Source organism: Aeromonas sp. SCS5 (genome assembly GCF_001887375.1).
GTDB lineage: Bacteria > Pseudomonadota > Gammaproteobacteria > Enterobacterales > Aeromonadaceae > Aeromonas > Aeromonas jandaei.
In genome coordinates this window covers 1-55,844 of the sequence record NZ_LFCS01000001.1, presented here as the reverse complement: position 1 = coordinate 55,844, position 55,844 = coordinate 1, and the positions used below count along the sequence as shown (strand labels likewise).

The following is a 55,844-nucleotide window of genomic DNA, read 5'->3' as shown; positions in this document are numbered from 1 at the left end:
GCCAATCCCTGATGACCAACCAGCTGCGCCTGCATCTATTGCGGGTCGCTCTGGCAGTGATCGGCATCCAGTTCTGGCTCTGGGCGCTGGCCGAGCCCGTCCCCATCTGGCAGGGTATCGCCCTGCTGATGACGTCACCGCTGTTTGCCACGCTGGGCTCCGCTCTCTTTCTCAAAGAGCAGGTGAGCCGAGCCCGCATCGTGGCCACTCTCTCCGGCTTTGTCGGTGCCATGCTGATCCTCGCCCCCTGGAATGATGATTTCAGCTGGGCCTCTCTGCTACCGGTGGCAGCGGCGCTGTTCTGGGCAGGCTACTCCCTGCTGGTGCGCTATCAGGCGGCGAGCGAATCGTCCCACACCATCGTCGTCTACCTGCTTATTTTCAGCACCCCGTTCAATGCCATGCTGGCGCTGCCGGAGTGGCAGTGGCCAACGGAAAGCCAGTGGCTGCTGGTAGCCGCCTCCGGCGTGTTGTCGGCTCTGGCCCAGATGTCCATCGCCCGCGCCTACAGCGTGACGGAGGCCTCCTTCATCCAGCCCTTTGATTTTGCCAAGCTGCCGATGAACGTACTGGCAGGCTGGCTGGTGTTTGGCTGGGCGCCGCCCGGCCGACTGTGGCTTGGCGCCGCCATCATCATTGGCGCCATCACGTTGCTGACCCATCTGGAGCAGCGCGCCCGACCATCCGTTTCCTGAGGTACGCCATGCGTGCCTCTTTTTTTGCCCGCTATTCCCGCAATCACGTGTGCGATAGCGATCATCAACAATGACCAACGACATCAGGAGAGATCGTATGTTTGGAACCGCAACCCGCCCCGGCGCCACCCGCGCCCTGCTGCTGGGCTCCGGCGAACTCGGCAAGGAAGTGGCCATCGAGTTGCAGCGCTTCGGCATCGAAGTGATCGCCGCCGACCGCTATGCCAACGCCCCCGCCATGCAGGTGGCCCATGCCGCCCGGGTGCTGGATATGCTCGATGGCGCCGCCCTGCGCGAGCTGGTCGCCGAGATCAAACCCGACCTCATCATCCCCGAGATCGAGGCCATCGCCACCGATACGCTGGCAGCCCTTGAGCAGGAGGGGGTCAAGGTAGTGCCCAATGCCCGCGCCACCCAGCTCACCATGAATCGGGAAGGGATCCGCCGTCTCGCCGCCGAGACCCTGGGCCTGCCCACCTCCCCCTACCGCTTTGCCCAGAGCAAGGAGGAGTTTGTCGCCGCCGTAGAGACCATCGGCATGCCCTGCGTGGTGAAGCCGGTGATGAGCTCATCCGGCAAGGGACAGAGCGTGCTGCGCGATCTCGCCAGGCTCGATGAGAGCTGGACTTACGCCCAGGAGGGTGGCCGCGCCGGTCGTGGCAAGGTGATCGTCGAGGGCTTCGTTCCCTTCGAGTACGAGATCACCCTGCTCACGGTACGCGCCGTCGATGGCATTCACTTCTGCGAGCCTATCGGCCACCGGCAGGAAGATGGCGACTACCGCGAATCCTGGCAGCCACAGGTGATGAGCGAACTGGCGCTGGCCCGCTCCAAAGAGGTAGCGGCCAAGGTGGTTGAGGCCCTCGGTGGTTACGGCCTGTTCGGGGTCGAGCTCTTCATCAAGGGCGACGAGGTGTGGTTCAGCGAAGTCTCGCCGCGCCCCCACGACACCGGCATGGTGACTCTGATCTCGCAGGATCTCTCCGAGTTCGCCCTGCATGTGCGCGCCATTCTGGGGCTGCCGGTAGGCACCATCACCCAGTACGGGCCAAGCGCCTCTGCCGTGGTGCTGCGCGAAGGGCACAGTCAGGATATCCGCTATCAGGGGATTGGCGAGGCGCTTGCCAAGGTGCCGGGTGCCCAGCTGCGACTGTTTGGCAAACCGGAGATCGCCGGTCGCCGTCGTCTTGGCGTGGCGCTGGCCCGGGGTGAAGATTGCCGCGAGGCGGTCGAGCAGGCCAAAGCCGTTGCCGCCAGCGTCGAGGTCATTTTCTAAACGCTGCTTTTTCGCCGCACCGGAACAAACGTTTGCCGGTGTGATCGGGCGCAAGGGGCATGGCAATGCCCCTTTTGCATTTGCTCGTCAGGCTTATAATCCCCTCTTCAATTTTTTCAGGAGTACAAGATGTTAGCTGCCGTGATCTTCGATATGGATGGTGTTCTGATCGACTCGGAACCCTTTTGGCAACGGGCCCAGATCGCCGTGTTCTCCGAGCTGGGTCACCCCCACACCGTCGAGGATTGTGAGTCGACCATCGGCGTGCGCATCGATCAGCTGGTCGCCCACTGGTATCGCCTGCGTCCGTGGAGCGGCCCGAGCCAGGACGAGGTGGTGCAGCGCATTCTGGATCGGGTCAACGCCCTGATCCTCTCCGAAGGTCAGGCCAAGGCCGGCGTGCTGGAGGCACTCGACCTTATCGAAGCGCGCGGCCTGAAAGTGGGTCTGGCCACCTCCTCCCCCTTTGCCATGGTGGAAGCGGTGCTCGGCAAGCTCGGCATTCGCGATCGCTTTATGGCGGTTCACTCCGCTGAAGTAGAGCGTTTCGGCAAACCGCACCCGGATGTCTATATCCACGCCGCCGAAAAGCTGGGGGTTGAGCCGGTACACTGTCTGGCCATCGAAGACAGCTTCACCGGTCTGCTGGCGGCCAAGGCGGCCTCGATGAAGGCGCTGATCGTGCCGGATCCGGCTTTAGTGGGAGACCCGCGTCTGGCTATCGCCAACTACCAGCTGAGCTCGCTGGCCGAACTCAATAGTGAAATGCTGGCCAGCTGGGCCAAATAATTCGCCCGCACCAGCCGTTCGCATCCTTCACGGGGCCGCAGGCATACCTGTCTGTGGCCCCTTTTTTATGGATGAATAGGAGCCAAAGGATAGATACCCACCTAGCGGCAACAAGAGGAAAACCGGCCGGATGCACAGCCCCCCTCCCGGATGGCCAAATAGCCTTTTTGGCCAGTAAAAACCGCCGTTCAGCCCCTTCCATTACCAACCAGTAGTTGGCAATAACAGCTACAAATCGCCGATTAGAAACCAACTTTCGGGCCATTTTTGCCCCGGCAGTGTCTGCTGATCCCCTTTTCCGATCCGGGTTTGATCCCTGTCATACCGCCTTCATAAACGTGCGCTTGCTCGCGGTTACCCTGCGCCTGCGCAGCTAGAATCAAGGGAGACAGGCGGCCCGTGGGCCCGAGGAGGTTATCATGATCGAGTACACCAGCAAGCGCATCGTCTGCCCCCACTGCGGCCACCATACCCGGGTCGAGCTGGATGCCAGCCAGGGGGATCAGGAGTTCTACGAAGATTGCATGGCCTGCTGCAATCCGATCCACCTGCGGCTGCATCGGGATGAAGAGCGCGACCGTCTGCAACTCTTCGTGGATGCTGACGACGAGCAGATGTTTTAAGAGCGGCCGGATAGCAAAAGGGGCGTGACTCGCGAGAGTGACGCCCCTTTTCGTTTCGTGGTCAGCGGTAGATGCTGCCCTGCCGCGATTTCGCTCTGGCCCAGAGCGTCTCGTCATCGAGATCGGTCTGGATCAGCTCGATGGGCACCCCGGCATCATTGATCACCGCCACCCGATAATCATCGATCGGCTCGTAGGGCCCCAGGATCACCTCTTCCCCCTCGATGGCGGCCGCCAGATCATCCACCTTGAAGGCGACGTGAGGTACGGTTCTCAGCAGCTCGTGCAGCGGCGAATCGTCGGTAAAGTAGTGCCACTGAACCCGAAACCGCCCCGGGTTATCCTCGGTATACATCCCCACCTTTTCGCTGTGGATGCCATGGGGCAAGGCCACGGTGCTGGGGATGCCAAAGTGGTGAAAGGTATAGTTCAGGCCCGGTTTCATCTGCGCTTTTCCCTGACGTCAAGCCATTCGGCTGGCCAGTACCCGCTCCACCGTATCGACGATGGCCTGGGTCTGGGGATCGATCTCGATATTGGTCGGCCAGCCGGCGCGTACCCAGCCGAGGTTGGTGCGAGCCAGCGTCTCGGGGATCAGATGGACGCAAAACTCGCGCTCGCGCACCTCGCCGATGGTCAGGCTGATGCCGTCAATGCCGATATACCCCTTGGTCAGCACATATTTCATCAGCTCGGGGGCGAGGCGATACCACACCTGACGGTTGTTGGGGGTGTCGATCACCGAGGTCACTTCCGCCATCCCGATAATGTGGCCGGACATGGCGTGACCGCCGATCTCGTCACCAAAACGGGCGGCCCGCTCCACGTTGACCTTGTCCCCCACCTGCAGCTTGCCGAGGTTGGTCAGGCGCAGGGTCTCCTGCATCAGATCGAAACTGACCAGATCCCCTGCAATCCGGGTCACGGTGAGACAGCAGCCGTTGTGAGCCACCGAGGCACCCAGAGCCAGCCCTTCCCCCCACTCCCGGCTGGGCATGCGGATCACGTGGGTACGAAATGAAGCACTCTCTTCGATGGCGACCAGCTCGGCCACACCTTGCACAATTCCGGTAAACATCATCACCTCTTTGTTTCTGGTAACACGCTCTGTTTTTTTATCGCGGCCTGTGCCGCTTCTTTTACACAATCCGCTTTTTACACAATTCGTTTCATACAAACTGTCACACCTGCTCCGCCGCCTCAGACCGCGCCAGCACACTCGCCCGGCGCTGGGAATGGATGACCACTATGCCAGCCAGCACGATGAGCAGACACCCCGCCATACTACTGAGGGTCGGCATTTCACCAAACATCAGATAGCCACAGAGGGTAGAAAAAAAGATCTGGAAATAGAAGAAGGGCGCCAGAGTAGAGGCCTGCGCATACTGCATCGCCTTGATAAGGCAATATTGAGAGAGCAGGGTCACCACCGGCAGCGCCAGCAGATAGGGCCAGTCGGCAAGCCCAGGGAAGCGCCACAGTGCGGGCTGCCAGCAGAGCGCGACCATTGCCACCATCCCCAGCATGAAGCAGGTGACGATCAGGATATCGAGGGTGGTCAGACGTGGATCCACCAGCTTGGTGATGAGGTTGTAACCGGTGTTGGCCAGCACGATGATCAGTGGCAGCAGGTAGTAGAGGTTCGCGTCCCCCCCGTCGGGATGGGTCACCACCAGCACGCCAAACAGCCCCAGCAACACGGCCGCTACCTTGGTTCGGGTCAGACGCTCCCTGAAAAAGATGACACCGGCCACCACAAAGGCCAGCGAGCCAAGCTGGCAGATGATGGTGTAGACGTTGAGCGGCACATGGGCCAGCGCAATCACCGAGACCAGCGCACAGACCAGAAACAGCAGCGAGCGCAGCAACAGCCAGCGATCCACCGCCAGCAGCGCCGACACGGTGCGCCTTGGCAACAACAGCAGCAGACCGAGGAAAGGAACAAAGAAGCGAAACCAGACCATCTCCATCACGGAGTAGCCATGGAGTACCAGATATTTGTCCGCGCCATCCTTGAGCGTCAGGGCGAGAAGAGCAAACAGCGTCAGGAAGATCGCCAGTGAGTTGCGCGAAGAGAGCAGCATCAAAGAGGCCGAAACAGGAAAAGGGGGTAACCAAATTAACGGGCTTGCCGCAAATTACAACCGCGAGACTGACAAAATGGGAGCAAAACCGCTATATTTGCTCGCCTTTTTACTTTCAAGGAAGCAAATCATGATGGTTTATGAGTGCTGTGAAGCGATCCGTATCGCCTATAACCAGATTGGCTCCGGCGAGCAGGGCTACGTGCCGAAGGCCATCGCCGCCGCTATCCGCGCCCTCAACGCGGTCGCCGCCGATGAGCGGGTGCCCGCCGAACTGCGTGAACAGGCCGCCTATGCGGCAGCCAACCTGCTGATCAGCGATCACGAAGACGCCTGATCCCGCTGCCGGGGCGGCAACTATTTCGTCCTGGATGAATTTCAGGCTAAAATGCCTCCCCCACCCTTTGCATGCCCGCCCGGGTGTGCAAAGGCTCTTCCCGATTTCCGCTCTTTCTCTATCTATCTGATCCACTCGGAGGTGTCAGTGCAACGTTATTGGTCCGAGGCGAAGCAGCTCGTCCGTCTAGCCAGCCCCATTCTGGTCGCCCAGGTCGCCCAGGTCGCCATGAACTTCGTCGATACCGTGATGGCGGGTCAGGTGAGTGCGGTCGATCTGGCCGCCGTGTCGGTGGCCTCCAGCTTCTGGCTACCGGTGATCCTGCTGGTGCAGGGGATCATCATGGCGCTCACCCCCATCGTTTCCCAGCTCAACGGCGCCCGCAAGCGGGATCAAATCCGCCCGGCCGTCCATCAGGGCTTCTGGCTGGCGCTCATCGTCACCCCGCTCGCGATGATTGCGCTCTATTACAGCCCGCTGGCGCTGCAGTTCATGGATGTGGAGCCGGTGATGGCGGCCAAGACCACCGGCTACCTGCACGCCATCCTGTGGGGTCTGCCCGCCTTCGTGATGTTCCAGGTGCTGCGCAACTTCAGTGAGGGGCTCTCCCACACCATGCCCACCATGGTGATCGGCTTTGTCGGGCTGGCGGTCAATATTCCCGCCAACTACATCTTCATTCACGGTCACTTCGGCATGCCAAAGCTCGGCGGTGTCGGCTGTGGCGTGGCTACCGCCATCGTGCTGTGGGCCATGCTGCTGGCGATGATCCTCTACGTGAAGCTCTCCTCTCATTTCAAGGAGATCAACCTCTTCTCCCGACTCGCACGCCCCAACGGCAGCCGGATCTGGCGCCTGTTCCGCTTGGGGTTCCCCATCGCCATGGCCATCTTCTGCGAGGTGACCTTGTTTACCGTGGTGGCCCTGATGCTGGCCCCCTTCGGGGCCGAGACGGTGGCGAGCCACCAGATTGCGCTGAACTTCTCCAGTCTGGTCTTTATGCTGCCCCTCTCCATCGGGGTGGGCGTGACCATCCGGGTCGGCCACAGCATCGGCGAAGGTCAACCCCATCACGCCCGGGTGGCAGCCCGCACCGGCCTGCTGCTGGGGATGGGCATTGCCGCCCTCACTGCAGCCCTGACGGTGCTGCTGCGCGAGCAGATTGCCTCTATCTATACCGATGATCAGCAGGTGATTGCGCTAGCCGCCCTGCTGCTCTTCTTTGCCGCTGTATACCAGATCTCCGACTCGGTGCAGGTGGTCGCGGCGGCGGCGCTGCGTGGTTACAAGGATACCCAGGCGATCTTCTACGTCACCATCGTCGCCTACTGGGGGCTGGGGCTGCCGACCGGCATGATCCTGGGTCTCACCGACTGGGTGGTTCCGCGGATGGGGCCGCAGGGCTTCTGGATTGGCTTTATCGTCGGCCTCACCAGTGCCGCGCTGATGCTGGGGGCTCGCCTGCGCCATATCTATGGTCGCTTCGCGACGCCGGAGGCGTGCACTACCCTGTCGCGGGCCCAGTAAAAGCGGCAACTCGCCTGCAAAATCAACAGGCTGCGCAAGAACTGGGCAAACAGTCTCCTTTGTGCGTATGGCCTGTTGACAGCCTTGGGGGGCATGGGTAGTATGCCGACCACGCCAGCAATGCTGGCGTAGTGAAGTGGGTTTATAGCTCAGTTGGTTAGAGCACTACCTTGACATGGTAGGGGTCGTTGGTTCGAATCCAATTAAACCCACCACTTTTCTGTGATGCGTCCTTAGCTCAGCTGGTTAGAGCACCACCTTGACATGGTGGGGGTCGGTGGTTCGAATCCACTAGGACGCACCATCACAGATTGCTGTTATGCGTCCTTAGCTCAGCTGGTTAGAGCATCACCTTGACATGGTGGGGGTCGGTGGTTCGAATCCACTAGGACGCACCATAACAGTTTGAATATATTGCAGATGTAAGTTTGATGTGGGTTTATAGCTCAGTTGGTTAGAGCACTACCTTGACATGGTAGGGGTCGTTGGTTCGAATCCAATTAAACCCACCACTCCCCTGCAAAACAGAAAGTCGCATTGCGCACCCTGCGTCCTTAGCTCAGCTGGTTAGAGCATCACCTTGACATGGTGGGGGTCGGTGGTTCGAATCCACTAGGACGCACCAGATTTGAAAAGCCCGCTCGATGAGCGGGCTTTTTGCATTCTCTCCCCTGCCTTCTCGCACTTTTTTTGCTGCGCCAACAAAAAGCCCGCATCACCATTTGCATGACACGGGCTGAATAGACACCGCCAGACCATCAGGCCTGCACGGCAATATCGTACTTCTTTATCTTGCGATAGAGGGTGGCAATCCCGATCCCCAATGCCTGCGCCGCCAGCTTCTTGTTGCCAAGCCGCTGCAGAGTCTCCTCGATCATCTGTTTCTCCATGCTCTCCAATCCACTCTCTCCCGGGGCAGGATCCAGCAACTTCTCCGGCATCACCGCCATTGGCACTTGCGCTGCCACCGGTTCGCCCGGGATGGCGCTCAGGGGCACGATGGGGATGGTCTGGGTGACCACCGGATGGGGATCCTGATTGCGGATGATGTTGGGCGGCAGCAGGCTGCTGTCGATCACCTCACCCGCCTGGCTGACGTTGACCAGATATTCGATGAGGTTGCTCAGTTCGCGCACGTTGCCCGGCCAGCGATACCCCTTGAGCAGCGCCATCACCTCCGGCGTCAGGCCGGGGTAGACGGTGCCGATCCGGCTGGTGTGCTGGTTGAGGAAATAGTGGGTCAGCAGCTCCACATCCCCTTCCCGCTCGCGCAGCGGCGGCAGGTTGAGAGGGATGACGTTGATGCGATAGAAGAGATCCTCGCGAAACTTCCCTTCGGCGATGTACTGGTCGAGATGCTGATGGGTGGCGGCGATGATGCGAATATCCACCGGCACCGGCCGGCTGGCGCCGATGGGTGTCACCTCCCGCAGCTCCAGCACCCGCAGCAACTTGGCCTGCATGGTGAGCGGCATGTCGCCGATCTCGTCGAGGAACAGGGTGCCCTGATGGGCCGCCTGAATAAGCCCCTGCTTGCCACCGCTGGAGGCGCCGGTGAAGGAGCCCTTCACATAGCCAAACAGTTCGCTCTCCAGCAGCTGCTCGGGGATGGCGGCACAGTTGATGGCGATAAAGGGTTTGTCATGGCGCGGGCTCAGGCGATGAACCGCGCGGGCAACCACCTCCTTGCCGGTGCCGCTCTCGCCACAAATGAGCACGCTCGACGGGCTCTGGGCAATGCGCTGCAACAGCCGCTTGAGGTTGCGCATCGGCTTGCTCTCGCCGATCAGCAGGTCGATGCGCACATCGGGATCCGGCTCGCGCACCTGCCCGGAGTGGGACTGGTGAAAGGCCATCAGGAAGAGCTGCTGCCCCTGCACATGGTGCAGCTGACCGATGATCAGCTCCTGGCGATCGCCCAGGGTGAAAATGTGCTGGATATGACCGCTGATCTCCTGCCGGGCAAAGGTGAGCGGGCGGATCCCCACCTCACGCCCCTGCAGTTGCTCCGGCTGGCAGCCCAGATGATGCAGCGCCGCTTCGTTGGCAAAGCGCACCTGATTCTTCTCGTCGAGCAGCAAGCAGCCCTGATCCATGTGGGTCATCAGATCGAGGAACACCTTGTTGACCCCGTCCGACAGGCCGCGCGAGTCGAGCAGCTTGGCCACGAAGATGGTGGAGATGTGGCGCACATAGTCACACACATCCTGCAGATTGTTGTTGAGACGGGCCTGCTGCTCGGCGCTGAAGGCGACCAGACTGATTACCCCGATGCACCCCTCGTCCACCATGATAGGCACCCCGAGGAAGGCGCGCTCGCGACAGCTCTCCTTGCAGCTGCACCCCTCGCAGACCGGATCATCACTGGTGTGGGTAACGATCTTTTCCCGCTGATTGTCGATGACATAGCGCAGCAGGCGGGAGTCCCCCTCCAGCTGGCGGCCAAAAAACTTGCCATAGGGGCCAGTGCCCGCCACCCGCACCATATCGGCATCGACGATCTCGACCTCAAGTTGCAGCACACTCGCCAGCATCTTGGCAAAACGCAAGATGGTGGGCTGGATCTGCATCAACAGACACTGGTTGCTCACGGATCTCATCCATCATTCCTTTTTGTTCTTGTTGTTCTCCCTCTAAAGGGAGCCATGCTGGCCAGATACTAAGGGATATCCGCCAGCACAACTTCGGGGGGGATCACGAAAAGGGAAAATGAATGACGGGGATAATGAGCACAAAGATGAAGATAAAAACCAACAAAAACAAAAATATAGAAGATGTGAGCAAGATCAGGTCGGCAGGTGAAGCGCCAGCCAGACTGACAGCGGGATCACCACCACCGAGAGAGCATTGCCGCCGAGCACGATACTGGCCACCTTCTCCGGCTGACAGTGGTACTGCTCGCAAAGCATGTAATTAAGCACCGCAGGCGGCAGGGAGACCGACAACATCAGGAGCGGGATCCACTCCCCCTTGAGAGGCAACAACCATATCGCGAGCAGCAGAGACAGACCGCCCGCCAGCAAATAGAGCAAGTTGCATTTGAGCGCCAGCCCCAGATGATCCAGCTCCCCTTCCGTCAATCTAATTCCCAACGCAAAGAGCATCAGCGGCACCGAGATCTGCCCGACCAGCGAGGCGGTGGTCACCACATACTCCGGCAGCGCGATATGCAGATTGGCTACCAGCAATCCGGCCAGCGCGGCCCAGAGCACCGGACTGCGCAGCCAGAGCCAGCGGGAGGTGTTGGCCGAGAGGATAAACATACCGACCGAGAAGTGCAGCAGGTTGGAGAGCACAAAGAGGATAACGATGGCCCCCAGCTGCTGCTCGCCAAAGGCCAGCACCATCAGGGGAATGCCGAGGTTGCCGGTATTGCGGAACATGGCGGGCAAAATGAGCGCCGCCCGTTCAATCCCCTTGAGCCTGAGTAGCGTGAGCAGCAGACCGGGCAGCAGGATCACCATCGCGCCGGCCGCGATGAGCGGCAGATGCTCCCCCAGCGCCAGCGGATACTTGACCAGGGCGGAGAAAACCAGCGCCGGGGTAAACAGCTCGATATTGGCACGATTGACATAACCGAGCGCAGCCTCTGGCCGCAATCGGCCATAAAGAGCGCCAAGCCCGACCACAGCAAACACGGGGATGACGATATTGAGCAGGGCGCCGAGCACAGGGAGCTCCTGTTACAGTTCGCGGGCAGGCTTGCCCATCAGTAGTTGCGGATCGAGGGTTACCTCTTTGCTGCCATTACTGATCCAGAGCTGTCCTTCCGAGATGGTGCAGGTGAGCTGCATGGTGCGCTCCACCATCTCGGTAAGCGGCAGGGTCTGGCTCTCGGAGAGCTCGATGATGCTGAGGTTGTCGTGCAGGCCAAGCTTGCCCTGATTCTGCTTCCACCAGACGCTGGTGCCGCGGCCGCCATAGAGATAGAGCACCACTTCACGGGCGCGGTTGCAGGCCTTTTTCAGCCGCTTCTCATCGGGCTGACCCAGCTCAATCCAGAGCTCGATCTCGTCCGAGTAGTTCTTGCGCCAGAGCTCGGGTTCGTCATCGGCGCTGAGCCCCTTGGTGAACTCCAGCCGCTCGGCAGCATGCCAGGCAAAAGCCGCCAGCCGGATCATCATCCGTTCGTCGGTTTCGGAGGGGTGGCGCGCCAGTGTGAGGGAGAAATCCTGATAGAGGTTGCGATCCATATCAGACAAGCTGATCTGGGCCTTGAATACGGTTGCCTTGAGAGCCATAGAAAACCTTGAATACCCTGTGACAAGTGGGGGTAGAAAATATGGCCGTCAGTGTAATCAAAATCAGTGGCAGGTTCGAACCTTTCTGCCCCCAGGCCTGGATTTAAGTGCTTTAAAAGACAGAAAAAACAAATGCCAGTCCGAAGACTGGCATTTGGCGGTATCAAGAAGCGACTCACTTCTCGGCGGACTGGACTCCGAACGCATTGAGCAGCGCACAGCAGGTGACTGCCACGGCTACGAATCCGCTCAGAAAGATAAAGGGCATGGCCCCGTATCCCAGCACAGTCCAGATGGTGTGTTCAAGAAGACTCATTGTGTGTCCTTCATCCAGTGAAAGGTGTGTTCCTTTTGGCGGATGTAGGCTCCGCTCTCGTGAGGCCATTTGACCTCAATGTGAGTATGAGTCCAATGCCACCAAAGTAATAAATGCAGGGTGCATTTGAGCTGGATCAACTTTTTCGGCCGAATATCCATCCAGATCAAGCGATTAGATGGCCATTATCGGGCCAGCCCTGCCTCTGCACGTCTTGTGACGTAAAACGACCGGCAGCGTGACTCAATGGCATAAAAAAACGCGCCCGGTGGCGCGTTTTTGAATGTCCGGCTGACGATCAGTTGTCACACAGATCGTTGGGCATATCCTGACGCAAGCGGGTCCAGAGTTTGCCTGACTCGATACCGTACTGACGCACTGTCATAAAGACGGCTTCATGGTTTTTGGTCTCGGCCAGACCAAGCAGCGTCTTGTAGTAGGCATCTGCGGTCTCGCGGGCCTGCTTGTCGGAGAAATAGTAGCTACCGACCCGGCTATACAACCCTTTAAAACCGTTCAGGATCAGCGCGTAGATCGGATTGCCGGAAGCAAATGCCAGCTGGTGATGCAGGCGATAATCGAACTCGGCATAAGCCTGTGGATTGTTCTCGACCCCATCAGCGCCACGCAGGATCTCGGCGGCCTGCTCCGGATTGTGACGGATCGCCCCGCGAATAAAGATGGTGCAGATGTGGGTACGGGCAGAGAGCAATTGGGCTATCAGATCCGGCACCTTGTCCTGATCGAGACGAGCCAGCGTCTCCAGAATATTGAGACCCGAGGTTTCCCAGAAGTTGTTCACCTTGGTCGGTTTGCCATGCTGGATGGTCAGCCAGCCATCACGGGCCAGTCGCTGCAGCACTTCACGCAAGGTCGTCCGCGTCACCCCGATCAACTCGGACAACTCACGCTCGGCGGGCAGAATGGATCCGGGAGGAAAGCGATTGTTCCAGATGGACTCGATGATGTATTCCTCGGCAAACCCTGCAGGGCTCTGCGCTTTTATAACCATGAATTGACTCTGTTGTAATGCGTAAAAAGGCTGACGAATGATATCAAAGCGATGATGGCTGGCAAGCAGAAGGTCAGTCCTCTGCTCACATCGGGACAAATATTGTTGATAACTTGTATTCAATCACATCCCTTGTAGTGGGAAGCCGCTCAATGTGTGGTTATTAAACCACCATCAAGACCGCTTCCGGCCTGCTCTTATTTATAATCGGCCCGCTTTTTGATTAAAATCACGTGACATCAACTCGTGAAAGGTCAACATCCGGACGTACTGGTCGCTCCATCATTGACTGCATGGATGCAAGATCCCAACAACAACCCAGAGACCCAACATCATGCCAATAAGCCTCGGGCAGGCATTTGCCAAGAACTTCCTCGGCAATGCCCCACACTGGTATAAAAGCGCCATTCTGCTGTTTCTGGTGATCAATCCGATCGCCTTCTATCTCGACCCCTTCAGCGCGGGCTGGTTACTGGTGGTGGAATTTATCTTCACCCTTGCCATGGCCCTCAAGTGCTACCCCCTGCAACCCGGCGGTCTGCTGGCCATCGAGGCGGTGCTCATCGGCATGACCTCTGCCGAACAGGTCAAACACGAGCTGGTCGCCAACATCGAAGTGCTGCTGTTGCTGGTCTTTATGGTGGCCGGCATCTACTTCATGAAGCAGTTGTTGCTTTTCGTCTTTACCAAGCTGCTGATCGGGGTGCGCTCCAAGATCCTGCTCTCCCTCTCCTTCTGTCTGGTCTCCGCCTTCCTGTCGGCGTTTCTCGACGCCCTGACCGTGATTGCAGTGGTGATCAGCGTGGCAACCGGCTTCTACGCCATCTACCACAAGGTCTCCTCCGGCAAGGAGTTCGGCAATCCCCACGACCATACCCAGGATCAGGAGGTGCCCGAACTCAACCGTCAGGATCTCGACAACTTCCGCGCCTTTTTGCGCAGCCTGATGATGCATGCCGCCATCGGTACCGCCCTGGGTGGCGTCTGCACCCTGGTGGGCGAGCCGCAGAACCTCATCATCGGCGAGCAGGCGGGCTGGCACTTTGGCGAGTTTGCGGTGCGCATGGCCCCCGTCACCCTCCCCGTCTTTATCTGCGGTCTGCTGACCTGCGTGGTGGTCGAGCGTTTCCGCTGGTTTGGTTACGGCACCCTGCTGCCGGACAACGTGCGCGCCATCATGGAGGAGTACAACCGCTACGAAGAGGCGAAGCGCAGCCCGCAGGACAAGGCCAAGCTGATTGTCCAGGCGCTGATCGCCATCTGGCTCATCATCGGTCTCGCCCTTCATCTGGCGGCGGTAGGCCTCATCGGCCTCTCGGTCATCGTGCTGGCCACCTCGCTCACCGGCATCACCGAAGAGCATGCGCTGGGCAAGGCGTTTGAAGAGGCACTGCCCTTCACCGCACTGCTGGCGGTCTTCTTCAGCGTGGTGGCGGTGATCATCGATCAACAGCTGTTCAAACCGGTGATCCAGTGGGTACTCTCGGCCGACCCCGAGCAGCAGCTGGCCCTCTTCTATATGGCCAACGGTCTGCTCTCCATGGTCAGTGACAACGTCTTTGTCGGCACTGTCTATATCAACGAGGTGAAGACCGCCCTGCTCAACGGCGCCATCAGTCGCGAGCAGTTCGATCTGCTGGCCGTGGCCATCAACACCGGCACCAACCTGCCGTCAGTCGCCACCCCCAACGGTCAGGCCGCCTTCCTCTTCATGCTGACCTCGGCGCTGGCGCCGCTGCTGCGCCTCTCCTACGGTCGCATGGTGTGGATGGCGCTGCCCTACACCCTGGTGCTGGGACTGGTCGGCTTCTTTGCGGTCGAGCTGCTGCTCGGCCCCGCCACCCAGTGGTTCTATCAGCAGGGATGGCTGGTGCTGTCAGAGGGTGCTGCCGCCGTGGCGCCCGCACTCCACTGAACTCATTGTGCCTAATCGAGAAGGGTCCCTGCGGACCCTTTTCTTTTGCTGTCCGCTCTGCTCTAATTCAGCCACTATTTTTTTCAGAGAGATCAATCAGATGATCGAGTTTCTGCGCCGTTTGGCAGCCAATCGACTGGCGTGGGGGCTGCTCGCTGCCTCCGCTCTGTTCCTTGAGCTGTGTGCCCTCTTCTTCCAGCATGTGCTCGGGCTTCACCCCTGCGTCATGTGCGTCTACGAACGGCTCGCCACCCTGGGTGTGCTCACGGCCGGTCTTGTTGGTCTCATCGCTCCGCAGAAGTGGTATCTGCGCTGGAGCGCCATGCTGCTGTGGGGATACAGCGCCTTCCGTGGCTTCCAGCTGGCCCTCAAGCACGTCGACTATCAGATGAACCCCTCCCCGTTCAACGTCTGCAGCCCGTTTGCCGACTTCCCTAGCTGGGCCCCCCTCGATCAGTGGATCCCCTGGCTCTTCTTCCCGGACGGCGATTGCGCCGAGATCAGCTGGCGTTTCTTCGACTTCTCCATGCCCCAATGGCTGGTCGCCATCTTCGCAGCCTATCTGCTGGTTTTCGTGGTAGTAGCCATCGGCAATCTGGTGAAAGGACGCTGCTGCAGCTGACGTTTGCGTGGACGTAGAGATCGTTAACAACAAAAAGGGGGAGCCATTATGGCTCCCCCTTTCTCATGCTTTCTGACCGCTGGTTACGCCTTGGCGGCGCCCATCTTGGCCTTGATCGCCCCGATGACCATTGGCAGCAGCGAGATGCCGATGATGCCGAAGATAAGCAGGGTAAAGTTCTGGCGCACCACCGGCAGGTTGCCAAAGAAGTGGCCCGCATAGACAAACGACAACACCCACAGCAGACCACCAACCAGATTGAAGGCGAGGAAGCGCGGATAGGTCATGGCACCCATGCCGGCCACGAAGGGGGCGAAGGTACGCACGATGGGCAGGAAGCGGGTAATGATGATGGTCTTGCCACCATGTTTGGCATAGAAGGCGTGGGTCTTCTCCAGATAGTCGCGGCGGAAGATTTTTGAATCCGGGTTGCGGAACAGCTGCTCGCCAAAGAAGTGACCTATGGTGTAGTTGACCACGTTGCCCAGCACTGCCGCGATGATCAGCACGGCCGCCAGGGTATGGACATCCAGCACGCTGCCCACGGTGAGCGCACCGGCAGCAAACAGCAGGGAGTCACCCGGCAGGAAGGGGGTCACCACCAGTCCGGTCTCGCAGAAGATGATGAGAAACAGGATGGCGTAAACCCAGATGCCGTAGTTTTCAAACAGCTCTTTCAAATGCACGTCAACGTGCAGAATAAAGTCGATTGCAAAGAGGATCAGATCCATTTTTCCATACTCGTAAAGTGAACGGCGTGGAGTCTACGCCAATGCCAGTCGGCCCACAATCGCTGGGCCGGCCTCTTTTTAAGCCAGCTAACCCCTCAGCCAAATGAAACCGTTTTTCCTGCTGAACCGCCCGCCCTGACTTATCCAGCAAGCGGGAAAATGGTGACAGAGAGTGTGACTTACTGCTTTACCTCCAGCTCGTGGCGCACCTGCTGCGGCAGGCAACGCTCCCAACCCCACAGCAGAATTAGCAGCAGGGTCGCATCGTCGAGCCAGCCAAAAAGCGGGATCATGTCCGGCACCAGATCTACCGGACTGATGCCGTAAAGCAGGATAAGGATCACCAGCCCCTTGGCCCACCAGGGGGTACCGGGATGGCGAAAGCCCTGATAGAGGCGGCGTACTCGCCGCCAGAGCAATCCGCGTCTGGTGCTCATGACTCTATCAGCTCGCTGCGCAACCGCTGGATCTGATCCCGCAGTGCGGCCGCCTGCTCGAACTCCAGATCCCGCGCATGCTGGAACATCTGCTCCTCCATCCGTTTGATCTCTTTGGCAATCTCGCTGGCAGAGCGGGCATGGTACTCCCCTTGCGGTTCGGCGGCCTTGCGGCTCCCTTTGCCCGGTTTGCCGGTGGGACGGCTTCCCCCCATGTCCATCACATCCCCCACCGACTTGTTGAGCCCTTTGGGCACGATGCCGTGCTTGAGGTTGTGGGCATGCTGCAGGGCACGGCGCCGCTCGGTCTCTTCAATCGCCACCTGCATGGAGTTGGTAATGGTATCGCCGTAGAGGATGACCTTGCCGTTGAGGTTGCGCGCCGCCCGGCCTATGGTCTGGATCAGCGAACGGGTGGAGCGCAGAAAGCCCTCTTTATCCGCATCGAGAATCGCCACCAGCGACACTTCCGGCATGTCGAGACCTTCCCGCAACAGGTTGATCCCCACCAGCACGTCAAACTTGCCGAGACGCAAATCACGGATGATCTCCACCCGCTCCACGGTATCGATGTCGGAGTGGAGGTAGCGCACCTTGACGTCGTGCTCCGCCAGATATTCGGTCAGATCCTCAGCCATTCGCTTGGTCAGGGTGGTGACCAGCACCCGCTCCTCCACGGCAACCCGCTTGCGGATCTCGGAGAGCAGATCGTCCACCTGGGTGCTGACTGGCCGTACTTCCACCTCGGGATCGAGCAGGCCGGTGGGACGCACCACCTGCTGCACCACATCGCCACCGGATTTCTCCAGCTCGTAGGGGCCGGGGGTCGCCGAGACAAACACCGTCTGCGGCATCAGCGCCTCAAATTCATCGAACTTGAGCGGCCGGTTGTCGAGCGCCGAGGGAAGCCGGAAACCGTACTCCACCAGAGTCTCCTTGCGGGAGCGGTCCCCTTTGAACATGGCGCCGATCTGCGGCACGGTTACGTGGGATTCATCGATGATGAGCAGGCCATCCCCCGGCAGGTAGTCAAACAGGGTGGGCGGCGGCTCCCCCGGCGCGCGGCCGGAGAGGTAGCGACTGTAGTTCTCGATGCCGGAGCAGTAACCCAGCTCCTGCATCATCTCCATGTCGAACTGGGTACGCTGGCTGATGCGCTGCTCCTCCACCAGCTTGTTGAGTGACATCAGCTGTTCGCGACGCCCTCTGAGCTCCTCCTTGATGTGCTCGATGGCGCCGAGGATGGTCTCGCGCGGGGTGGCATAGTGGGTCTTGGGATAGATGGTGTAGCGCACCACCGTCTGCTCAATGGCGCCGGTCAGCGGGTCGAAGAGGGAGAGGCGCTCCACCTCTTCATCAAACAGCTCTACCCGCAGGGCAAGCTTGTCCGATTCGGCGGGGTAGATGTCGATCACCTCGCCGCGTACCCGGAAGGTGCCACGCTGGAAAGCCATGTCGTTGCGGGTGTACTGCAGCTCGGCGAGCCGGCGCAGGATATCCCGCTGGTTGATCACATCCCCCACTTTCAGATGCAGCATCATGCTGAGGTAGGCCTGCGGATCCCCCAGACCATAGATGGCCGACACCGAGGCGACGATCACCACGTCGCGCCGCTCCAGCAGCGCCTTGGTGGCCGACAATCGCATCTGCTCGATGTGATCGTTGATGGAGGCATCCTTCTCGATGAAGGTATCGGTGGTCGGCACATAGGCTTCGGGCTGGTAGTAGTCGTAATAGGAGACGAAATACTCCACCGCATTGTCGGGGAAGAACTCCTTCATCTCGCCGTAGAGCTGGGCGGCCAAGGTCTTGTTGGGGGCCAAAATCATGGTCGGGCGATTGAGGGTGGCGATGACGTTGGCCATGGTGAAGGTCTTGCCTGAACCGGTCACCCCGAGCAGGGTCTGGTGGGCCAGCCCTGACTCGATGCCATCGAGCAGCCTGGCTATTGCAGCGGGCTGATCCCCGGCGGGTTGAAACTGGCTGGCTAGTTTGAACAGTTTGCTCATGAAGACTCCCGACACAAAACAGCAAGTAGCGCAGTGTAACCGAGTGCTTCCCGGCGGTACACTCGCTTGCGGTGGCGCGAACGGCTTGACCCTCTCCGGCGCCTTCTGTATGATGCCCCTCCTTGCCTGATGTTCCCCCGTAGTTCAGTCGGTAGAACGGCGGACTGTTAATCCGTATGTCACTGGTTCAAGTCCAGTCGGGGGAGCCAATTCCTCACCATATCGGTGCAAGTTATCCACTTTAGTGCCCTCCCCAGCTTTTTTTAATGCACAAGATCCCGTTTGCGGATCCGTTTCCCGTTTCCTCCCGCGCTCCCCCTAGCAGAGTTTTCTTCTGCCATATCTAACTATTTGATTTTTATAGCAAGTTTTTTTCTGCGGTATTTTTTGAACAGCACTTGCAGCCCAGTCGTGACGCGGCTTTCCGGCCGATGAACAAGATTCATAAACAGGGTTATCCACAGATTCTGTGGGTAACTGCCGCAATCCCTGTCGGGACGCGGGATAGCTGGCAACCCCGGCTTTTCAGGAGCGGTTTTGCAACGAAACCTGATTTTATGCTGTTTTTACGCATCTCTGGTCAGTGGCGCAAAAGGGGTCTTTTGAACCTTTCTCGAGATATCTTTTTGCCAGGCCAGTCAGGCTGGGCGAACAGGCAAATCATCCCCTGTTTCACCTCGTGCCCACCCTCTGATCCCGCTGGTTGAATCTTCTGAAACTGATCTCGATCAAGCGTTGTGGCAGCAGAATCTAAAGTTTTTACCTCTGCCATCCCCCAAGCGAGGCCACCAGCATTTTTCACTAATTGACACTGGGGGGCACAGCAATAAGCTCCCTCTTTTTCCCCCTTGCCCCCCTATCGCCTCGAAATAGTGCGAGATCCCTTTCGATTAATCGGCCCCTTGCGCTTCTTTATTGGGGATAGATCCGGCACAATATCGGCCCCACTTTTTTCCTCGGTTTTTCCGGGCATGACCATAGACTTTGTGACACTGCTACATCAAAGCGACTCCCTGCTGCTCTTCGTGGTGCTGGCTTTTGGCCTGCTGCTTGGCAAGGTACGGATTGGCAACTTTCAGATTGGCAACACCATAGGTGTGCTGTTTACCGCCCTGCTGTTTGGCCAGATGGGCTTCGAGTTCACCGCCACGACCGAGAATGTCGGCTTCATGCTCTTCATCTTCTGCGTGGGGATCGAAGCCGGGCCCCACTTCTTCAGCGTCTTCCTGCGCGATGGCATCCACTACATCACCCTGACCCTGGTGATCCTGCTGACCGCTCTCTTCCTGACGGTAGGGCTGGCCAAGTTCTTCAATCTGGGGCCCGGGATGGCGGCTGGCATTCTGGCGGGATCGCTCACCTCGACCCCTGCGCTGGTCGGTGCCCAGGATGCCCTGCGCAGTGGCCTGCTCAACCTGCCCCATCAGACCGATATGCAGGCGGTGCTCGACAACATGGGCATCGGCTACGCCCTGACCTATCTGGTGGGTCTGGTCGGCCTGATGCTGGTAGTGCGCTACCTGCCGTCGCTGGCACGGCTCGATCTCAACACCGAGGCGCAAAAAATTGCCCGTGAGCGGGGTCTCTCCGACAGCGACAGTCGCAAGACCTACCTGCCCATCATCCGCGCCTATCGGGTTGGCCCCGAGCTGGCAGCATGGATTGGCGGCCGCACCCTGCGTGAGACCGGCATCTATCCCCACACCGGCTGCTATGTGGAGCGGATCCGCCGCAACGGCATTCTCGCCAGTCCCGATGGCGATGCCGTCATTCAGGAAGGGGACGAGATCGCGCTGGTGGGCTATCCCGAAAGCCACGAGAAGCTGGACGTCAACTACCGCAACGGTAAAGAGGTGTTTGATCGCAACCTGCTCGACCTGCAGATCGTCACCGAAGAGATCGTGGTAAAGAACGACTCCGTGGTGGGTCGTCATCTGGTGGAACTCAACCTGACCGAGAAGGGGTGCTTCCTCAACCGGGTGGTGCGTTCCCAAATCGAGATGCCGTTCGATCGCAACATCATGCTGCAAAAAGGCGACGTGCTTCAGATCAGCGGCGAAAAACAGCGGGTAAAACTGCTGGCCAACAAGATCGGCTTTATCAGTATCCACAGCCAGACCACGGATCTGGTGGCCTTCACCACCTTCTTCGTGCTGGGGCTGCTGATCGGTTCCGTCTCGCTGGTGTTCGGCCAGATTGAATTTGGCCTCGGCAACGCGGTCGGTCTGCTGCTGGCAGGCATTCTGATGGGGTATCTGCGGGCCAACCACCCTACGGTCGGCTACGTGCCCCCGGGCGCCCTGCGACTGGCCAAGGATCTTGGTCTGGCGGTCTTTATGGTGAGCACCGGTCTCAAGGCGGGTGGCGGCATTCTGGATCACCTGAGCGAAGTGGGTGCCGTGGTACTCTTCTCCGGTATGCTGGTCACCACCCTGCCGGTACTTGTCGGCTACCTGTTCGGGGTCTGGGTATTGAAGATGAACCCGGCGCTGCTGCTTGGCGCCATCACAGGTGCCCGTACCTGCGCCCCCGCCATGGATGTGGTCAACGAGGCCGCCAACAGCTCCATTCCGGCGCTTGGCTACGCAGGAACCTATGCGGTGGCCAACGTGATGCTGACGCTGGCAGGCTCCTTTATCATCGGCTTCTGGTTCTAGCAGCCATCATGTTACCGCTAACAAAGAAGGGAGCCTCAGGCTCCCTTCTTGCTATCTGATTTTCTCCCAAGACGCGGAGCAGGCTCATTGGTGTGATCTCACCTGACTCCAACCATCTACGCTGTCTGCCCCCTATCCTACAATGGTTGACGCTCTGCTCTGCTCTGCTCTGCTCTGCTCTGCTCTGCTCTGCTCTGCTCTGCTCTGCTCTGCTCTGCTCTGCTCTGCTCTGCTCTGCTCTGCTCTGCTCTGCTCTGCTCTGCTCTGCTCTGCTCTGCTCTGCTCTGCTCTGCTCTGCTCTGCTCTGCTCTGCTCTGCTCTGCTCTGCTCTGCTCTGCTCTGCTCTGCTCTGCTCTGCTCTGCTCTGCTCTGCTCTGCTCTGCTCTGCTCTGCTCTGCTCTGCTCTGCTCTGCTCTGCTCTGCTCTGCTCTGCTCTGCTCTGCTCTGCTCTGCTCTGCTCTGCTCTGCTCTGCTCTGCTCTGCTCTGCTCTGCTCTGCTCTGCTCTGCTCTGCTCTGCTCTGCTCTGCTCTGCTCTGCTCTGCTCTGCTCTGCTCTGCTCTGCTCTGCTCTGCTCTGCTCTGCAATGAGTGATGGCAGATCACGGAAACAAAAAAAGCGCCCTGAGGCGCTTTTTTCATATCAACCGGATGATCAGGCTTTGAACTTGCTGAACACCAGGGAGGCGTTGGTACCGCCAAAGCCGAAGCTGTTGGACATGACGGTGTTGAGCTCGGCCTCTTCGTACTCGCGCACGATGGGCAGACCTTCCGCTTTCTCGTCCAGAGTCTCGATGTTGATGCTGGGGGCGATAAAGCCGTGTTCCATCATCAGCAGGGAGTAGACAGCCTCGTGCACGCCGGCAGCGCCCAGTGCATGACCGGTCATCGCCTTGGTGGCGGAGATCTTGGGGCCGTTGGCGCCAAACAGAGTCTGGATGGCTTCCAGCTCCTTGGTATCGCCAACCGGGGTGGAGGTACCGTGGGTGTTGATGTAATCAACCTTGCCGACACCCTGCATCGCCATCTTCATGCAACGCACAGCGCCTTCGCCACTCGGGGCAACCATGTCGTAGCCATCAGAAGTAGCACCGTATCCGGTCAGCTCGGCATAGATGTGAGCACCACGGGCCAGAGCATGTTCCAGCTCCTCAACCACCAGGATGCCGCCGCCACCGGAGATAACGAAACCATCGCGGTTCGCATCATAGGTACGGGAGGCTTTTTCCGGCGTGTCGTTGTACTTGGTAGAGAGCGCGCCCATGGCGTCAAACTGGATGGTAGAGGACCAGTCCAGCTCCTCGCCGCCACCAGCGAAGACCACATCCTGTTTGCCAAGCTGGATCAGCTCCAGCGCGTGACCGATGCAGTGAGCAGAGGTTGCGCAGGCGGAGCTGATGGAGTAGTTGACCCCCTTGATCTGGTACGGGGTCGCCAGACAGGCAGAGGTGGTGGAAGACATGGTGCGCGGCACCATGTAAGGGCCCACACGCTTGACCCCTTTCTCACGGGCGATGTCCACAGACTCCGAGGTGTTCTTGCCGGAAGCACCACCTGAACCGACCACCAGGCCGGTACGCTCGTTGGAGACCTGCTCTTGCACCAGACCGGCATCTTCAATGGCCTGCTGCATGGAGAGGTAGGCGTAGGCCGCAGCGTCACCCATGAAACGCATGACTTTACGGTCGATCAGTTCAGACGGCTCGAGTTTGATATTACCCCAGACACGGCTGCGCAGGTTGTGCTGCTCGAACTGCTCGGAATAGGTGATGCCGGATTTACCTGCTTTCAGGGAGGCCAGCACTTCTTCCTTGTTGTTGCCGATACTGGAGATGACGCCGATACCGGTGATCACTGCTCTTCTCATTAATTCATCTCGTCTGGAAAAACTGGCGCCAAGTCTACCCGCTTTCGGCTGCCAAACTGGTCTGCTTTCACGTAGAATGCCCGCGTTTTTGTGACGCGAGCCGAGGAAAACGTGAGTCAAACATCCTTACATCATGCCCGATTGGACTGGAACGAGGCGGGAACTCCAGTCTCCAGTGAGTTCGGGGATGTGTACTTTTCCAATGATAACGGTCTAGCTGAAACGCGCTATGTCTTTTTGCAGCAAAACCGGCTGCCAGCGCGATTTTTGCACCACGATCGTGACACTTTCGTGATAGGTGAGACAGGTTTCGGCACAGGTCTTAACTTTCTGGCGACAATGGCAGCCTTTCTTGAACAGGCGCCCCAAACCGGTAACGGCTCTCGCCTTCACTTCATCAGTTTCGAAAAATACCCCCTGACCCAGGGCGATCTGCGCAAGGCGCTGGCCGCCTGGCCCGAGCTCTCTTCCTTGAGCCAGGCCCTCATCGAACAGTGGCCCATTCCAGTGTCCGGCTGCCATCGCCTTATCTTTGCCAGTGGCCGGATCCGGCTCGATCTCTGGTTGGGCGATATCAAGGACATGATGCCGCAACTGCCCCACCACGCAGAGGGGCTGGTGGATGCCTGGTATCTGGATGGTTTTTCCCCCGCCAAAAACCCCGAGATGTGGACGCAGGCGTTGTTCGACGGTCTGGCTCGCCTTGCCCGTCCTGCCGCCACTATCGCCACCTTCACCTGTGCCGGCTTCGTGCGCCGCGGCCTGATTGCAGCGGGCTTTGCCATGAAGAAGGTGAAAGGGCACGGTAGCAAGCGGGAGATGCTGGCGGGGGATCGCATCGACAAGCAGCCGCAACAGACCATTGCCCCCTGGTATGCACGCCCGGCAGGCAGGGATGGCGAGGTGCTGATCATCGGTGGCGGCATCGCCTCGGCCATGACGGCGCTCTCGCTGGTAGAGCGTGGCCGCAAGGTGACCCTGCTCTGTGAAGATGACGAGCCAGCCAACGGCGCCTCAGGCAACCGCCAGGGAGCCCTCTATCCACTGCTTAACGGCGAGCACGATGCGCTGTCGCGTTTCTATTCGCTTGCCTTTGGCTATGCCCGCCACCGCCTGCTGGCACTGACCGAGCGTCATCCCGTCGCCTTTGCCCTGTGCGGGGTAACCCAGCTCGGTTATGACGACAAATCGGCAGCCAAGCTGGCGAAAATGAGTCAGGGCCCCTTCCCGTCCGAGCTGATGCAATCCCTCTCGACCGCGGAAGTAGAACAGGTCGTCGGCCTGCCCTGCGGCCACAGCGGCGTCAGCTACCCGCTGGGCGGCTGGCTCTGCCCGGCAGATCTCACACGCGCCGCGATCAAAGAAGCCCAGGCCAGCGGCCTGCTTGAGGTGGTGTTCAATACCGAGGTGGTTGCCATTACCGAACAGGTGGATGGCTGGCAGGTCGAGAGCCGTGACGGACACCGCTGGCAAGCCCCCAATCTGGTGGTTGCCGCCGGACACAAGCTGCCTGCGCTCATCCCCTTTGCCCAGCTGCCGCTCTATCCGGTGCGCGGTCAGGTGAGCCATGTGCCGACCTCAGCCAGCCTGAGCCGGCTCAATACCGTGCTCTGCTACGATGGCTACCTCACTCCGGCCCATAACGATCACCACTGCATCGGCGCCAGCTATGGCCGCAACCAGACCGATCTTGCGTTTCGCGCTGAAGAGCAGCGCCAGAACCAGGCGCGGCTGCAAGCCTGCCTGCCGGAGCAAAACTGGCCCGGCGAGGTGGATGTCAGCGGCAATGAGGCTCGGGTAGGCGTGCGATGCGCCAGTCGGGATCACCTGCCGGTAGTGGGGCCAGTCGCCAGATTGGCAAGCCTGGCGGATCACTACGCCGGGCTGCACACCGATCAGCAAGGTGCCACCCCCCTACCGTGCCACCCCGGCCTCTATGTGCTGGGGGCGCTGGGCTCACGGGGTCTCTGCTCGGCGCCGCTTTGTGGCGAGCTGCTTGCCAGCGAGATCTGCGGTGATCCGCTGCCGCTGGCAGCCGATCTGCTGGAAGCGCTCCACCCGGCCCGCTACTGGGTACGCAAGCTGCTCAAGGGCAAAGCGCTGGCATAATGCCAACCCCCCGAAACGACAAGGCCGCCCACAGGGGCGGCCTTTCTCTATGTGATGTGTATATCTCGATTAGCCGGACTACTTGGGCCAGTGGACTCCAAGTTGCTCGCCATAACGGGTTTGTCGCTGAAAATCGGCAATCCGGCTGCGGATCTTCACCAACTCTCCCTGCCCCGCCGCCCAGGCGGCATAACGCAGTGCCTGACAGTCGCTGTGAGCAGGCAAGCCAGCAATGGCGCCGCCAACCTGATTGGCACCTTGCTGAACCATCTCCTTGAAGCGGGACTCATAGTCGAACATGCTGGCCAGCAAGCGAGCCCAGCGCTGGCGCGCCGGATCAGCCGCGTTGTTCTTCCCTTCACCACTATTTTCACTCTGGCGCCAGCGGGGTAACTCAACCGTTGCACGGGTGGTGACGGTGACTCTGCTCAGCTGACAGAGCCCCTGCAGCTGATCGGTCTCCAGTTGCCAATCGAGCTGATAACTCGCCTTGCCAAGCACGGGTTTGCCGTTCACCTTGGGGGCACTCTGGGCGATGGCCCGAGCCAGTTGATCTGACTGGGCAGCACTGACCTCATAAAAACGAACATTGATACGGGACTCGGGGACCACTTGCGGCCTGATTGGCTGCGCCTGACTCGCCTGGGGCAACAGCAGCGCCGCAACCCCCACTACCACTCCATAGAACTTGCTGACCATGCCAGACTACCTTCCTTGATTGCACGGGCGAAGTACCGACCTTGGGGAAACGCGCCGCCACACAGATAACGTCTATAGCCTATGTGTGCCAAAGATATGGCGCAACACAATGATGGACCAGAAATCAGAGCCCGCTCACAGGTTCCGTGAGCAGAGTATGGCACAAGGCCAAATCTGTATTTTTATTGGGCAGAGCGACTGATGCGCAGCCAGTTGAGGTGGTAGTTTTTCACATTGATGTCGTGACCATCTATCTGAATGAACTGATCATTTTTAAGACGGTTGGCAAAAAAGTCCTGATCTGCCCCCTCTTTCAGCCACAGCTCGCAAAGCCCCCGTTTTCCCTCCCCGGGATAGAACCGGGGGATCACCAGCACCGCCACACCGTCCACCCGGATGCCATTGCGATTCATGCACTCCCCCTCACTCATGCGCGATGCCAGCGCGGCATAACGGGGAATCTGCCCTTTGGCCACCACCACTACACCGTAGGAGTGGGCTGCCATCAATCGCCGCATGGCGACTGCCTGATGGGGGCCGGTCTGATGGAATCCATCGTTCTTCATGGCAACGGCCGGCAGCGGCAGCAACATCCAGCAAAGGAGCCATATCCAGCGTTTAACACCTGACAAACGACGAAAAACCATACAAAAGCCTCAAAAGAAAACCTGAGGGCGGCAAGGCTATTACGTCAAGAATTCAGGGTAAAGCACCTTTACCCTTCTTTAATTCTGCAAAACTGGCCAAACGTTGATTAGGTTCACACTGCATCGAGTTTCATATCGCCAAATTACCTCTATAGGAATAGACTCCGAACCCCTCTTGTTTAATGGAATGGAATAGATGCTGGAACTCATCATCGGCACCCTGGTCACTCTGGTGGTCGGGCGCGCCATCTTCAAAGGATACTCAGCGACCGGCGTGTTGCTGAGCGGCGGCTTGCTGCTGCTGGTCGTCACGGCCCTGATGGGCAAGCCGGTGCTGCCGAGCAAGGTGACAAGCACCGGTTATATCGCCACCGATATCTTCGAATATGTCCGCTTCCTGCTCAACGATCGTGGCGGCGGACTGGGGATGCTGATCATGGTGCTGTGCGGCTTCGCCGGCTACATGAGCCACATCGGTGCCAACACCATTCTGGTCAAGCTGGCCAGCAAACCGCTCGGCATCATCAAATCCCCCTATATCCTGCTGGTTGCCGCCTATCTGGTGGCCTGTGCCATGTCGCTGGCGGTCAGCTCCGCTACCGGTCTGGGCGTGCTGCTGATGGCAACCCTGTTCCCGCTGATGGTCAACATGGGGATCTCCCGTGGTGCCGCAGCCGCCGTGTGCGCCTCACCGGCCGCCATCATTCTGGCACCTACCTCGGGTGACGTGGTGATGGCCGCCCAGGCCGCCAACATGCCGCTGCTGGACTTTGCCTTCAAGCTGACCCTGCCCATCTCGCTGGTCGCCATCGCCTGCATGGCGGTGACCCACTTCTTCTGGCAGCGCTACCTTGATCAGAAGTCCGGCGAGCACAACGAGCCAGTGGCGCCGAGCGACCTCATCACCACGGCGCCCGGTTTCTACGCCATTCTCCCCTTCACCCCCATCATCGGGGTGCTGGTGTTTGACGGCAAATGGGGCCCGCAGCTCGATATCGTCACCATCATCGTCATGTGCATGGTGCTGGCCAGCCTGCTGGAGCTGGTACGCCTGCGCAACGGCAAGGAGCTGCTGGATGGTCTGCAGGTCTGCTGGCGCAACATGGCCGACGCCTTTGCCGGCGTTGTGATGCTGCTGGTCGGTGCTGGTGTCTTCGCTCAGGGTCTGATGACCATCGGCTTTATCGACACCCTGCTGGCCCACGCCCAGGATCTGGGCTCTGGTGGCATGATCATGATGCTGTCACTGGTGGTGATCACCACCCTGGCCGCTTTCACGACCGGCTCGGGCAACGCCCCCTTCTACGCCTTCGTGGAGCTGATCCCCAATCTGGCCACCAGCCTTGGCATCAACCCGGCCTATCTGGTGATCCCCATGCTGCAAGCCTCCAACCTGGGCCGCACCATTTCACCGGTCTCCGGTGTCGTGGTCGCCTGTGCGGGGATGGGCAAACTCTCGCCATTTGAAGTGGTCAAACGCACTTCGCTGCCAGTGGCCGTCGGCCTGCTGGTGGTGATCGTCGCTACCCAGATCATGGTTCCGGCCTGATCGCTGACCAGCCCGGTCTGCGCCGGGCTGGTATCTCTCCCCCCCTTTGCAGTAGACTCTGTGCTCTTTTTCCCCAAAGGAGGACCGAGATGAGTATTACGGTTCAACTTGCCCACTTCAGTGATTGCCACTCCCATTTCGATGGTGCGCCGATAAGCTTCACCCCCGCCGGAGAGTCCCAGTGGCGCACCCAGTGTGGCGGTTATGCCCGGATCCTGACCCGCCTGACCCAACTGCGCGCGCAAGCGGCAGCAGCAGGTCGCGGCTGCCTTTTTCTGCACGGCGGCGACTCCTTTCAGGGCTCCCTCTATTTCAACCGGTTCAAGGGGCGGGCCAACGCCGACCTGCTCGCCATGCTGGCCCCCGATGCCATGGTGATTGGCAACCATGAATTCGATCTGGGCAACGGCCAGTTGGTGGAGTTTCTGCGCCAGCTCGATTTTCCGGTGCTCGCGGCCAATCTGGACAACAGTCAGGAACCGGCCGATACGCCTCTTCGCCTGTGGGATATTCCCCACCTCTACGACGCCCATCAGCCCTGGCATCGCCGGGTCATCGATGGCGTCCCCTTTGCCCTGCTCGGGATCACGCTGGCCCAGATGGCGGCCATCGCCAATCCGGATCCCCACACCCGCTTCCACGGGGTGAACGAGACCCTGACCCGGGTCATTCGCGAGATCAAGGGCGAAGGGATCCACCATATCGTGCTGCTGAGCCACCTCGGGCTGGATCAGGACAAGCTGCTGGCCGAACGCTTCCCCGAGATCAGTCTCATTGTTGGCGGCCATACCCACAGCCTGCTGGGGGATCTTGCGCCGCTGGGCCTGCCAAGCGAAGGGGATTATCCCCTGATGCACAATGGCGTAGCCATCATGCACGCGGGCCACAGTGCTCTCTGCCTTGGCGTCTGCGAGCTCACCTTCGATGAAGCTGGCCGCGTGGCAGATAGCCACGGCCAGCTGGAGTGGCTCCCCTGGCAACCCTGGCCGTTCGGCTCCACGCCGCCAGCAGGACTCACTTTCTGCGAGCCGGATGCCAGGCTGGAGCAGCATCTGGCCAAGCGCTACCGGCCGGAGATCGAGACCATGACCCAGCGCATCGTCACCAGACTCGATACACCGCTCCCCCATCAGCGCCTGCCGGATGCCAACCTGCCTCACGGCAGCCATGTCGCACCGCTGGTGGCCCATGCCATGCTGATGGCGGCCCGGGAACAGGTGGGCGAGGTCGATTTTGCCCTGCACAACGCAGGTGGCGTGCGCTGCTCGCTGGAGCCGGGCCCCTTGAGTGAGGCCGATATCGCCGGTCGCCTGCTCCCCTTTGCCATTCCCCTCACCCTCTACCGGGTACACGGCCACGAGCTGGCGGAAGCGCTGGAGAATGCCATCGACAACGCCACCAATAATGGCGTGGTCGGCAATGGCAACGGCAGCTTCCCCTACACCGCCGGGGTGCGCTTCACCTACCAGGCCGATAGGCCGAAAGGTCAGCGTATTACCCGTCTGGAGTGGGAGCCTGCGCCAGACTGTTGGCAACCGGTGGAGTCCGACCAGGTCTATCGCGGGGTATCGAGCGCCTATACCGCCTCCGGCAAGGAGGGCTACACCGCGCTGACTCGCACCCTGACCCAGCACAATCAGGAGCTTGGCATCACGCTAGCCGATGCCTTTATCCGTTGGGCTCGCCATCAACCCGCCCTGCGGGCCATGCCGCCGAAGGTCGAATACCTGGCGTAAAGGCCCATCGATGTGCCGGTCTGCATTCACACCGGGCAGACAGGCACTTTTCGTCTCTGAAACCGCTCTTTTTCGACAATATTTGCCCCGGATGGGCCTGCACCATTGCATCATCCGCGCGGGCTCGGCAAGATAGGCCCGCTTTCAAGACCAGCTTCAGGAACAGGCGATTTAATGAATCACTCCATCCGTTTCACTCCCCCCCGCGTCAATCCGGCCATCAGGCCCACAGCCATCTTGCTGACCGGTCTGCTGGCGCTGCTCTTCTGCCTGCGCAACCCGCTCGTTCATGCCATGGCGCCGGGGTTTGACGCCTCGCTCTTTGCCGTCATGGGCAAAATGTGGAGTGAAGGAGGCGTGCTCTATCGCGACATGATCGATATCAAGGGACCGATGATCTTCGCCCTCGATGCACTGGGGTATGGTCTGGGTGGATTTGTCGGGATCTGGGCGCTGGAGTGGGTGCTCTGCTGGCTTGGGCTGATGGCCAGCTGGCAGGCTTTCTCCCAGCTTGGCCTCTCGGTCAGGGCGCGCCTTGGCGCCATGCTGGCACTGCTGGCCCTCTATGGTACCCGTTACTACTACGGCAACATGACCGAGGACTGGACTTTCCACCTCGCCCTCATCGCCCAGTGGGCCTTCATCACCCTGTTGCTGGACAAAGGCTTTCGCTGGTGGCCGGCGCTGGTGGCTGCTCTCACCTTTGCCATCGTCGCCTGGATGCGTACCAACAACGGCGCCTTCTGGGGTGCTTGGTATCTGGTGCTGTTCTGCCACTGGTGCCTGCACGAGAAGTGGCGTGACGCCATCCTGCTGCTTGTCTCCAGCCTGCTCGGTCTGGCGCTGATTGGCGGCCCCCTCTACGGCTACTTCCAGCAGCACGACCTGCTGGCGGCCTTCAAATACTACGCCTTCGACATCTTCTTCGAGGGGAGCTACGGCAACGGCTTCTCCCCCATGGTGGGGGCCGTCGGCTTGCTGCGCACCGGTCTGGTGATGCTGCTGCCCCCCTTCATCCTGCTGATGCTGAGCCGCCGTCAGGAGTGGTATCTGCCCGCCCTGCTGGCAACCTTCTTTGGCGTGCTGTTTACCCTGATCGCCAACTCGGTCTCCGGCCATGTGTTCGATCACTACGATGTGCTCTATCTGCAGCTGGCTCTGCTGCCGCTGGCGGTACTGCTGGATCGCAGCGAGCAGAAGGCCGATGCCCTCGGTCTGCTCTGCATCTCGCTGGTGGTGCTGACCGCCAGCTGGCTGCTGGCCCAGCAGCTGGTCTTCGGCTGGAGCACCAAGGAGTGGTCCCTCGAGCGGGTTAACGAGGTGCTCGGCACCAGTTTGCTGTGGGCCCTGCCGGTACTCATTCTGGTGCCCCTGTGGCGCGCCTGGGATGTGCGCAGCGCCACCCCCTGGCTCGCCACCCTGGCCATGCTGCTGCTGATGATCAACAACGCCTGGGAAGGAACGCTCAAGGGGCGCCCCTTCAACCCGGCCGCGCAGGTGCGGGTCGATCGCATCAAGGCCGAGACCAGCCCGAGCGACAAGATCTGGGTCGACGGCATCCAGCCGCAATATTATCTCTGGACCGATCGTCAGCCGGCCTCTGCCTATCTCTTCTTTGCCAACGTCAACCCGCCCTATGACGTGCGGGCACGGGTGCTGGCGGACATCCAGCGCCAGAACCCCAAGTTCATCATCGCCAAGCCGGATCGGGTGAGCGAGGAGCTGAAAAAGCCGAGCTCGCCCTCCCATCTCGCTTTCTATCAATACCTGACCAGCCACTATGAAGAGGTGGATCCGGGTCTCTATCGTCGCCGATAACCAGCGCAGAGACGTAAAAGGGCGGCCATTTGGCCGCCCTTTTTCCATCCCCTCACTCCTCACCGGTAGGCAAGCAGGCCCGCGATGACTACAATGGCCCACTTTTGGATGTAACGGGTGACAGACATGGCGGAACTGACCTATCTCGGGGGCTATCCCGAAGCGCTCAAGGCACAGGTGCAACAGCTGATCGCGGCAGGCAAACTTGGCGAGATGCTGGCCAAGCGCTATCCGGATAGCCACCAGATCCAGAGCGACAAGGCGCTACTCGCCTACACCATGGAGCTGAAAAACCGCTATCTCAAAAGCTCTGCGCCCCTGTCAAAGGTGGTGTTTGACAGCAAGATCAACGTCATCAAGGATGCCCTCGGCCTGCACACCTACATCAGCCGGGTACAGGGCAACAAGCTCAAGGCCAAAAACGAGATCCGCATCGCCGCCCTGTTCAAGGAGGCACCCGCCCCCTTTCTCAAGATGATCGTTGCGCACGAGCTGGCCCATATCAAAGAGAAGGATCACAACAAGAGCTTCTATCAGCTCTGCCAGCATATGGAGCCCGACTATCATCAACTGGAGTTTGATCTGAGGCTCTGGCTCACCTGGCGCGATATCGACAAGGCCAACCGCTAGGTTGACGGTGGTTTCAAGGAGGAAACATGTCATTTGCCGCTATCCCCTTTAGCGCCCCGCACGTTATTGCCAATGTGGTGATTGCCAATTTGTGCCGCGCAGCCCGTCCCCGAGGCATGTCACACCGGCTGCTGGCCCTGTTCATGCTCTGCTCTTTCTTCTCACACGGGGCAGAGCGCTGGCAGAGCGACAGCTATATTACCGAGAGTTTTATGGCCATCGCCATGGAGCGGGAGTATCACGAAACCGCTCACCCGCGCTTCACCCGCTGGCAGCAACCGGTGCGCTTGCAGCTCATCAACGAGTCGGGGGACAAGCCGCTGCAGGCGGAGGTGGTCAAGGTACAAGCCGCCCACCTCGCCCGCATCACCGGCCACCCTATCAGCATGGTGACCAGCAAACCCAACCTCACCCTCATCATGACCGACTACCAGCGGATGAAGGGTTGGGCCAAGCGCACCATGGGCAACGCACCTTCGGTCAATGCCGCGCTCAAGGAGGGGCTCTGCATTGGCCACTTTGCGACCAACAAGCAGCACGAGATCAGCAGTGCCACCATCATCATTCCGGTTGATTACAGCCGCGCCAAGGGGCGCTTTCTCGACTGCGTAGTGGAGGAGTTTACCCAGGTGATGGGGCTGCCCAACGACTCGGACAAGGTGTTTCCCTCCATCTTCAATGACAACAGCATCGACAGCTTCCTAACCGGCCTCGACTATGTGCTGCTCAAGCTCGCCTACCACCCTGCCCTCAAGGCGGGGATGAGCAGCGACGAGGTTCGGGCGGCCCTGCCGCTTGCCATCAAGGATCTGCGCGCCAAAGGCGAGATCAGCGAGGCAGACCGCCGCGTTCAGCAACAGAGCCTCAAAAGCTGGGCCGGGCTCTGAGTTTCAGCCAGCACCAAGCGTCAACTCGGGAAGCATCAGCTCCGGCTCACCCGGCGAGCCGGCACCAAAACAAAAACGCAGCCATGGGCTGCGTTTTTGCTGTCAAATCCACCAGTGGCAAGCCTTTTCAGGAAGCCAGACTCTCTTCCGGCATCCAGCTGTCTGCATTTTCCCACACCTCCTGCACCATAGCCTCGGCAAGCTCCTTGTCCTCCTTGCTGGCACGGCTGACGGTCAAGGACATGCTGCTGCCCGGGGCGACGCGGACATGGAGATCGGGGAACTTCTCGCCCAGCTGCTTGAGCAGCTCCTGGCGCAGCGCTTCCATGGTGGAGGTCGGGATCTGATGTTTTTTGTCGATGATGATTTCCAGACGCATAGGATACTTCTCCATGATGAATAACTGTATTTTTATACAGTATTCCTGAAAAGTAAAGTACCCGACAAAAAAAGAGGCAAATGACCCCTAAAAAAGATCGAGCTGCTGGCCGCAGATCCGCTCGAACGACTCACCGACAAAGGGGAGGATCGCATCGGCAATGGGTTTGAGCTGCTTGTCGATGTAGTGTTCATAATCGATGGGGGTGCGCCGGTACTCCAGCGGCTCGGGGCCATTAAGGGTCATCAGATAGGCGATGGAGCCCCGATGCTGATAGCGCTGGGGCAGACCGCGGCGCAGGTTCTCTTCATCCGCCAGACGCGCCGCCCGCACATGGGGTGGCACATTCTTCTGATACTCCTCGAGCTTCTGGCGCAGCCGCTTGCGATAGACCAAGAGCTCGTCGTGCTGGCCGGCCCGGGTCTCGTCCACCATGGTACGCACATAGCTGCCGGGATCCTGGTCGTGAAACACCATTTCGTAGAGACGGGTCTGAAACGCCTTGGCAAGGGGCGTCCAGTCGGTGCGCACCGATTCGAGCCCCTTAAACACCAGTTGCTCCTCTGCCCCCGCCTCCTTGCCAGCCACCAGCCCCGCGTAGCGCTTCTTGCTCCCCTTCTCCAGCCCGCGGATGGTGGGCATCAGGAAGCGGCGATAGTGGGTCTCGTACTGGATCTCCAGATAGCTCGGCAGGTTGAACTCGCGCTTGATCAGCGCAGCCCAGTTATCGTTGATCATCTTTGCCAGCCGCCGGCCAATCTCGTCCGCCTGTGCGGGACTGGTCTCCTTGCCAAGGTGCACGAAGGTGGAGTCGGTGTCGCCATAGATCACCTCGAAACCCTCCCCTTCGATCCACTCCCGGGTCTGCTGCATGATGCCGTGACCGCGCAGGGTGATGGAGGAGGCAAGCCTCGGGTCGTAGAAGCGGCAGCCCCCTGAGCCCAATACCCCGTAGAAGGAGTTCATGATGATCTTGATGGCCTGGGAGAGCGCCTTGTTGCTGGCAGCCTTGGCCCGATCCCGCGCCGCCCACAGGGTGGCGATGAGATCCGGCAGGAAGTGGCGCTCGCGGGAGAACAGGGCGCCGCGAAAGCCGGGAATGGCGTGGTCGGGATGCTGCAGCCCCTCGATGAGCCCCATGGGGTCGATGCAGAAGGTGCGGATGATGCTGGGATAGAGGCTCTTGAAATCGAGCACCAGCACGTGGCGATAGAGGCCGGGTTTGGAGTCCATCACATAGCCGCCGGGGCTTGCCAGCCCACCGTCGGCCGGCAGATTGGGCGCCACGTAGCCGCCGCGATGCAGCCGCGGCAGGTAGAGGTTGGTAAACGCCGCCACCGAGCCCCCTACCCGGTCCAGCTCAAGGCCGGTGAGGGAGGCACGCTCGATGGCAAAGGGGATGAGGTGGCAATAGTCGAAGATCTCCCACACCAGCTTGCAATCTTCCAGGTTGTAGCGGGCCAGCGCCTCCTTATCGGAGTGGAACAGCTCGGTGATCTTCTCCCCCCAGTTGGCCACATCCTCGATATCCTTGCCACGGCCAAGCAGCTCGCTCGCCACCGCATCCAGGCTGTAGCTGGCAAACTGCCAGGTGGCGCTTTTCAGGGTGTCGATGCCATCCAGCACCATGCGCCCGGGGATAATAACGTTGCCAGTCTGGGGGTCGTTGCGCGATGAGCGCCAGAAGCAGAGCTCGTGGCCGCGCCCCAGCCGCAACCGCCGCTTGTTGAGCTCGGCGCGGCGCAGCAGCAGGCGAAAGTCGAAGTTGACCACGTTCCAGCCGATGACCAGATCGGGGTCGTGCCGCACAAACCAGCGCTCCAGCGCACTCAGCAGGGCGCTCTCGTCAGCGACCCACTCGACCCGGGTTCCCCAGCTGTCGGCATCGGCCTCCGGCGTACCGATCATGATGACCCGTGCATCCTCTTCGCTGTAGAGCCCCACCGAGAAGAGCGCACCATCCATGGCACACTCCACGTCCAGCGACACCCAGGAGAGGGTCGGCGTCACCGCCTGCGGTGCGCAGCGCGCCTCGTTCACCTCCCAGTAGCCGTGCTTGCCCCCTTTCTTGAGAGTGCGCCCCTCGAAGCGCACGCCGGCGGTAATGAAACGCTCCATCAGGTAGCGCTCCGGCAGCCGGATATCCGCCTCGAAGTGCTCAAGCCCGCGGATGAGCAGCAGCTCGATGGCGCGGTGAAAGGCGCTCAGGGTGGCAAAGTAGCAGCCCACTACGGCGCGGCCGTCGAAGGTGTGCATCGGCAGACGGCGAAACCGCCCACTCACCCCGGCCCCCTTGAACAGCTCGGCGGCTTCTTCCATATGGCTCTGTGGCAGAAAGAAGACCGGCTCCTGCCCCGGCACCACCACCCGCACCGGTCCCTGCTCGCTCCAGAGCCACATCACAATCTCGGTGCGTTCCGGCTGCTCGCCACGGCCGCGCACATCCCGTCCGTGACGGGTCAGAATAAAGCCATCTCGCGGCGGTGTAGTGGATGGGATGGACGGGTGATCGGTCATGCAAGTCATCGGGATCAACATGGAGATGGGAGTATTGTACGTTCATACAGTGCTTTGCTGCAATTGCCACGCCAGCCGCCATGGCCTAACCAAGCTCAAGCTGCGAGCCGCGCCGCAAACTGGTAAGCTCGGCCAGAGTGGCAGCTAATGCCGGTGGTGGCTGTATTCGCGATGCCATTCATCCCCCCACTCTTCACCCGATATCAGGAGGCCATGGTGGCGCTTTACTCTCTGCTGGATCAGCTGGCCATTCCCTATCAGCGCATCGATCACGCCCCCGTCTTCACCTGCGAGGAGGCCAGCCGGCTGCTGCCCGACCTGCCTGCCGCCAAGAGCAAGAATCTCTTCCTGCGCGACCCGAAAAGCGAGCGGCTGTTTTTGGTGGTCACACCGGAGGAGAGCCGGGTCGATCTCAAGGCGCTGGCAACCGCCCTTGGCGTCAAGCGGCTGAGTTTTGGCTCGCCAGAGCGGCTCGAGGCCGTGCTTGGCCTTACCCCGGGTTCGGTCACCCTGCTCGCCATGGTGCGCGACAGGGAAAACGCGGTAGAGTTGGTGGTGGACGAGGCCATCTGGCAAGCGGAGCAGATGCAGTGCCATCCGCTGGTCAATACCGCCACCCTGATTATCCGCCTCGACGATGTGCGCCGCCTGCTGGCCCACCTCGGCCGGAAAGCCACCGTCATGCGGCTGCCGGTCATGGCCACTGATTGAATGGCAGGTGCAACCCCCACGGCACGGGAGCAGCCAGTGCCAACCCGCTACGAATGCCGCCCGGCTCGCCTGACCGATACCGCTGCCTATCGCAACTATGTGGCCGAGTGTGCCGACGCCGGATTGCCCCTCTATCAGGTCGCACAATTTGATCCTGACAGCTGGCTACAAGCACTGCTGGATCATGCCAAAGGGCATAACCTGCCCAGCGGCTATCCGACCACCACCACCTATTTTGCCCTCGATGCCGGGGAGATCCTCGCCACCTTGCGCCTGCGCCACGATGACAACGAGGCCAGCCAACAGTGGCTGGGCCACATCGGTTACGAAACCCGTCCCTCCCGTCGTGGCGAAGGGGCTGCGAGCTTGCTGCTTGGCTGGGTACAGCAACACATTTTGAGCAAGCCGGTATTGGTCAGCTGTGACGAACAGAACCAGGCCTCCTGCAGGGTGATTGCGAAAGCAGGCGGAGTATGGCTGGCGCGACGCTTCCATCCGGGAGATCGCTGCTGGTTGGCGGTGTACCGGATATTCCCTCTGCCCCATCCGATAGAACACGCCCCAACATAACCAGCCGATAGCAATAAAAAGAGCGCCCGAGGGCGCTCTGGTGGCGAGAGTGACAAACCCTCAGTAGCTGTCTTCCTGCTCTGCCTTAATCCGTGCCTGACGGGCATAAGCCTCCTCTTCGGCACTGGCGATCTCGTCAAGCACGGCATCGAGATCAATGGCCTCCCGGCTCTCCTCGAACTGACCGGTCAGCTCGCTCTGGGGCGTGAGCTTGCCGTCCTCGTAAAGCGCCCACATCTCTCTGGCGTAGTTCGTTTTGAGCAGCTCGGGGGCATACATGCCGTAGTAGTTGCGCATGTTGTTGACGTCACGCTCCAGCATGGCTCTGGCCTGATTGTTGGCGGCCGCATCCACCACCTGCGGCAGATCGATGATCACGGGCCCCTGCTCATCCACCAGCACGTTGAACTCGGAAAGATCGCCGTGAATAAGACCGGCGCAGAGCATGCGTACCACATACCCAATCACCTTGGCGTGATCCGCCAGCGCCTGCTCATGGCTGAGAGCCACGTCGTTGAGGCGGGGTGCCACATTGCCATCGGCATCGGTGACCAGCTCCATCAACAACACGCCATCGAGACAGACATAGGGCTTGGGCACCCGCACGCCAGCTGCCGCCAACTTGAACAGGGCATCCACCTCGGTGCTCTGCCACACCTCTTCGTGCTGCTTGCGACCGTACTTGGAGCCCTTCTCCATGGCGCGGGCGCTGCGGCTGTTGCGCACCCGGCGCCCCTCCTGATAGACCACCGCCTGCTTGAAGCTGCGCTTGGACGCCTCCTTGTATACCTTGGCGCAGCGAGTTTCGTCGCCACAGCGCACCACGTAGACATCGGCCTCTTTACCGCTCATCAACCGGCTGATGACCTCGTCAACCAGGCCGTCATCAACCAGGGGTTGGATTCGATTTGGAACTTTCATGACCGCCCTTTCACTCTCTCTGCCCGTTGCAAAATTGTCTGTTGCACGTCCACCTGCCCATTTTTCTGTCCGGACACTCAGTTATCCACTGCCTGCCCGCTGTTTGTCCATCTTCCGGCACTGAAAATTCCCCTCCGGGCGAGCCACGGCAACAAAAATGGCCCGCAAGCGGGCCAGTTCAACTCAGGGCTCGGGGGGTAATCCCTGGCGGATCCGCTGGATCCCCGCCTCATAGAGGCCATCCGGCCCCTCCTGATGCTCCTGAGTTTCGAAAATCTTGAGAAACCACATGTACTGTTCGGGGTGCCGAGTCACCTGCTGTTCCACCATGCGGTTCATGGCGACCACATCCGCCATCGCATCCGCAGTGGGGTAAGGATCGAATGGTGGTTCAATCTCCAGCAGATAGCAGCCGGCATCCTCGTCATAGCTGGCGAAGATGGGCACCGCCTTGGCGCCGGTCAGCTTCACCAGCTTGGGTAGCGCCGGCAGGGTCGCTTTGGGATGGCCAAAGAAGGGGGCGAAGACGCTCGCCTCCCGACCATGATCCTGATCCGGCAGGTAGAAGAAGCTGGCACCGCCGCGCACGGACTTGATCGCCGGCTTGATGCCTACGCTGCGCTCATACACCTTGCCCCCCTTGGCCCGCTCCCGGTTGATATACCAGTCGAACACCTCATCCTTGGCGCTCTTCATCATGGTGCACATGCTCATCCCCTGTAGCGGGAAGTAGCGCCCCAGCATGTCCACTGACCATGTGTGGGGAACGACCAGGATCACCGGTCGGCCAGCGGTACGCTCCGCCTCGATATGCTCCCAGCCGCTCACCTTGATGTTGCGCAGCAGGTGCGCCGGACTGCGCCAGGTCAGCTCGCCAAAGCCCATAAAGGTTTTGAGGCCGACCCGGATTGATTTGAGCAGCAGGGCTGCGCGGGCCGCCTCATCCAGCTCGGGAAAACAGATCTTGAGGTTGGTATCGGCGATATAGGCCTGCTTTTTCGAAAAACGCAGCAGAGTGGGCGCCACCAGATTGGCAAAGCCGTCCCGCACGCGCGCCGGGATGAATGCAAGCAGGGAGAGCAACCCCAGCGCACACCAGCTACCCCACCATTTGGGGTGGAGCAGACGGGGATGAAATGTGGTGTCAAATACCGGATCTAATGGGGACATGTCAGCCATCAAGTCATGAAAAACAAACGGTTATTGTAGTTATCCTGACATTTTTTTCTACCCTGTGCCCCTTGGCTCCCATTCGCAGAGGTGATGGCCATCCCACTCGGGATCAAAAAATGGCCCTCTCGGGGCCATTTTTATCGAGCAAGCGCAACGGCTGCCGCCAGACTGCGCGCGATCAGGCGTAAGGAGAAAGCCCCTGACGAATGCGCTGGATGCCCGCCTCGTAGAGACCATCGAGCCCCTCCTGATCCTCGCGGGTATCGAAGATCTTGAGGAACCACATGTACTGGCCGGGATGACGGGTCAGCTGCTGCTGCACCGTGTCGTTCATCCGGCAGGTATCGGCCATTACATCCGCAGTGGGGTAATTATCGAACGGCGCTTCGATCTCCAACCGATAGCAGTGATTCTCTTCGTCATAGCAGGCCAGCAGCGGCACCGCCTTGGCGCCACTCACCTCCACCAGCCGCGACAGCGCCGGCAAGGTGGCTTTCGAGTGGCCAAAGAAGGGGGCGAAGATACTCTTCTCGCGACCATGATCCTGATCCGGCAGATAGAAGAAGCTGCGACCACTCTTGATGGTACGGATCACCGCCTTGATACCGGCGCTGCGCTCATATACACGGCAACCATTTTTGGCGCGGGCCCGGTTGAGGTGCCAGTCAAAGACCGGGTTGCGCGCCCGCTTCATCATGGTGCACATGGGCACCCCACGGCGGGTAAAGCAGTAACCGGCGGCATCCACCGGCCAGGTATGGGGTACCACCAGGATCACCGGCCGACCAGCCGCCTGCTCCGCTTCAATATGTTCCCAGCCACTCACCTGCATCCGGCTCATCAGATAACGCTCGCTGCGCATGGTGAACTCGCCGAAGCCAAGCAGGCTCTTGAGCCCCACCCGGATCGAGGTCAATGCGATGGCGTCGCGCTCGGCCGGACTCTTGTGCGGAAAGCAGATCTCCAGATTGGTTCTGGCGATATAGAGCTGTTTTTTCGAGATACGAAACACTAGCGGGGCCAGCCCCTCGGCCAACCGGTCGCGCAGACGCACCGGAACAAACGCAAGCACCATCAACACACCGAGTGCCAGCCAGCTGAACCAGTAACGGGGGTGAAGGAAACGAACTTCAAAAGCGGGGTTGAACAGGGGATCTTGGGGGGACATGATTCACGGTTTACGTCAAAAAGGTGGTGTATTGTAGACGCCCTGACAGGTAATACCAGTTAAATCCGCTATATCACACACGATAGGAAGTTTCGTACGACAGAAGTGGCGAAAAGGTAAAAAAATGCCCCGCATGGCGGGGCATTTTACTTATTACACAACCAGCGGGTGGCTCTTTGTCCATCTATCGTATGACTGGTCGTTTATCCCGTCGCTCCCAGAGCGCACTGCTTATCCATTTTCCGACGTCGCATCTTCAAGATTTAACGATGAGCTCCCTGGCGGGCAATGCCGCGGTTCATTTCCGCATCACGCTGCGGCAGAAAAAACATCAGGTAACGCAGGGCCACATAACCGACGATGACGGTGGCCACCCCCAGCTCGAAGTGGGCCAGCAGGCGGATCTGCTCGACATAGTGAGCGCTCTGCTCAAACCCTTCCACCAGATGAGCCACTTTGAACAGGGCGGTGGCACCGATCACCAGCGGGAAGGTAAAGGCGGCATAACCCGGCGAGAAGGGCAGACGCAGCAGTTTGATGAAGGCCAGATAGATGATGCCGGTCATCAGGATCGCGATACCAAACAGCATGGCCACCAGCAGCAGGGAGGGATCCTGGCTGACAGTCAGGTAGCCGGCCAGCGAGAGACTTGCCGGCGCCGCCAGAATAGCGATGGTCGGTTTGGCTGCATCCGGGACTTCGTGGCTGAAGATGAGGCGATAGAGCATCAGCGGCAGCATCAGACCGTAGCAGATGACCCCGAACCAGAGCAGCACGTTGGCCAGCGGCGCAAACTGACCGCCCGGGAAGGCGACATCAGCCACGATGATCCCGACCGGCGGTACGAACCAGCTCGGCACCATGTGGTGGATCTCGAACTCTTTGGCGCGATGCCAGATAAAGGTAGCCAGGAACAACAGGTGAACAGCCACGGCAAACAGCCAGAGCGCTTCACCCGCTTGCGGAGCAAGCATAGTGAGCGCTTTGGAGACCACCATAGTGCCCATGGCATAGGTCGGCACTACGCTACCAACTACCGGGTGTGCCAGATCCTGCATCAGCAGGTTCGGGTGGAACAAAAACTTGAAGGTAAGGATCACCAGCAGCACGGCGGCAATAGCGGCGCCCAGCAGCTGCATCCGTCCATCGAAGTGACCTGCATTCTCCCAACACCAACCGAGACTGGCAATGCCCAGCGCCAGACCCGCCATGGGGGTTGGCGCAGCAGCCAGGGATTTACGGGTTCTTGCGATCATGATGACACCTTTCTATTGATGACTATGGCGATAGGATAATGGCCCCTTCTCGTTTACGATATCTAAATGAATTGAATCACTCATTCAGGATTACCAAACACGATGAAACTGACCCTGCAACAGCTGAAGGTGTTCGCCACCATCGCCCGCTATGGCAACCTTGGCCTGGCTGCCAACGAACTCTGTCTGAGCAAGGGGGCCGTCTCCCAGTCACTGCAGGAGTTGGAGCGCCAGCTCGCCACGCCGCTGTTTGATCGCATCCACCCCAGATTGCAACTCAACAACGAGGGGCGCCTGCTGCAACCGGCCGCCGAAGAGCTGTTGACCCGGATGCAGGATATCGAAAACCTGTTTCGTGCCGATGCCGAGCCGAGCGGCCAGCTGCGTCTTGGCGCCAGCCAGACCATCGGCAACTACCTGCTCCCCACCCTGCTCGCCACCAGCAAGCAGGAGCTGGGGCTCCCCCCCAAGGTGACCATCAACAATACCCATCTGCTCTGCCACGCACTCGCCAACTTCGAGCTGGATATGGCACTGATCGAGGGGGAAAACCACCATCCCGATCTCGTCACCGAACCCTGGCTGCAGGACGAGATGCTGGTGATCGCCCACCCTGATCACCCGCTGGCCAATCAGGTGGCTCTCTCTCTCTCCCGACTGGGTGGTGAGACCTGGGTGCTGCGTGAACCCCAATCTGGCAGCCGCGAACAGTTTATCCGCCAGATCCAGCCCGGCCTGCCCAACTGGCAACCAGGCCTTGAGCTCAACACCCTGGAATCCGTGATGCTGGCGGTGGAGAAGGGGCTCGGCATCTCTTTCATCTCCCGCCTCGCCGCCTCGGATCGTCTGGCTGATGGCCGGCTGGTCGCCCTGCCCCTCACCCGCCGCTTCCCGCGCCAGCTCTCCCTTATCTGGCACAAGCAGAAGTACCACTCCGCTTCCCTGCGCCACTTTATTCACTTCTGCCGGGCTCAGCTGAACGATGCCGAGGTGATCAGCGCGGAGTAACGCACGATCATAACGCCGCAGACAAACCGGCACACCAACTGCTGAAAGGCACAAAGCAAAGAGGGAGCCACGGCTCCCTCCCTTTTATTTGCTCGCTGAGTATCACTTCGCCAGGCTGCGCAACCAGCTGATCTCCTCGCCCCAGATGGACTCGTCGATGGTCTCGAGGATCAGCGGAATGCGATCAAAACGGTCATCGTTCATGATGTGGTGGAATACCGCCTCCCCCAGATTCCCCTCGCGCAGGCTGTGGTGGCGATCGACCCGACTGCCGAAGGTGCACTTGGCGCCGTTGATATGCATCCCCTTGAGATACTGAAAACCCACCGTGCGGTCGAACTCGGCAAAGACAGTGGCGCAGCTCTCGGCGGTGCGCAGATCATAACCCGCAGCAAAGGCGTGGCAGGTATCGAAGCAGATCCCGACCCGGCTCTTGTCCTCCACCCCCTCGATAATGGTGGCGAGGTGCTCGAACGACCAGCCGAGATTGGTCCCCTGCCCGGCGGTATTTTCGATGACCGCCGTCACCCCTTCACTGCGCTCCAGCGCCCAGTTGATGGATTCACTCACCAGCTTGAGGCTGGCCGCCTCGGGGATCTGTTTGAGATGGCTGCCGGGATGAAAATTCAGATTACACAGCCCCAGCTGCTCGCAGCGCTTCATCTCATCGAGAAACGCATCGCGGGATTTGGCGAGGCCATCGGGATCCGGGTGACCCAGATTGATGAGGTAGCTGTCGTGGGGCAGGATCTGCTCCGGCAGAAAACCGGCCTTGTCGCAGGCCGCCTTGAAGGCGCGGATGGTGGCATCCGACAAGGGGGCCGCCTGCCACTGACGCTGATTCTTGGTAAAAAGCGCAAATGCGTTGGCCCCGATGGCCTGGGCGCGGGCGATGCAGTTTTCCACCCCGCCAGATGCGCTGACGTGGGCTCCAATATATTTCATAACGTCTCCTCAGTGAGGAGCTATTATGCCGTCTCTCCCGATAGATGCCAAAACGCGGTGACACTTTGTAACGCCCTTCCCGACACGCTCACCCTGAATATGAGTAGGGGCGCGGTGTGATAACTCAATCTGGTCATGCCTTCTATCGGTTGAAATGGTACTTTTTGTATGGAGATGATATTCACCTGCCAGTTGCCCGTACAAGAGAATGGTTATAGTGCGCAAATTGTGAAACAAACGGACCCCATATAGCGTCATTTATCGTATTCATAGGGAAAACCAATAAGAGAATACAAGTAATATACTCCATTTCCCCAGGACACATTCACCTTGCCCCTGACTAAAGGTAAAACAATTAAAAATGTGTATACCCCCCCTAACTAATAGTGTCATCAGGCGATAAGCTGATTAATGCGCCCTTATACTCTCTAGTAGATAATTTATTTAATGAAGTAACCTACAGGAAGCCAATCACCACTATCTTTACTCAAAGTAATAGTCTCACTAGCAGATCCAGCATACTCAAACTTGGTAATAAACTGTATGATCATGTACTTCCCATCAGGTCTACCAGGAAGGCACTCTGATTTCTCCAGTGCAATCTCAGAACGTAGAACAACCATACCTAAAGGATGACGAAACTTGTCCAATGCATCATGCCATTGAGAGACAGAGAGCTCAGACTTGAATGCATTATCAGTTAATTCGTAGCTTTGGTTATAATATCCAGCATCAACGGTTTCAAGCCATGCTCTCGCTACTGATAGTGCATCATTTTCTTGAGCTGCAACAAAAAATGAAACCAAACAAGTAAAAGTAACAAGCCCCTTTTTCACCTTAAACTCTTTTATTATATTCGTGCATTCTGGGCAACAAGGAAGCCTCCTATTTAGGTCTGCAACCCGGTAGCACTTGGAGCAAGCCTAATGGCTTATCCCAAGAAACCGACAAATCCTGACGATGGTCAGCCTTGCGAACTGCTACAACAAGAAGACTCACAGGATTGCGTTGCTCGCTTTTTTAAAATGGAAATTCCGTAGTCCTTTTTCAGTTCTTCAACAACAGCTTCAAAAAATTCGGCCTTTAGCCTCATTTGCTCCAACTGTTGCTCGAGCTCCTTGATGCGCTGCTCAGCTGTCTGCTTGTCGAGATACGACATGACGTTGCTCCTGCCGGTTTTCCTGAATGGGTAAAAAGGCTAGTGCTTGCAAGCAGGCTAGCCTTTTCGTTCAGATCGTTCTGCGACAGTTTAAAAGTCTGTGGGATATAGTGCAGTCTACGTTTTACACCTGCCCCATCTTGGCCACCTCCAGCTTAAGAAGAAGGTATAAACCATACGAAGGGCCAGATATTAAATAAAAAATGTGGTCATAGGAGTGCGAACCCGATTATAGAACAGCTTCCCTACCATACTATTTGCAACTACCCTATGACCACCAAAGCCGTCGCTACGAAAATTGCCAGATTACCAGACCAGAGGAACCAAGGGTTGGCTCGACAAAAGACGTAGTGGCAAAGGACGGCACTACTTACATCTCGAGCACAGGTGTTAGCTCGATATCAAAAACTTGCGTTTCCATTATCTTGAAAATTATCAAGATTAGACTTATCGGCGCTAACTGTGAACAGCCAGATGCCTGTTTAGGTGAAATCTCGACATAATTTTCTTAAACTCTTTGATATCTTCTGCATGAAGCGTCAAAGCCCAATGGGCACGGTGTTCACCATAATCCAGTCCACCAGTGTAAATAATCGTATGATTTTGAATGCGTAGTTGGTTTCGATGAGCCTCCATCTGCAGGCCTATCTCAGGAAACCAAATGTGCAATGCTCCTGATGTAGTAAATGTAAATTGAGCAACTTGCTCATTTTCCCCTGCAAGCCTAAATGTCTTTTCAAAAACCTGGATTTGCATAGCAGCTCCTAGTTGTTGTCAACATCTAATTTTCATTCTATGCATTGACTACAATGGGATCTAGCCATTTAGGCTTCAGCACGTCATTATCAGAATATTCCGAATCAGTATGCGCTAAAATTAAAATAGTAAGACTAGCTTTCCATTATTTATATGATCTATTTTCCCAGGGCGTTTAGGGAAGGTGGGAACGTGACTCATGCTGAACCTCATCCACGAAACCGACGGGGACTCGTTCGATAAGAAAATGACTTGTTCGTATCTTCCCCCAATCACCCAGCCACAGTGTCATAACAAGCAGTGTGAAGGGATGAGGCGAAGAGTCTTTTTGGGGAGGGAGAATATGCCGTACATCAGACCCGAACTGTTTACAGCACCGGGATATTGGCACGTCTACCAAGAAAAGCGCAGCTGACACATAGAGAACCGTATCAGCTGCGCCATAGCTATGCCTCAATGCTTCTGATGGCGGGTGCTCATCCAGCCTATCTGGCCAAGCAACTTGGTCACAAAGACTGGGGTATGATCCGCACCATTTATGCTCAGTGGGTTAGCAAGGACAACCCTAATTACAGGAATGAACTGGCTGAAAAACTGGGTGTTGTTGACCCATATATGACCCACGAGCAACAGGCCAAAGCATAAGGCATTGAACCTAAATGGTTTTATGCCTTAAAACGGCATCTTGAACCCTGGCGGCAATTGCATGCCACCGGTCAGTTCGCCCATCTTGGTCTTGTTCTGCTCTTCCACACGACGCACGGCATCGTTGCAAGCGGCGGCAACCAGATCTTCCAGCAGCTCCTTGTCATCTTCCATCAGGGAGGGATCGATCTCGATGCGACGTACGCTGTGGCTACCGGTCATGGTGACCTTGACCATGCCGGCACCGGCTTCACCGGTCACTTCCATCTGGGCAAGCTGCTCTTGCATCTTCTGCATACGCTCTTGCATCTGCTGGGCCTGTTTCATCAGGTTACCCATTCCACCTTTACCAAACATATGTCGTCTCTCGTCTTGAAATCCGGCATCCAGCGCCGGGCTGTGGGCTTGTCTGTCCTAGATGGGGACAGCCAAACTGCTTTTCAACCGGGAGCCAGCTCCCGGCCACGGAATTTAGCGGTTGAGGGGCTCGATGCTCTCGTGATGGAGCACGGCACCAAACCGCTGAACTAAAAACTGTACGTTGGGATCCTGCTCCAGATCCCGGGTCACCTGCTCGCGTACCCCGAGATAAAGGCGGTGTTCGATCTCGAGGGGGGTCTCCTTGTCAGGCACCACACCAAGCGTCACCTCGACCTGCACCGGTTGACCCAGCGCAGGCCCGATGATCTCGGCCAGATCGGCGCGCGCCTTGTCGCTCACCAGATGGCGCTGCTCGGGCTTGAGAGTCAGCAACACCTTGTCCCCCTCACGCGTCATCACCGAGTTGATGGCGAGCTGGCGCAGCCGACCGCCTACCTGGGTGTGAGCAATCAGCTCGGCCCACGAGTCACCACAACCATTGAGCAGTGAGGAAGGGATAAGGCGGGTCGCCTCCCCCTCTTGCGGCTCCTCAGAGCTCTCAAGCTCGTCCCAATCAATGGTCTCCATCACTGGCTGGGCGAGCTCGCTCTGCGCCACAGGGGCAGCCGCCACCGTCGTGGTCATCGGCTGGGTCGCAGGAGCAGGGGCCACTGCAGGCTCAGTGACACTGCGCTCACCAGGTCGATAGCTCGGCTGCCCAGCCAGATCCCAGGGTGGCAGGTCGGTTGGCTGTACAGGCTGGGTAGCGGGAGCCGCTGTGCGATTGGGCGTACTGCGGGCAGGCTCAGGCACGGGCGAGGCCATAAAGCTCTGGCTGAGGTACTCCTCGTAATCCCCGTTATCACCCGCCTCGTCATAATTTTCGGCGTAGAGATCCACCGGCGGCTGCTCGCCAAACTGGACCATGGCGGGGCCACTCGGGGTGGCAGTTTGGCTGATAGCAGGCGACGGCGCACTCTGCGGCTGAGGTGCTGGCGCAGAGGCAACTGCCTGACGAGCTGGCGCAACTGGCACCGCCCGAGGAGCAGGAGCAGCTGCGCTGCTCTCTCCACGCTGGCGACTACGCAGCATATTGCGTTTGCCAAGCAGGCTTTGCATGCTCGATACCGCAGATACAGGTTCGGGCGCTTCCGAAGCAGATGCAGCCGGAACGCTATCCATCTGTACAGACGTCATCTGTGCAGGCGCCATCTCTGCAGCGGCCATCTGCGCAGTGTCGGTTGGTACCGATGGGTTCGGGTTTGCAGCAGCCCCCTCCCCCCAGCTCGCAGTATCAACCGCCATGCTGCTATTCGCGCCAGAGAGCGGGGCCGACTCGGCCTGATAACCCATACCGGCCGCCTCGCGCAGCAACTCATCCTGCTGGCTAAAGAGCTGGGCGGCTTGCGCCTCCTCTTCACCGCTCTCCTCATCCTGGCCGGTTACCTCGGTCGTGGCCGTCATGGCATCGGCAGAAGCAGTCTGTGCAGGGGGTGGAGTATGAGTTGCAGGCTCAGCGGCCGGGCGCTTTCCCAGCAGCGTCGGGGCTGCCCCCATCCCCGTGCTGGCCGAGCCAGTCATGGATGGGGGAAGCGCCGTCAGCGTGGCGGGGTGCAATACCTCGCGCCGTGGCGAGAAGGCGAGCATCCGCAGGCAAGTCATCTCCAGCGCGGTGCGGCCATCGGGTGCCCAGGGCAGATCTTTGCGGCCACCCAGCACAATCTGGTAGCAGAGCTGCACCTCTTCCGGGCTCATCGCCTTGGCCAGTTGCAGCAGGGAGTCGGCATCCGCTCCCTGCTCCTGCACGCTGGCAGGCAGCAGCTGCGCCATGGCGATGCGATGCAGCAACCCTTCGAGCTCGGCGTGGAGCTGATCAAAATCGGGGCCAAGGGTGGCGATCTCGCTGATCTTGGCCATGGTCGCCGGCGCATCCTGCCGCAAAATGGCTTCCAGCAGCTGGTGCAGATGACGGTGATCGAGCGTGCCCAACATCGTCAGCACGCTGTCGAGGCGGACGCTGCCGTTGCCGTGCGCCAGCGCCTGATCGGTCAGGCTCAGGGCATCGCGCATGCTGCCGTCGGCCGCCTTGGCCAGCGCCAACAGGGCGCGCGGCTCAAAGGGTTGTCCCTCCTGATCCAGCACCCATTCGAGCTGCTTGGCGATCTGGGTCTGATCAAGACTCTTCAGATGAAACTGCAGGCAGCGCGAGAGAATGGTGATCGGCAGCTTCTGCGGATCCGTGGTGGCCAGCAGAAACTTCACATAGGGGGGCGGCTCTTCCAGGGTTTTCAGCAGCGCGTTGAAGCTGTGACGCGACAGCATGTGCACTTCGTCGATGAGATAGACCTTGAAGCGGCCACGGGCCGGACGGTATTGCACGTTGTCGAGCAGCTCGCGGGTATCTTCCACCTTGGTGCGGGACGCCGCATCGATCTCCAGCAGGTCGACAAAGTTGCCCTGATCGATCTCGCGGCAGGTATCGCAGACGCCACACGGATGGCTGCTGATTCCCTGCTCGCAGTTGAGGCTCTTGGCCAGAATACGGGCAATGGTGGTTTTGCCGACGCCGCGGGTGCCGCTCAGCAGATAGGCGTGATGCAGCCGTCCCTGATCCAGGGCGTTGGTCAGGGCAGTCAGCACATGTTGCTGACCAACCACTTGTTCAAACGTATGGGGGCGCCATTTACGCGCCAGAACCTGATAGCTCATAAATCCATCATGCAGGGAAGACAGGGCATTGAGGCCGGATGCTAACACAAATGGACGGGAGGCTGTATCGGCTATCGGTCAGAGCGGGAGGGATCGCTTGAATTTCAAACCGATGCCCGCACGGGCACCGGTTTGGAGGCTGGCAACAGGCTGACGATAGCAGCCTGTTTATCAAACCGGGGGGCTTATTCGCCCGGCAGTTCAACCAGAGAGACCACCTTGACGCCAGCGGCGGTCAGGCGGGCATCACCACCGAGAGACGGCAGGGAGATGATGAATGCGGCATCAGCCACAGTACCGCCAGCGCGACGGATCAGCTTGACGGTGGCATCGACGGTGCCGCCGGTCGCCAGCAGATCGTCCACTACCAGTACCTTGTCACCGGGCACGATGGCGTCGGTGTGCAGTTGCAGGGTGTCGGTGCCGTATTCGAGGGCATAGGACTCCTCGATGACAGCGCGGGGCAGTTTGCCCGGCTTGCGGACCGGCACGAAGCCCAGACCCATGGCATAGGCAACCGGCGCGCCAAAGATGAAGCCGCGAGCTTCGGTACCAACAATCTTGGTGATCCCTTGATCACGATAGTGATTGGCCAGCAGATCGATGGTGGCTTTGAACGCCTCGGCATTTTCGATCAGGCTGGTAATGTCGCGAAACAGGATGCCCGGCTTCGGATAGTCGGGAATGGTCTTGATGCTCGCTTCGATAAATTTCAGGGTTTCCGGATTCATGGTTTGACCGTTTGTTTTTCGACCCAGATGGCCGTTTTATCTTAGTCTTCCCGCCAGCGGGAAATAAAAAAGCCTGTCACGCAAGAATGACAGGCCGACTCCATAGCATTATTGCCGCAATAGCTTAGGGACTTCACTTCTCCATTGCAACTGGCTCCAGCACCGGCAGGCGCATTAACCAGGTGAGCAGGATCACCATTATGAGAAGCAACAGCCCCCTGACCCATAGCAGCGGCACCACCGCCAGCGACACCGAGAAGGTGAGCAGAATGAAGATAATGGCGCGCCGCCGTGCATGCCGGCGAATACCGCGATACTGCTGCCAATCGGCAATGGGTGGGCCAAACCAGGGATGGCTTAGCAGCCAGTAGTGAAAACGGGGGGACGAGCGAGCAAACAGAGCGGCCGCCAGCAGCATGAAGGGGGTCGTCGGCAGCAGTGGCAACACGATGCCAACAATGCCGGTCACAAAGGCCAGCCACCCCAAGATCATCAGACACCAGCGCTGCATTGCCACCTCTCATCTCTGTTTATGGCTGTCTAGCCTAACAGAGTTTGGCTGATAGCTGACAGCGGGGCACAACCCCACTACAATCTGCCCTCTTTTTTCTCCTTATCTCTTCGGAAAGCAGTTATGCGCGTTATTTTGGCCCCCATGCAGGGGGTACTGGATCACCTGATGCGGGAGGTACTGACCTCCGTCAACGATTACGATCTCTGCGTAAGCGAATTTATCCGGGTCGTTGATCAGCTGCTGCCCGCCAAGGTGTTCTATCGCCTCTGCCCCGAACTGCTGCAAGATGGCAAAACCCGTGCGGGAACCCCGGTACGGGTCCAACTGCTGGGCCAACATCCCGAATGGCTGGCCGAGAACGCCGTGCGCGCCATCGAGCTGGGCTCCCCCGGGGTCGATCTCAACTTCGGCTGCCCCGCCCCCACCGTCAACAAGAGCAAGGGCGGCGCGGTGCTGCTCAAAGAGCCCGAGACCATCCATCGCATCGTCAAGGCAGTGCGCGACGCGGTGCCCGCCCATCTGCCGGTGAGCGCCAAAATTCGCCTTGGTTACGATGACAAGGATCTCTATCTGGAGAACGCTCATGCTGTTCATCAAGGCGGCGCCAACGAGCTGGCCGTCCATGCCCGCACCAAACGTGAAGGGTACAAGGCGCCCGCCCACTGGGAGTATGTGGATGCCATTCGCCGCGCCTTGCCGATCCCCGTCACGGCCAACGGCGAGATCTGGGATCGTCAGGATGCCCTGACCTGTGCCAGCGTCTCCGGCTGCGACTCCCTGATGGTGGGGCGCGGCGCCATCTCCCTGCCCAATCTGGCCAACGTGATGAAAACCGGCTGCTCCCACATGAGCTGGGCCGAGGTACTGCAATTGATGGTGAGCTACACCGAGCAGGACTTGGCCAGCGAAAAGGCTGACTACTACCCCAGCCGGATCAAACAGTGGTTCAGCTATCTCAAGCGGGAATACCCGGAAGCAGATCTGCTGTTTCAGGATATCCGGGTACTCAAAGAGACGGATCCCATCCGCGATGCCTTGCTGCATGCGGCCAAAAGCCACGGCTAACCGTCGTTAACTTGACTCATATCATCTTGATAAAGTTATCGGATCCCTATACTGCCCCGAATCTGTCGTCTGTCCTGTGGGGGATAATGTGTGTGAAATGACGCAAGCACAGTTGACTGTCTGGCGTAATCGCCTGCTGTCCGACTGGGCCCAGGTACGAGAAACGCTGATCGGTCAGCTGAAAGCCTGTCGCCGTGACGAGTGGGCCGAAAAGCTGGATCACTGCGAACAGGATCAACTGGTCGAGCTGACCAGCCGGCTGGACCTGCCCAAAGTGGAGCAGAGCGTGGCGCATCTCAAACGGATCGATGCCGCACTCTGTCAGATGGATCTCGGCCTCTACGGCCTCTGTTCCGACTGCGAAGAGCCTCTGGCCATCGAATCGCTGGAGCAGGATCCGACCCTGCAACGCTGCCCGCGCTGCGAAGCCCGCTATCGCAAGGGATTCCACGCCCACGAGCTCTGAAAGATGCACCAACCGGTGCATCCTCTCTTTACTGCCTCACTGGTGACACTGCCATTCCTGTCCAATACTCGACTATATGAGCCGGTTCGAGGGGATGAGTCGTGTACAGACTCTTGTTGTTATGGTGTTTATGCTGTCAGGCCGCCGCACAGGAGTCTTTGGTCGTTGGCTGGGGCGACTGGCAGCCGTTCAGCTATCGCAATGAACAGCATCAGCTGCAAGGGCTGGATATCGAACTGCTCAATGCCATCCTGCAGCGGGCTGACTATCAGGCTCGCTTCATCGAAATGCCCTGGACAAGGGTGCTGCACGAATTGGAATTTGGCACGGTTCAACTGGCCATGTCCGCCAACATCACCACCGAGCGTCAGCAATATGCCCGCTTCAGCCATGCCTATCGGGAAGAGGAGACGGTCATCATCGTCCGCAAGGAGGATGAACCACGCTGGCGCACCATCACCACTCTGGAACAGCTGATCAATACTCCCGATTTTCATATCGGTCTGCTCAAGGGGTTTGACTACGGCGAAGCCTTTCGCCGCCTTGTCGCTGACCCCAAGGTGAAACCTCGGCTACAGGAGCGATTCACCCTGGAGCAACTGCTCAAGATGCTCAACGGCGGGCGGATCCAGGGGTTTATCCTCGACCCGAACAGCCTGCAGGAGTGGGAGCATCAGGGTATCACCCTGAAGCAGCTCCATATCCTGCTGCATATCGAGCGCACTCCAGTTCACCTGATGCTCAGCAAGAAGAGCACATCGCAAGCCCAGCTGGATCGGCTCAATCAGGCGATCGACCAACTCAAGCAAAGCCCCGAATATCAGCAGATCCTGACCCGCTATACCTCTGGGCTACTCGCAGAATAACAGCGGGAGAGCCGATGGCTCTCCCGTTCTCTACGCTGGTTCCGTGAAATAACGTATCAGGAACCACTTCAACTGCACGACTGACCAAGCACAATGCCGGCGAGATGGGAGAAGTGATGGATCTCGTGAGTAGCATCGCACTCACCACTCTGTTTGCCCGGGTTATACCAGCAGGTAGCAAGCCCCTGCGCTGCCGCACCGGCAATATCGGTCTTGGGATTGTCACCCACCATCAGCACTCTGGCCGGATCCGGAGCCCCCATCAGTGAGAGGGTGTGCTGAAAAATGGCGGGATCTGGCTTGGTAACCCGGATCTCGTCGGAAATAACCAGCGGGGCGAACCACTCGCTCCAGCCCAGCTTGCCAAGTCGGCCTCGCTGGGGAACGCTGAAGCCGTTGGTGATGATGCCCATCTTCACCTTGTCCTTTAGCAGCTGTAGCGTCTCCACTACCCCATCAAGGGGCATGCTCAAGGCAACGATCTGCGCCAGAAAGGTGTTGTTCATCACCATGGGATCAACATTGACCTGCTCGGCAAAAAGGGAGAAGCGCGTCTCTTGCAGCGCTGTAGCATCGATTTCGCCATTGTTGTACTGCTGCCACAAACCGTGGTTAAGAGTGTGATAGGCCGCCATGCCAGCCTCATCCACCTGTACGCCATAGTGGCGAAGGGTTTGCTCCAGCGCCTGTGTCACCGGGAAATCGAGCAGGGTCTCATCCAGATCGAACAGCACCCAGTCATAGCTTGTCTTGTTCACAAAAATCCTTGTCATCAGTCAGGTTGTTCCATGCTGTGGCGCCCCGTTCTGCCCAGCGGACTGGCCAGCAGATCCAGCGTCAGACGCACGCCAAAGCCTGTTACTTCGCTTGAAACCACCCCGTTGCCTCCCTTGTTGCGAAAACCGCTCAGGTCAAAATGCAGCCAGGGAGTCTGCTCGGGGACAAAATGAGAGAGAAAACGGGCCGCATCGATATGATCCGGGGAGCTGCCCGGCGCACACTGCAACAGATCGGCCCATTCACTCTCGATGTTGTCGTCATAATCCTCATCGAGCGGAAACGGCCAGACCCGCTCTCCGCTGCGCTGCCCCATATTGACCAGCGATACCAGCCATTCGGTGCGGTTGGTAAAGACGCCGCTGTAACGGCTGCCGAGCGCCCGTTTGCAGGCACCGGTCAGGGTGGCGTAGTCGATCAGCAGATCCGGGGTATCCTGCGCCGCCATTGCCAGCGTATCAGCCAGCACCATCCGCCCCTCCGCATCGGTATCGACCACTTCGATGGTGGTACCGTTGATGGCCGTGACGACCTCCCCGGGCCGATAAGCATGAGGGCCGATATGGTTCTCGGCAATCGCCAGCCAGCAGTGAACTTCATAGGGTAGCTGAGCTCTGCTGATGGCATAGAGGGTGCCGAGGGCCACCGCGCTGCCTCCCATGTCGAGATGCATGCCATACATGCTGCCGGAGATCTTGAGGTTGTAGCCGCCGGAGTCGTGACAAATACCCTTGCCTACCAGCGCAATACGGCGCACCGGCTTGGGGGGGTAGTAGCTGAGCTTGACCATGGCGCCCTGATTGTCTTCCGAGCCACGGGCCACGGCCAAGAAGGCACCTGCCCCCAGCTCGGCCAACTGGCCCTGATCATAATGGAGGCAGTGCCACCCCTCCTCCTGCGCCAACTGGCTGAGAAACTCGCGATAGTTGGCAGCGGTCAGCTCGGAAGCGGGTAGCACCGCCAGATGGCGGGCCAACCCGTTACCGCCCGCTTCGCTGTAGATCCGGGCCAGATCCAGCACCACCGCCGGAGACACAACTACCTGCTGATAGCTCCAGCTGCTTTCATTGCGGCTCTTGCTGGTCGGCAGCGGCATATTGGCGGCGAGCAGGGAGGAGAGCACCAGCTCGGCCAGCACTCCCCGCTCGGAGGCAGAAAAGCCCTCGAGGTGAAGACCGACCCGCTCGGCTTTTAATCCGGACAAGGGCGCAATCCAGCTTCGCACCTGCTTGTAGAGGCGGTGATCCCGCTCCACGCTGCCCGCCACACAGACGACCAGCAGCAGGCTGTTGCCCTGCATCAGGGTAAAGGGGGCTTTTTTGCCCAGCGCCTGCAGGGTGTTGACACCCGATAGCTGGGGATGAGCCAGGATCGCCTCCTTCTGATCTTCGGCGATCAGCAATATCTGTATAGGAAGCGCCTGCTCGAGGGCCTGGACGAGAGTGGCATCCTGGCAATCGATAGCGGGAGGAAGATAGGTAAAGGGAGTGATCACAGGCATATACCTCATCCGTGAAGAGATACCTGATCATACCTAACAAACAGGCGGGACGACCAGTTTTGCCCTGAAAAACCAGCACAAACAACATCTTCACCACGCAGGAGTGATATTGCGCAATGTCTGTAGAGTATTTGGAAAGAGAAAAATTGGGGTGATGAAAAGTAGCTGAAAAAGGAAAAACAGAGAGGAAGTTGGTTGCGGGGGCCGGATTTGAACCGACGACCTTCGGGTTATGAGCCCGACGAGCTACCGAGCTGCTCCACCCCGCGTCCGAATTGTCACCCCAGACCGAGCAGATGTCTGTGGCGTTTGTCTGCCTTCGATGGTTTACACATCGCAGGTTGACGAAAAAGTTGGTTGCGGGGGCCGGATTTGAACCGACGACCTTCGGGTTATGAGCCCGACGAGCTACCGAGCTGCTCCACCCCGCGTCCGAA

At 59.1% G+C, this 55,844-nt stretch carries 52 protein-coding genes, 8 tRNA genes and 1 pseudogene (1 of these 61 running past the window's edge); 28 read left to right on the top strand and 33 right to left on the bottom strand.

The features are described from left to right. The 4 genes from BS300_RS00305 to BS300_RS00290 all read left to right on the top strand — a co-directional run. Window positions 1–695: the 3' portion of a DMT family transporter gene (locus BS300_RS00305; protein ID WP_071910321.1), read on the top strand. The gene continues 196 nt to the left of window position 1, outside the view; the window shows 695 of its 891 coding nt (coding positions 197–891); its start codon lies beyond the left edge, outside the window; the stop codon is at window positions 693–695. 97 nt (window positions 696–792) lie between these two features. After that, window positions 793–1,971, top strand: a complete 1,179-nt coding sequence (gene purT, locus BS300_RS00300) for a formate-dependent phosphoribosylglycinamide formyltransferase (RefSeq protein WP_071909982.1) — start codon at window positions 793–795, stop codon at window positions 1,969–1,971. A 129-nt stretch (window positions 1,972–2,100) separates the two neighbouring features. Then, window positions 2,101–2,760 carry a hexitol phosphatase HxpB gene (gene hxpB, locus BS300_RS00295; protein ID WP_071909980.1) on the top strand — a complete coding sequence of 220 codons (660 nt, stop codon included), beginning with the start codon at window positions 2,101–2,103 and terminating at the stop codon, window positions 2,758–2,760. 419 nt (window positions 2,761–3,179) lie between these two features. Then, window positions 3,180–3,383, top strand: a complete 204-nt coding sequence (locus BS300_RS00290) for a CPXCG motif-containing cysteine-rich protein (RefSeq protein ID WP_033112514.1) — start codon at window positions 3,180–3,182, stop codon at window positions 3,381–3,383. Between the two features lie 61 nt (window positions 3,384–3,444). Here BS300_RS00290 and BS300_RS00285 read toward each other — a convergent pair whose 3' ends face one another. The 3 genes from BS300_RS00285 to BS300_RS00275 all read right to left on the bottom strand — a co-directional run bounded on the left by BS300_RS00285 (window position 3,445) and on the right by BS300_RS00275 (window position 5,467). Further along, window positions 3,445–3,828, bottom strand: a complete 384-nt coding sequence (locus BS300_RS00285; RefSeq protein ID WP_071909978.1) for a hypothetical protein — start codon at window positions 3,826–3,828, stop codon at window positions 3,445–3,447. Window positions 3,829–3,846: 18 nt separating this feature from the next. Next, entirely contained in the window at window positions 3,847–4,461 is a 615-nt protein-coding gene (locus BS300_RS00280; protein ID WP_041207881.1) for a riboflavin synthase, read from the bottom strand. A 103-nt stretch (window positions 4,462–4,564) separates the two neighbouring features. Next, window positions 4,565–5,467 (bottom strand): DMT family transporter, encoded by a 903-nt coding sequence (locus BS300_RS00275; protein ID WP_071909974.1) that lies wholly within the window; start codon window positions 5,465–5,467, stop codon window positions 4,565–4,567. A 130-nt stretch (window positions 5,468–5,597) separates the two neighbouring features. On the opposite strand from BS300_RS00275, the gene BS300_RS00270 reads away from it, so the two are divergent. From BS300_RS00270 to BS300_RS00240, 7 genes are all read left to right on the top strand, one after another. Further along, window positions 5,598–5,804, top strand: a complete 207-nt coding sequence (locus BS300_RS00270) for a YaeP family protein (protein WP_019445841.1) — start codon at window positions 5,598–5,600, stop codon at window positions 5,802–5,804. 147 nt (window positions 5,805–5,951) lie between these two features. Next, window positions 5,952–7,331, top strand: a complete 1,380-nt coding sequence (locus BS300_RS00265; RefSeq protein WP_071909972.1) for an MATE family efflux transporter — start codon at window positions 5,952–5,954, stop codon at window positions 7,329–7,331. A 138-nt stretch (window positions 7,332–7,469) separates the two neighbouring features. Further along, window positions 7,470–7,546: transfer RNA gene (locus tag BS300_RS00260), tRNA-Val, on the top strand. Between the two features lie 12 nt (window positions 7,547–7,558). Beyond that, a tRNA-Val gene (locus BS300_RS00255) sits at window positions 7,559–7,635 on the top strand. 17 nt (window positions 7,636–7,652) lie between these two features. Then, window positions 7,653–7,729 (top strand) — tRNA-Val (locus BS300_RS00250). A gap of 37 nt (window positions 7,730–7,766) precedes the next feature. After that, window positions 7,767–7,843: transfer RNA gene (locus tag BS300_RS00245), tRNA-Val, on the top strand. Between the two features lie 36 nt (window positions 7,844–7,879). Continuing rightward, window positions 7,880–7,956: transfer RNA gene (locus tag BS300_RS00240), tRNA-Val, on the top strand. Between the two features lie 133 nt (window positions 7,957–8,089). On the opposite strand, the gene BS300_RS00235 is transcribed toward BS300_RS00240, so the two are convergent. From BS300_RS00235 to fadR, 5 genes are all read right to left on the bottom strand, one after another. Next, entirely contained in the window at window positions 8,090–9,931 is a 1,842-nt protein-coding gene (locus BS300_RS00235; RefSeq protein ID WP_071909970.1) for a sigma 54-interacting transcriptional regulator, read from the bottom strand. A 186-nt stretch (window positions 9,932–10,117) separates the two neighbouring features. After that, window positions 10,118–11,002, bottom strand: coding sequence for an AEC family transporter (locus BS300_RS00230; RefSeq protein ID WP_071909968.1), 885 nt, complete (start codon window positions 11,000–11,002; stop codon window positions 10,118–10,120). 12 nt (window positions 11,003–11,014) lie between these two features. Further along, window positions 11,015–11,572, bottom strand: coding sequence for a YaeQ family protein (locus tag BS300_RS00225; protein WP_042030612.1), 558 nt, complete (start codon window positions 11,570–11,572; stop codon window positions 11,015–11,017). 175 nt (window positions 11,573–11,747) lie between these two features. After that, the gene (locus BS300_RS00220; protein ID WP_071909966.1) at window positions 11,748–11,888 is read right to left on the bottom strand and encodes a TIGR02808 family protein; all 141 of its coding nucleotides are present in this window, start codon (window positions 11,886–11,888) and stop codon (window positions 11,748–11,750) included. A gap of 298 nt (window positions 11,889–12,186) precedes the next feature. Next, entirely contained in the window at window positions 12,187–12,900 is a 714-nt protein-coding gene (gene fadR / locus BS300_RS00215) for a fatty acid metabolism transcriptional regulator FadR (protein WP_033115828.1), read from the bottom strand. A 334-nt stretch (window positions 12,901–13,234) separates the two neighbouring features. Here fadR and nhaB point away from each other — a divergent pair, with 334 nt between their 5' ends. Then, entirely contained in the window at window positions 13,235–14,815 is a 1,581-nt protein-coding gene (gene nhaB / locus BS300_RS00210) for a sodium/proton antiporter NhaB (protein WP_071909964.1), read from the top strand. 100 nt (window positions 14,816–14,915) lie between these two features. Next, the gene (gene dsbB, locus BS300_RS00205) at window positions 14,916–15,437 is read left to right on the top strand and encodes a disulfide bond formation protein DsbB (protein WP_071909962.1); all 522 of its coding nucleotides are present in this window, start codon (window positions 14,916–14,918) and stop codon (window positions 15,435–15,437) included. Window positions 15,438–15,520: 83 nt separating this feature from the next. On the opposite strand, the gene BS300_RS00200 is transcribed toward dsbB, so the two are convergent. The 3 genes from BS300_RS00200 to uvrB form a co-directional block, all read right to left on the bottom strand. Next, on the bottom strand, window positions 15,521–16,168 hold the full coding sequence (locus BS300_RS00200) for a DedA family protein (RefSeq protein WP_033115822.1): 648 nt from the start codon (window positions 16,166–16,168) through the stop codon (window positions 15,521–15,523). A 179-nt stretch (window positions 16,169–16,347) separates the two neighbouring features. Beyond that, entirely contained in the window at window positions 16,348–16,605 is a 258-nt protein-coding gene (locus BS300_RS00195) for a DUF1232 domain-containing protein (protein WP_071909960.1), read from the bottom strand. Continuing rightward, on the bottom strand, window positions 16,602–18,614 hold the full coding sequence (gene uvrB, locus BS300_RS00190) for an excinuclease ABC subunit UvrB (protein WP_071909958.1): 2,013 nt from the start codon (window positions 18,612–18,614) through the stop codon (window positions 16,602–16,604). The genes BS300_RS00195 and uvrB overlap by 4 nt, the downstream gene beginning before the upstream one ends. Before the next feature lie 133 nt (window positions 18,615–18,747). Between uvrB and BS300_RS00185 the strand changes: the two genes are divergently transcribed. Both BS300_RS00185 and BS300_RS00180 read left to right on the top strand, forming a co-directional pair. Further along, a tRNA-Asn gene (locus BS300_RS00185) sits at window positions 18,748–18,823 on the top strand. Between the two features lie 762 nt (window positions 18,824–19,585). After that, window positions 19,586–21,271, top strand: coding sequence for an aspartate:alanine antiporter (locus BS300_RS00180; protein WP_033115819.1), 1,686 nt, complete (start codon window positions 19,586–19,588; stop codon window positions 21,269–21,271). A gap of 132 nt (window positions 21,272–21,403) precedes the next feature. On the opposite strand, the gene BS300_RS21275 is transcribed toward BS300_RS00180, so the two are convergent. Continuing rightward, window positions 21,404–21,910 carry a hypothetical protein gene (locus BS300_RS21275; RefSeq protein ID WP_158025277.1) on the bottom strand — a complete coding sequence of 169 codons (507 nt, stop codon included), beginning with the start codon at window positions 21,908–21,910 and terminating at the stop codon, window positions 21,404–21,406. Between the two features lie 13 nt (window positions 21,911–21,923). Then, entirely contained in the window at window positions 21,924–23,135 is a 1,212-nt protein-coding gene (gene fabB, locus BS300_RS00170; RefSeq protein WP_071909954.1) for a beta-ketoacyl-ACP synthase I, read from the bottom strand. Window positions 23,136–23,225: 90 nt separating this feature from the next. On the opposite strand from fabB, the gene mnmC reads away from it, so the two are divergent. Next, window positions 23,226–25,244, top strand: a complete 2,019-nt coding sequence (gene mnmC / locus BS300_RS00165; protein WP_192849727.1) for a bifunctional tRNA (5-methylaminomethyl-2-thiouridine)(34)-methyltransferase MnmD/FAD-dependent 5-carboxymethylaminomethyl-2-thiouridine(34) oxidoreductase MnmC — start codon at window positions 23,226–23,228, stop codon at window positions 25,242–25,244. A 78-nt stretch (window positions 25,245–25,322) separates the two neighbouring features. Here mnmC and BS300_RS00160 read toward each other — a convergent pair whose 3' ends face one another. Together BS300_RS00160 and BS300_RS00155 are read right to left on the bottom strand one after the other, a co-directional pair. Further along, window positions 25,323–25,943 (bottom strand): DUF922 domain-containing protein, encoded by a 621-nt coding sequence (locus BS300_RS00160; RefSeq protein WP_071909950.1) that lies wholly within the window; start codon window positions 25,941–25,943, stop codon window positions 25,323–25,325. 182 nt (window positions 25,944–26,125) lie between these two features. Then, window positions 26,126–26,536 (bottom strand): hypothetical protein, encoded by a 411-nt coding sequence (locus tag BS300_RS00155; protein ID WP_232097909.1) that lies wholly within the window; start codon window positions 26,534–26,536, stop codon window positions 26,126–26,128. A gap of 250 nt (window positions 26,537–26,786) precedes the next feature. On the opposite strand from BS300_RS00155, the gene dcuC reads away from it, so the two are divergent. The 5 genes from dcuC to BS300_RS00130 all read left to right on the top strand — a co-directional run bounded on the left by dcuC (window position 26,787) and on the right by BS300_RS00130 (window position 33,210). Continuing rightward, window positions 26,787–28,139 (top strand): anaerobic C4-dicarboxylate transporter DcuC, encoded by a 1,353-nt coding sequence (gene dcuC, locus BS300_RS00150; RefSeq protein ID WP_033115719.1) that lies wholly within the window; start codon window positions 26,787–26,789, stop codon window positions 28,137–28,139. Window positions 28,140–28,228: 89 nt separating this feature from the next. Further along, the gene (locus BS300_RS00145) at window positions 28,229–29,875 is read left to right on the top strand and encodes a bifunctional UDP-sugar hydrolase/5'-nucleotidase (protein ID WP_071909946.1); all 1,647 of its coding nucleotides are present in this window, start codon (window positions 28,229–28,231) and stop codon (window positions 29,873–29,875) included. 174 nt (window positions 29,876–30,049) lie between these two features. Further along, entirely contained in the window at window positions 30,050–31,693 is a 1,644-nt protein-coding gene (locus BS300_RS00140; RefSeq protein WP_071909944.1) for a hypothetical protein, read from the top strand. A 126-nt stretch (window positions 31,694–31,819) separates the two neighbouring features. Beyond that, entirely contained in the window at window positions 31,820–32,323 is a 504-nt protein-coding gene (locus BS300_RS00135) for a M48 family metallopeptidase (RefSeq protein ID WP_071909942.1), read from the top strand. Between the two features lie 26 nt (window positions 32,324–32,349). Beyond that, complete coding sequence (locus tag BS300_RS00130; protein WP_071909940.1) at window positions 32,350–33,210, top strand: DUF2927 domain-containing protein; 861 nt, start codon at window positions 32,350–32,352, stop codon at window positions 33,208–33,210. A gap of 127 nt (window positions 33,211–33,337) precedes the next feature. On the opposite strand, the gene BS300_RS00125 is transcribed toward BS300_RS00130, so the two are convergent. After that, a complete protein-coding gene (locus BS300_RS00125; protein ID WP_033115714.1) occupies window positions 33,338–33,589 on the bottom strand; it encodes a DinI family protein in 252 nt (83 codons plus the stop codon). An 87-nt stretch (window positions 33,590–33,676) separates the two neighbouring features. Further along, window positions 33,677–36,115: a DNA polymerase II gene (locus BS300_RS00120; RefSeq protein ID WP_192849726.1), complete on the bottom strand. Its 2,439-nt coding sequence runs from the start codon at window positions 36,113–36,115 to the stop codon at window positions 33,677–33,679. Window positions 36,116–36,319: 204 nt separating this feature from the next. Here BS300_RS00120 and BS300_RS00115 point away from each other — a divergent pair, with 204 nt between their 5' ends. After that, on the top strand, window positions 36,320–36,817 hold the full coding sequence (locus BS300_RS00115; protein WP_192849728.1) for a prolyl-tRNA synthetase associated domain-containing protein: 498 nt from the start codon (window positions 36,320–36,322) through the stop codon (window positions 36,815–36,817). 36 nt (window positions 36,818–36,853) lie between these two features. After that, entirely contained in the window at window positions 36,854–37,387 is a 534-nt protein-coding gene (locus BS300_RS00110; protein WP_239693779.1) for a GNAT family N-acetyltransferase, read from the top strand. A 60-nt stretch (window positions 37,388–37,447) separates the two neighbouring features. Here BS300_RS00110 and BS300_RS00105 read toward each other — a convergent pair whose 3' ends face one another. From BS300_RS00105 to BS300_RS00090, 4 genes are all read right to left on the bottom strand, one after another. Continuing rightward, window positions 37,448–38,308, bottom strand: a complete 861-nt coding sequence (locus tag BS300_RS00105; protein WP_042030632.1) for a PA4780 family RIO1-like protein kinase — start codon at window positions 38,306–38,308, stop codon at window positions 37,448–37,450. Window positions 38,309–38,491: 183 nt separating this feature from the next. Then, a complete protein-coding gene (locus BS300_RS00100; RefSeq protein WP_071909934.1) occupies window positions 38,492–39,487 on the bottom strand; it encodes a lipid A biosynthesis acyltransferase in 996 nt (331 codons plus the stop codon). Window positions 39,488–39,659: 172 nt separating this feature from the next. Further along, complete coding sequence (lpxM, locus tag BS300_RS00095) at window positions 39,660–40,649, bottom strand: lauroyl-Kdo(2)-lipid IV(A) myristoyltransferase (RefSeq protein WP_071909932.1); 990 nt, start codon at window positions 40,647–40,649, stop codon at window positions 39,660–39,662. Window positions 40,650–40,912: 263 nt separating this feature from the next. Beyond that, complete coding sequence (locus BS300_RS00090) at window positions 40,913–41,905, bottom strand: TDT family transporter (protein ID WP_071909930.1); 993 nt, start codon at window positions 41,903–41,905, stop codon at window positions 40,913–40,915. Window positions 41,906–42,007: 102 nt separating this feature from the next. Here BS300_RS00090 and BS300_RS00085 point away from each other — a divergent pair, with 102 nt between their 5' ends. Next, window positions 42,008–42,913, top strand: coding sequence for a LysR substrate-binding domain-containing protein (locus BS300_RS00085; protein WP_071909928.1), 906 nt, complete (start codon window positions 42,008–42,010; stop codon window positions 42,911–42,913). 102 nt (window positions 42,914–43,015) lie between these two features. On the opposite strand, the gene nfo is transcribed toward BS300_RS00085, so the two are convergent. The 4 genes and pseudogenes from nfo to BS300_RS00065 all read right to left on the bottom strand — a co-directional run bounded on the left by nfo (window position 43,016) and on the right by BS300_RS00065 (window position 45,773). Then, window positions 43,016–43,858, bottom strand: coding sequence for a deoxyribonuclease IV (gene nfo / locus BS300_RS00080; RefSeq protein WP_071909926.1), 843 nt, complete (start codon window positions 43,856–43,858; stop codon window positions 43,016–43,018). 440 nt (window positions 43,859–44,298) lie between these two features. After that, the gene (locus tag BS300_RS00075; protein ID WP_071909924.1) at window positions 44,299–44,694 is read right to left on the bottom strand and encodes a DUF4019 domain-containing protein; all 396 of its coding nucleotides are present in this window, start codon (window positions 44,692–44,694) and stop codon (window positions 44,299–44,301) included. A gap of 179 nt (window positions 44,695–44,873) precedes the next feature. After that, window positions 44,874–44,996, bottom strand: a pseudogene (locus BS300_RS21450) (IS3 family transposase); the annotation flags it as partial. Window positions 44,997–45,473: 477 nt separating this feature from the next. After that, window positions 45,474–45,773, bottom strand: coding sequence for a hypothetical protein (locus BS300_RS00065; protein ID WP_071909920.1), 300 nt, complete (start codon window positions 45,771–45,773; stop codon window positions 45,474–45,476). Window positions 45,774–46,157: 384 nt separating this feature from the next. Here BS300_RS00065 and BS300_RS00060 point away from each other — a divergent pair, with 384 nt between their 5' ends. Beyond that, complete coding sequence (locus BS300_RS00060) at window positions 46,158–46,418, top strand: tyrosine-type recombinase/integrase (protein ID WP_071909918.1); 261 nt, start codon at window positions 46,158–46,160, stop codon at window positions 46,416–46,418. 27 nt (window positions 46,419–46,445) lie between these two features. On the opposite strand, the gene BS300_RS00055 is transcribed toward BS300_RS00060, so the two are convergent. From BS300_RS00055 to BS300_RS00040, 4 genes are all read right to left on the bottom strand, one after another. Beyond that, window positions 46,446–46,775, bottom strand: coding sequence for a YbaB/EbfC family nucleoid-associated protein (locus BS300_RS00055; protein WP_041210739.1), 330 nt, complete (start codon window positions 46,773–46,775; stop codon window positions 46,446–46,448). A 114-nt stretch (window positions 46,776–46,889) separates the two neighbouring features. Continuing rightward, on the bottom strand, window positions 46,890–49,487 hold the full coding sequence (gene dnaX / locus BS300_RS00050; protein WP_071909916.1) for a DNA polymerase III subunit gamma/tau: 2,598 nt from the start codon (window positions 49,485–49,487) through the stop codon (window positions 46,890–46,892). 185 nt (window positions 49,488–49,672) lie between these two features. Further along, window positions 49,673–50,218 (bottom strand): adenine phosphoribosyltransferase, encoded by a 546-nt coding sequence (gene apt, locus BS300_RS00045; RefSeq protein WP_033113563.1) that lies wholly within the window; start codon window positions 50,216–50,218, stop codon window positions 49,673–49,675. 133 nt (window positions 50,219–50,351) lie between these two features. Beyond that, a complete protein-coding gene (locus tag BS300_RS00040; RefSeq protein ID WP_071909914.1) occupies window positions 50,352–50,729 on the bottom strand; it encodes a DUF454 family protein in 378 nt (125 codons plus the stop codon). 123 nt (window positions 50,730–50,852) lie between these two features. Here BS300_RS00040 and dusC point away from each other — a divergent pair, with 123 nt between their 5' ends. The 3 genes from dusC (at window position 50,853) to BS300_RS00025 (ending at window position 53,129) form a co-directional block, all read left to right on the top strand. After that, window positions 50,853–51,797 (top strand): tRNA dihydrouridine(16) synthase DusC, encoded by a 945-nt coding sequence (dusC, locus tag BS300_RS00035; protein WP_071909912.1) that lies wholly within the window; start codon window positions 50,853–50,855, stop codon window positions 51,795–51,797. Window positions 51,798–51,894: 97 nt separating this feature from the next. Then, window positions 51,895–52,263, top strand: a complete 369-nt coding sequence (locus tag BS300_RS00030) for an RNA polymerase-binding protein DksA (protein WP_041210735.1) — start codon at window positions 51,895–51,897, stop codon at window positions 52,261–52,263. Window positions 52,264–52,421: 158 nt separating this feature from the next. After that, window positions 52,422–53,129, top strand: a complete 708-nt coding sequence (locus tag BS300_RS00025; protein ID WP_239693778.1) for a transporter substrate-binding domain-containing protein — start codon at window positions 52,422–52,424, stop codon at window positions 53,127–53,129. A 68-nt stretch (window positions 53,130–53,197) separates the two neighbouring features. Here the strand turns inward: BS300_RS00025 and yjjG are convergent, their stop codons facing one another. The 4 genes from yjjG to BS300_RS00005 form a co-directional block, all read right to left on the bottom strand. Next, window positions 53,198–53,887 carry a pyrimidine 5'-nucleotidase gene (gene yjjG, locus BS300_RS00020; RefSeq protein WP_071909908.1) on the bottom strand — a complete coding sequence of 230 codons (690 nt, stop codon included), beginning with the start codon at window positions 53,885–53,887 and terminating at the stop codon, window positions 53,198–53,200. Window positions 53,888–53,901: 14 nt separating this feature from the next. Further along, window positions 53,902–55,401, bottom strand: coding sequence for a leucyl aminopeptidase family protein (locus BS300_RS00015; protein ID WP_071910317.1), 1,500 nt, complete (start codon window positions 55,399–55,401; stop codon window positions 53,902–53,904). A 198-nt stretch (window positions 55,402–55,599) separates the two neighbouring features. Continuing rightward, a tRNA-Met gene (locus BS300_RS00010) sits at window positions 55,600–55,676 on the bottom strand. 85 nt (window positions 55,677–55,761) lie between these two features. After that, window positions 55,762–55,838 (bottom strand) — tRNA-Met (locus tag BS300_RS00005). Window positions 55,839–55,844 lie beyond the last annotated feature (6 nt).

What these genes read in the sequence shown, in the direction of transcription:
- purT (WP_071909982.1), top strand. Translation starts at nt 793, where the DNA reads ATGTTTGGAACCGCAACCCGCCCCGGCGCCACCCGCGCCCTGCTGCTG.
- hxpB (WP_071909980.1), top strand. Translation starts at nt 2,101, where the DNA reads ATGTTAGCTGCCGTGATCTTCGATATGGATGGTGTTCTGATCGACTCG.
- BS300_RS00290 (WP_033112514.1), top strand. Translation starts at nt 3,180, where the DNA reads ATGATCGAGTACACCAGCAAGCGCATCGTCTGCCCCCACTGCGGCCAC.
- BS300_RS00285 (WP_071909978.1), bottom strand. Translation starts at nt 3,828, where the DNA reads ATGAAACCGGGCCTGAACTATACCTTTCACCACTTTGGCATCCCCAGC.
- BS300_RS00280 (WP_041207881.1), bottom strand. Translation starts at nt 4,461, where the DNA reads ATGTTTACCGGAATTGTGCAAGGTGTGGCCGAGCTGGTCGCCATCGAA.
- BS300_RS00275 (WP_071909974.1), bottom strand. Translation starts at nt 5,467, where the DNA reads ATGCTGCTCTCTTCGCGCAACTCACTGGCGATCTTCCTGACGCTGTTT.
- BS300_RS00270 (WP_019445841.1), top strand. Translation starts at nt 5,598, where the DNA reads ATGATGGTTTATGAGTGCTGTGAAGCGATCCGTATCGCCTATAACCAG.
- BS300_RS00235 (WP_071909970.1), bottom strand. Translation starts at nt 9,931, where the DNA reads ATGAGATCCGTGAGCAACCAGTGTCTGTTGATGCAGATCCAGCCCACC.
- BS300_RS00225 (WP_042030612.1), bottom strand. Translation starts at nt 11,572, where the DNA reads ATGGCTCTCAAGGCAACCGTATTCAAGGCCCAGATCAGCTTGTCTGAT.
- BS300_RS00220 (WP_071909966.1), bottom strand. Translation starts at nt 11,888, where the DNA reads ATGAGTCTTCTTGAACACACCATCTGGACTGTGCTGGGATACGGGGCC.
- fadR (WP_033115828.1), bottom strand. Translation starts at nt 12,900, where the DNA reads ATGGTTATAAAAGCGCAGAGCCCTGCAGGGTTTGCCGAGGAATACATC.
- nhaB (WP_071909964.1), top strand. Translation starts at nt 13,235, where the DNA reads ATGCCAATAAGCCTCGGGCAGGCATTTGCCAAGAACTTCCTCGGCAAT.
- dsbB (WP_071909962.1), top strand. Translation starts at nt 14,916, where the DNA reads ATGATCGAGTTTCTGCGCCGTTTGGCAGCCAATCGACTGGCGTGGGGG.
- BS300_RS00200 (WP_033115822.1), bottom strand. Translation starts at nt 16,168, where the DNA reads ATGGATCTGATCCTCTTTGCAATCGACTTTATTCTGCACGTTGACGTG.
- BS300_RS00195 (WP_071909960.1), bottom strand. Translation starts at nt 16,605, where the DNA reads ATGAGCACCAGACGCGGATTGCTCTGGCGGCGAGTACGCCGCCTCTAT.
- uvrB (WP_071909958.1), bottom strand. Translation starts at nt 18,614, where the DNA reads ATGAGCAAACTGTTCAAACTAGCCAGCCAGTTTCAACCCGCCGGGGAT.
- BS300_RS00180 (WP_033115819.1), top strand. Translation starts at nt 19,586, where the DNA reads ATGACCATAGACTTTGTGACACTGCTACATCAAAGCGACTCCCTGCTG.
- BS300_RS21275 (WP_158025277.1), bottom strand. Translation starts at nt 21,910, where the DNA reads ATGAAAAAAGCGCCTCAGGGCGCTTTTTTTGTTTCCGTGATCTGCCAT.
- fabB (WP_071909954.1), bottom strand. Translation starts at nt 23,135, where the DNA reads ATGAGAAGAGCAGTGATCACCGGTATCGGCGTCATCTCCAGTATCGGC.
- BS300_RS00160 (WP_071909950.1), bottom strand. Translation starts at nt 25,943, where the DNA reads ATGGTCAGCAAGTTCTATGGAGTGGTAGTGGGGGTTGCGGCGCTGCTG.
- BS300_RS00155 (WP_232097909.1), bottom strand. Translation starts at nt 26,536, where the DNA reads ATGTTGCTGCCGCTGCCGGCCGTTGCCATGAAGAACGATGGATTCCAT.
- dcuC (WP_033115719.1), top strand. Translation starts at nt 26,787, where the DNA reads ATGCTGGAACTCATCATCGGCACCCTGGTCACTCTGGTGGTCGGGCGC.
- BS300_RS00145 (WP_071909946.1), top strand. Translation starts at nt 28,229, where the DNA reads ATGAGTATTACGGTTCAACTTGCCCACTTCAGTGATTGCCACTCCCAT.
- BS300_RS00140 (WP_071909944.1), top strand. Translation starts at nt 30,050, where the DNA reads ATGAATCACTCCATCCGTTTCACTCCCCCCCGCGTCAATCCGGCCATC.
- BS300_RS00135 (WP_071909942.1), top strand. Translation starts at nt 31,820, where the DNA reads ATGGCGGAACTGACCTATCTCGGGGGCTATCCCGAAGCGCTCAAGGCA.
- BS300_RS00130 (WP_071909940.1), top strand. Translation starts at nt 32,350, where the DNA reads ATGTCATTTGCCGCTATCCCCTTTAGCGCCCCGCACGTTATTGCCAAT.
- BS300_RS00125 (WP_033115714.1), bottom strand. Translation starts at nt 33,589, where the DNA reads ATGCGTCTGGAAATCATCATCGACAAAAAACATCAGATCCCGACCTCC.
- BS300_RS00120 (WP_192849726.1), bottom strand. Translation starts at nt 36,115, where the DNA reads ATGACTTGCATGACCGATCACCCGTCCATCCCATCCACTACACCGCCG.
- BS300_RS00115 (WP_192849728.1), top strand. Translation starts at nt 36,320, where the DNA reads ATGGTGGCGCTTTACTCTCTGCTGGATCAGCTGGCCATTCCCTATCAG.
- BS300_RS00105 (WP_042030632.1), bottom strand. Translation starts at nt 38,308, where the DNA reads ATGAAAGTTCCAAATCGAATCCAACCCCTGGTTGATGACGGCCTGGTT.
- BS300_RS00100 (WP_071909934.1), bottom strand. Translation starts at nt 39,487, where the DNA reads ATGGCTGACATGTCCCCATTAGATCCGGTATTTGACACCACATTTCAT.
- lpxM (WP_071909932.1), bottom strand. Translation starts at nt 40,649, where the DNA reads ATGTCCCCCCAAGATCCCCTGTTCAACCCCGCTTTTGAAGTTCGTTTC.
- BS300_RS00090 (WP_071909930.1), bottom strand. Translation starts at nt 41,905, where the DNA reads ATGATCGCAAGAACCCGTAAATCCCTGGCTGCTGCGCCAACCCCCATG.
- BS300_RS00085 (WP_071909928.1), top strand. Translation starts at nt 42,008, where the DNA reads ATGAAACTGACCCTGCAACAGCTGAAGGTGTTCGCCACCATCGCCCGC.
- nfo (WP_071909926.1), bottom strand. Translation starts at nt 43,858, where the DNA reads ATGAAATATATTGGAGCCCACGTCAGCGCATCTGGCGGGGTGGAAAAC.
- BS300_RS00065 (WP_071909920.1), bottom strand. Translation starts at nt 45,773, where the DNA reads ATGCAAATCCAGGTTTTTGAAAAGACATTTAGGCTTGCAGGGGAAAAT.
- BS300_RS00055 (WP_041210739.1), bottom strand. Translation starts at nt 46,775, where the DNA reads ATGTTTGGTAAAGGTGGAATGGGTAACCTGATGAAACAGGCCCAGCAG.
- dnaX (WP_071909916.1), bottom strand. Translation starts at nt 49,487, where the DNA reads ATGAGCTATCAGGTTCTGGCGCGTAAATGGCGCCCCCATACGTTTGAA.
- apt (WP_033113563.1), bottom strand. Translation starts at nt 50,218, where the DNA reads ATGAATCCGGAAACCCTGAAATTTATCGAAGCGAGCATCAAGACCATT.
- BS300_RS00040 (WP_071909914.1), bottom strand. Translation starts at nt 50,729, where the DNA reads ATGCAGCGCTGGTGTCTGATGATCTTGGGGTGGCTGGCCTTTGTGACC.
- dusC (WP_071909912.1), top strand. Translation starts at nt 50,853, where the DNA reads ATGCGCGTTATTTTGGCCCCCATGCAGGGGGTACTGGATCACCTGATG.
- BS300_RS00030 (WP_041210735.1), top strand. Translation starts at nt 51,895, where the DNA reads ATGACGCAAGCACAGTTGACTGTCTGGCGTAATCGCCTGCTGTCCGAC.